Origin of the sequence: Steroidobacter agaridevorans (genome assembly GCF_009932555.1) — a bacterium.
GTDB classification, from domain to species: Bacteria; Pseudomonadota; Gammaproteobacteria; order Steroidobacterales; family Steroidobacteraceae; genus Steroidobacter; species Steroidobacter agaridevorans.
Genome location: NZ_BLJO01000001.1, coordinates 1,279,568 through 1,337,024, shown reverse-complemented (window position 1 = coordinate 1,337,024; position 57,457 = coordinate 1,279,568). Strand labels below are relative to the sequence as shown.

Genomic DNA, 57,457 nt, shown 5'->3' with positions numbered 1-57,457 from the left:
GCCGGCCACCTTCCGGATCGTGCTGACCCAGGGCTTGAACCGCCAGATCCGGCGGATGTGCTCGTTCTTCGGCTACAAGGTGTTGCGCCTGCAACGCGTGCGGATCATCAATTTGACATTGGACGGGCTCAAAGTGGGGCAGTGGCGCGAGTTGAAGGACAGCGAAGTGCGCGGATTGCTCCCCCATAAACCCGGATTCAATTTCTAACGCCCGCCGGTCGGATCGCCCGCCGGGTCCGCTAGACGTTTCCTCACGGCGCACAGTATCTTGCGCGCCGTGGACCACGATTACGACGTACAAACCCGGGTCACGGGGCTCGATGAGCTGCGCGTCAGGCGGCCCGGTGAGGCGTGCCTGGTCGTCATCCATGCGCCCGTGCAGGCCGACCTGGGCCGACGTTATGTCCTCGACAAGTCCGAGACCACGGTCGGGCGCGGACGGGATAACGATATCGTTCTACCGAGCGACTGCGTCTCCCGCCGGCATGCCCGCCTCGAGCAGCGGGGCGGCAACCTGTTCGTCGTCGACCTGGTGTCCACCAATGGCACCTACATCAACGACGACGTCCACACCGTCCGCGAGCGCCAGTTGCAGCGGGGCGATCGCCTGAAGATCGGCGACACGATTTTCAAATATCTGTCCGGCTCCGACATCGAGCTGCAGTATCACGAAATCATTCATCGCATGGCCGTGACCGATGGCCTGACCGATCTCGCCAACCGCAAGCGGCTGGACTCGCTGTTGGAAGAAGAGATTCCTCGCGCACGGCGCCATGGACGCGAGCTGTCGGTGCTGATGCTCGATATCGACCATTTCAAGAGCGTCAACGATACGCACGGTCATCTCACCGGCGATTCGGTGCTGCGCGGCCTGGCCGGCATCCTGCAGCGGCGTCTGCGTCCCAGCGACCGGCTCGGTCGATACGGCGGCGAGGAGTTCTGCGTCATCCTGCCCGAGACCTCACTTCACAACGCCGCCAAGATCGGCGAGGAACTGCGCTCGCTCGTCGAGGCGCACGCGTTCGTCGCCGAGGACAAGAACATCCGCGTTACGATCTCCGTCGGCGTGGGCTCGTTGCAAGAGAGCATGTCGTTGGCCGATCTATACAAGACCGCGGACGAGATGCTCTACAAAGCCAAGCGAACCGGAAGGAACAAGGTTTGTCACTGAGCCCGGCTCAGTCGCCATTGTCGCAGCAGAGTCTGCAATTTCACGGAGAGCCCATTTGGCCAGTTACCTGGCCGGCAAGCCGGTCAGCGTGACGTTTCAAACCAATGCGCCCCAGAAAACGGCGTATGGCCACGTGAGCACCACCTGCCGGGTGATCAGCATCTTCTAGCAGGGCCGAATATCACGTTCCATAGCGAGCCTCGCGCACCGGCCCGCGGGTCTGCTGTGCATCTCTTAAAGACTCTTCGCACTTCTCTCGATAGCTCTGCACCTTGCCGGCCGTTTCGATGTTGATGAAGACATCTTTCTCGAAGCGGCGCAGCTGCAATACATCGACGCGCAGTTCGGTCGCCAGCTGCGCGAGCCGCAGCTCGCCGCATAAAGTCACCGTCCAGTGGCCTAAGTAGCCGCCACAGGCAGCGGGCGGCTACTCCACCGTCACCGACTTCGCCAGGTTGCGCGGCTGATCGATATTCCGGTCCTTGGCCAGCGCGACGTGGTAGGCGAGCAGCTGCAAAGGAATATTCAGCAGCAGCGGGTCCAGCTCGGGTTCGGACTTGGGAACTTCGAGGATGCCGTTGACCGGAACGGGCAAGGGATCGCCGCGGTGGGTGATGGCGTAGAGCGGGCCGCTGCGGGCGCGGATTTCTTCGAGGGTGGAAACGTTCTTGGGGAACAGATCGTCGCGGGGCATGATGACCACGGTCGGGGTGTCCGGGCTGATGAGGGCGAGCGGGCCATGTTTCAGCTCTGAGGCGGGATAGGCTTCGGCATGGATGTAGCTGACTTCTTTCAGCTTCAAGGCGCCTTCCATCGCGACGGGGTAGCCAGCGGCGCGGCCGACGAAGTAGGCGCTGTCGTGAGCTGCCAGTTCCTTCGCCAACTCCGCGATCTGCGGCTCCATCGCCAGGATCTCTTCAACCTGCGACGGCAATGCTTCCAGCGCCTTGAGCAGGCGCGACCCGTGGGCGGTGGACATGTCGCGAATGCGGCCGAGGTGGATGGCCAGCAGCGCGAACGCGACGACGGTCGAGGTGAAAGTCTTGGTTGAAACAACCGCGATCTCGGGGCCGGAATGCAAATAGATGCCGCGGCCGCATTCGCGAGCGATCGTGCTGCCGACGACATTGACGATGCCCAGTACGCGGCCGCCTTTGCGCTTCACTTCCTGGACAGCGGCGAGCGTGTCGAATGTCTCTCCGGATTGGCTGACGGCGATGTACAGCGTGTCCTGCTCGATCACCGGATTGCGATAACGAAACTCGGAGGCGGGCTCAGCATGCGCCGGCACGCGAGCCATTTGCTCGATGAGATGCGCACCGAAGCTGCCGGCGATGTACGCCGAGCCGCAACCGAGAATTTTGACGCGGCGGATTTCCAGCAGCTCGCGCGCTGCCATCTCCAGGCCGCCGATGTGAGTTGTCTGGAAGCGGGTGTCGAGCCGACCGCTCAAAGTGCGTCGGATCGATTCGGGCTGCTCGGCAATCTCCTTGCGCATGTAGTGCGAGTAGCCTTCTTTGTCGAACGATTCGTCGGTGAAGGGAATCGTCGAGGGCTTCTTGGCGGTGGCGCCGCCGTCGAGCGTCGACGTCTCGAAGCCGTCGGCGCGAACCACTGCGACTTCGCCATCGTCCAGGTGCACGACGCTTTGCGTGTGTCGCACGAGGGCGGAGGCGTCGGAGGCAATAAACATTTCGCGATCGCCGATGCCGAGTACGACCGGGCTGCCATTGCGTGCGACAACGATCGTTTCAGGCCGCTCGGCGTCGATGACGGCCAGCCCATACGTGCCGGTGACGAGGCGCAAAGCGCCGCGGACGCGGCCTTCGAGCGTGTCGGCGGGCATGGCGCCGATCAGATGCGCCAACACCTCCGAATCCGTCTCTGAGCGAAACGTCACGCCGCTGGCTTGAAGCTTCGAGCGCAGCTGCGCGGCATTTTCGACGATGCCGTTGTGAACGATGGCGAAACGTTCGTGAGTGTCGGTATGGGGATGCGCGTTCCGATCGCTGGGCTCGCCGTGCGTAGCCCAGCGCGTATGTGCGATGCCGGTGGTTCCTTTCAGCCGTTCCGGCAGCGCGCGCTCCAGGTCGCGCACTTTCCCTTTGCTCTTGAAGATGGTGAGCTTGTCGTTGCGCGCACAGGCGATGCCTGCCGAGTCGTAGCCGCGGTATTCCAGCCGCCGCAGACCTTCAACCAGGATCGGCGCCGCCTCGCGCTTGCCGATATAACCGACGATGCCGCACATGATGAAGTCCTTCGCTCAGCCGTAAATGATTCTGCGGATCTGCCGTTCGCTGTACTCGGGTGCGCGAAACCGTCGCGCCGCCAGCTCGTCGCTGATCTGCAGATAAATCGCTCGGTTCGAAAGACCCTGGGCCTGCAGGGCGAGGTGGCGGCGGCGGACGAAGTCCTCGGGCATCTCGCTCATGAATGCCAGCACTTCGTTGACCAGTCGGGCCGCTTCCTGGGGTGTCAGGCGACTGGAGCGGGCCAGGTAGTCCACCAGCTCTCCCATGTCGTCCTGCGCCCCCTTTGGATCCGATGCGGAGGCGAAGTCTGCCGGCTGGTGCGTCATTTCCCAACAATCCTGCCCGATTTCGGGCAAGGATAGCCTATTTCTGGAAAAGGACGAGGTGCTGGAGAGGCAGGGTGCGGATGGTCTTCTGGTGCTTGAAGCCGGCTGCGGTCAGCTCCTTGACGATCTGCCGCTCGGTCATCTTGTGGACCGGCTTGATCATCACCGCCGGATCCTCGGCTCGATATTCGATCAGCGCGACCCGGCCGCCCGGCTTCAGCGCCTCTCGCACTTTGGTCATCACCTCGAAGGGATACTCGAGCTCGTGGTACACGTCGACCATGAACAACAGGTCGATGCTGTTGGGTTCGAGATTCGGATCGCTGGGCGTGCTGAGCACGGTGGTGATGTTCTTGATGCCGTCGCGTTGCGCGCGCTCGGAAATAATCCTCAACATGCGCGGTTCGACATCGATCGCGAGCACGCTGCCTCGCTCGCCGACCAGCGGTGCAATCCGAAAACTGTAATAACCGGAACCCGCGCCCAGGTCGGCGATGGTCTGGCCCGGCTTGATCTCCAGCGCAGCGATGGTCAGCTGTGGCCGCTCTTCGCTCTCACGCTGCTGTCGTTCCAGCCACGGCACACCGCCGGGCCCCATGACATGCGCGATTTCGCGGCCTAAATAGAATTTGCCGATGCCGTCGGGATCGTGCTCGGCGCGTGTTTCGTACGGTTCAGGAGCAGCGGCACAAGCGACGCTGCTGCCAACCAGCAGCAGGGCGGCGAGTAGGGTGCGGATCAAGCGTCGTTGCGGCTCAAATAGAAATAGATGTAACTGGTGATGAACAGCACGCAGACGCTGCAGGCGAAAATGATGCCCCAGCCGGCCGCAATGATCGCGAACACATCCAGCGAGCGCCCGGTGCTCGCCGCCTGCGCCGTCGAGAGGGAGCCGAAGCCCGCCGTGATGCCGAACGTGGTGACGCAACTGAACATCCATTTCATCAGATAGCCCGGCAGATAGATTCGCATACTGCGGTTGTGGCGGTAAGCGGCCGCACGCGTCATGCGATCGCCGCGGCTGGCATCCTTGAACAGCCAGAACGGCCACAGATAGCGAAACAGCACCAGTGACAGCGGCATGTCCTCGTAATGCGAGGCGACGGCTGCACCAGAAGAGCGCGACATCATCGTGAGTTACCCGGGCACATAGTAGTGGGTATCGAGGGATAGATGTCCCGCGGCCATGGATGGTTCCCGTGTGCCGGCGAGGCTTTGAAATTCCAGCATGGTGGGAAGTCGGCTGGGGACAGGAGTTCGGGCGCTGGTGTGGCTAGTGCGGTCGATCGCATGCGGGAGTCCAGCGCACGCTCAACAGGCCCGAGCGATTGAACCGATAGCGCTGCTCCAGCCAGCCGAGCCCGAACAGCGCCAGTGCGTCGCTGTAATAACTCTGATTGTTCTGTAACGAACCGTCGGCAGCTCGCTGACGATGGGACTGCAGGGCGGCGGTCATTCTGGCGTTCGCCAGCATGGGCAACAGCGCCGCCGAGAAACCAGGCGGGCCATCGCCGCGCATTTCCAGCGTTTGGGTGTCGACGATTTCAACTGGAGCGGCGCGCTTGGCGACGTTCTCCAGCACCGGCTTCAAGACGTCGCCGATCTTGTCGCGTGCCGGATCGGACGCGGGCAACATGCCGGCCCAGAGATATACGCGAATCGCCTCGTAACTGCCGACGCCTCGGCTGCGGCGATCGGCGATGAAACCATTGCTTGTGAATTCGACCCAGTCGACGGCGAATCCATTGGGAGCCGAGCCGAGAATGACTTGCTCCGAGGATTGGATGATTTCGGCCCAGCGCGGTTCCTTGGTCTGCCTTTCCAGGCCGCGGAGCACTGACAGCGGCAGGTAGCTGGGATTCAGGCGCCAGCTGTCATCTGTGACAAAGCCTTGCGGTCCGGGCAACAACACCGTGCCGAGGCCGGGCACGGTGGCCACTTCCTGGCGCAGAATGTTTCTTGCGATCTCGGCGCCCAGGCTGGAGTAGCGTGGCTCGTTCCATAGCCGCGCCGCTTCGCCGAGCGTGTAGGCGATCCACAGATCGGCGTCGCTCGCGGAGTTGCGGTCGAGCACGCGCCATGTGCTTTCGTCGGCGCGGCCCCACTTCCACGCCGGCAAATTCTTGTCCAGCTGGCTGCCGGAGAGATTGTTATGGGTCCAACGCAGGATGCGGTCGAAGGCCTGGCGGTCGTTGCTGACCAGCGCGAAGAACAAAGCGTAGGACTGGCCTTCCGATGTGGTGACCTGGGCCTCGGTGCTGGCGTCGACGATCCGCCCGTCGTGACTCATGTACAGCAGCTTGAAGCGCTGCCAGGCCGGCCAGGCCTCGCATTTCACGCCAGCGCCCAGGGCGCTGTCGGCAAGTAACAATGAAGTGCTTAACATGAGCACCCCCAAAAGCAGCCGGGCGGCCACTGCGAGCCGCTGGCGGCGACCGAGCCCACATAGTAGACCGAGTCGCACTGGAAACTCTGTACGGTGTCGCCGCGCACGATGGCGAGATCGCGGAGGATCAGGGGCGCTTTGCCGTCGTCCTCCAATGGCGTCAGCAAAGCTCGGGCCGCTGACCGATGAGGTCGGTTGCAGTCGCAACACACAGGGCGAGCAAGCCGATGGAGTCAGCCTGTGCGACTTGCCGTGTGACAAACCCGTCTTTTCTAATACGCGTTATTACCGATCCGTGTTCTGACATCTACGCTCCCAGCGCTACCGAGACTGTCGGCAGGACCTTAGGGAGTGCGCAACCGGTTGCCAATCCGGAAGAGATCGTAGAAGACGGCAAAAACTCGCTGTCGTTGTTACAACTGCAGTGTGCCGCGCGCGATCTCGATCACGTCGCCGCTGACCAGGATGCGTCGTTGCGAGTCCACCTGAAGATAGAGCGTCGAGGGCCGCGCGACGTATTCGCCTTGTGATATTTGCAACTGACAGGGCAGGGGCTGATTCGTGGCAAGCCACCAGCCGCCGAAGTTGGCCGTTGCCGAGCCGGTAGCGGGGTCCTCGAGGATGGCGGGCCCGTCCGGGAAGAAGAAGCGCGCCAAGGTGCGGCCGTCGGCGGGGGGCGCGAAGATATAAGCCATGCTGTGGCCGTCCTCGCTTTTCACAGCGCCGAACAGATCGGGCCGGGGCAGAGCACGACGGACCGCGGCCTCGCTGGTCAAAGGAATGACGAGTTGTTCCTTGCCGGCTTTGATCCACAGCGGCTGCTCGCCGATGTCACTGGTTTCCAGTCCGAGCATGGCCGCCAATGTCTCGCGCGACGCCTCGCATGCGCGCCATGTCGGTTGATTGGCCTGCAGCGTCCAGCGATTGCCCTGGGCTTCGACCGGAATGATGCCGGCCTTCATTTCCAGCCGCAGCCGATCGCCGCCCAGCCCCAGCTCGCGACAAACAAACGCAGTGCCGAGCGTGGGATGCCCGGCGAACGGCATTTCATAGCTGGGCGTGAAGATGCGCACGTGCGCGTTGGCCGGGCTCGAAGGTTGGATGAACGTCGTTTCAGACAAATTGAACTGGCGCGCCAGCGCCTGCATGGTTTCGGTGTCCAGGCCGCGTGCGTCCTCGAAGACACACAGCGGGTTGCCGGTGAGCGTGCCGCCGTTGAACGTGAACACATTGACGATGCGGAAATTCAGACTGCGCATAACGAATCCCGTGACTGATGCTGCTGTTGTAAACGCAGCAGTGGCTCGGGTAAATGCACAGTCCGGCGTGTGAATGCCGGCACAGTGGCCGGGCGCTCAGTTCGGCAGTGGCGGCAGCTTCGCTTCGATCATGCGCGCGGCCGCGTCATAGTCCACCGTTGCGAGCGTGTCGGCTTGCTGGGTGAGCGCGGACAGGATCTCATTCTGAATGCGGCCGCGCTCATAGGCGACGGAGTACGGGATGTCGTCACGGAACATGACCATCGAATAGCGCGGCACGAAGCGCGTCGGATGACGACGCTCCAGCTCGAGCGACAGCGCCTTGTGCAAGTGGAACTTCGGGTCCCGCACCGTATCGCGCATTTCCAGGTAGTTCTCGATAGCCATGTCGGCGATGGCGTTGGTGTTCGGCAGACGCCAGGTTTCGAACTCGCGGAAGCTGCGCGCCCAGTCGTCACTGCCCATCAGCAGCGTGTCCAACTCGCGGCAGTCCTCGAAACAACAGTTCATGCCCTGGCCATGAAACGGGGTGATCGCGTGCGCCGCATCGCCGATCAATAGCAGCCGATCTTCAAAGGACCATTGCTGGGAACGCACGGTGCCCATGATGCCGGTCGGGTGCTGAAGAAACTCCGCCGCCAGATCCGGCATCAGCTGTTTCACATCCGGAAAGTGCTTGCCGAAGAAGGTTTCGATGCTGGCCGGCGTCGTCAGCGTCTCGAAGCTGTCCGGCCCATTGAGCGGCAGGAACAACGTGACCGTGAAGCTGCCGTCGATGTTCGGCAGCGCGATGAGCATGAAGCCGCCGCGTGGCCAGATGTGCAAGGCATGCTTGTCGATGCGTGGCTGACCGTTCGGCCACGGCGGCAGGGTGAGTTCCTTGTAACCGTGTTTGAGCAGATCTTCAGTGCAAGCGATGCCGAGCTGATCGACCATGGTCCGGCGCAATACCGAGCCTGCGCCATCCGTCGCAAACACGCGCTCCATTGGGATGTCGTGCGGTTGACCGGCCGGATCCTGAAACTTCACCAAGTTGCGCGTGAAATCCGCACCGATCGCCGGATGGCGGAACAATAGCTCGACGCCCGCGCGCTCGGCGGCATCGAGCAGAATGCAATTCAAGCCGGGCCGCGAAACGGAATAAATGACTTCCTCGGGACGCTGGCCATAAGGAACAAAGGTCAGCGCGCCGCTCAGGTCGTGCAGCATGCGGCCGGGCAGCGGCACCAGTTCGGGTGTCACGTGCTCCATCACACCGGCGAGTTCGAGTGCTCGAATGCCGCGGGCCGCGAGGGCGAGATTGATGGAGCGGCCAGCATCGATGAGTACGCGCCGCATGTCGTCCTGGCGTTCATACAAGCGCACGCGGTGACCGCGGCGAGCCAGGATGATGGAAAGCAGCGTGCCGGCCAGCCCCGCGCCGACAACGGTTATCGGTCCGTTACGTCTGCCATCGCTCATTGCAGCGCCTGCTCCAGCGCGGCGACGAATTGCCACACATCGAGGAACGAATTGTAGAGCGGCACCGGGGCGACGCGAATAATGTCAGGTTCGCGCCAGTCGCAGAACACGCCTTGGGCGGCGAGGGCGTCGAAAGCCGCGCGGGCTTCAGCTGCGGAACGGTGCAATCGAATGGACAGCTGGCAGCCGCGTGCTTCGGGATCGCTCGGTGTCGTGATCGTCAGCGCGTTGGACAGGTGAGCCTGAAGCAGCCATTGCAGATAGGCCGTCAAGCGCAGCGACTTCGCTCGCAACTGGTCGATGCCCGCTTTGTCGAACAGCGGTAAGGAGGCCAGCAGCGGCGCGGCGGCGAGAATGGGAGGATTCGAAAGCTGCCACCCTTCCGCACCCGGAATGGGTTGGAACGACGCGGGCATCTGAAACCGGCTTTGCTTGTCGTGGCCCCACCAGCCCGCGAAGCGAGGCAGGTCCACCGAGCGCGCGTGACGCTCGTGCACGAAACATCCGCCGATGGCGCCGGGGCCGGCGTTCAAATACTTGTAACTGCACCACACGGCGAAATCGACGTCCCAGTCGTGCAGTTTCAACGGCACGTTGCCGATGGCATGCGCGAGATCGAAACCGACGGTGCATCCCTGGCGTCGGGCACAGCGCGTGATCGCTTCGATGTCGAAGCGCTGGCCGGTCAAATACTGCACGCCCGGCAGCATCACCGTCGCGATACGTTGTCCTTCGCGCTCGATCAACGCGCAAATGTCTTCGGTGCGAAGCACGGCTTCGCCCGCACGCGGGGCGATCTCGATCAATGCGGTCTTCGGATCGAAGCCGTGATACTCGATCTGCGAGGCGACTGCGTACTGATCCGATGGGAATGCCTGCTGCTCGACCAGGATGGCCTCACGTCCGGGACGCGGGCGATAGAAGCTGGCGAACATCAGATGCAGGTTCACCGTCAGCGAGTTCATTGCGACCACTTCGAGCGGCTGCGCGCCCGCCAGCCTGGCCAACGAATTGGTCAGCTGTTCGTGATACGGCAGCCACGGGCGCGGCGATGCGAAATGGCCTTCGACCGCAAGCTCGGCCCAATGCTGCAATTCTTCATTGAGCACTCGGGCAACGCCGCGTGGCTGCAGCCCGAGCGAGTGACCGCACAGATAGATACTGTCGCCGCCGCGCTCGCGTTGTGGAATGAAAAACTCGGCACGCAGCGACGCCAGGGAATCGGCGGCGTCCTGCTGTTCGGCGAAGCTACGCTCGACGGAAACGTTCATGCGGGTGACAGAGGTAACAGAATGGGCCGGCTCGGCGCGGCGTCGATGACGAAAGGAGCGACCTGCAGGTTCAGCAGGTAGGAACCATCGGCGACGGCGTCGTCGATGAATGCCATCTCCGTGATGGTGGCGTGCTGGCGTGTGGCTGTCGCTGCGGACGTGCTGCCCGCCGGCATGCCCCAGAAGACTCGGTGAGCCGCGAGCTTGCCGCCATCCTGCGCTCGATCGATCGAAGGCAGATCCACGACCAGCGTAGCGATGCCGTGGTCGACGAGGTGGCGCATGGCATCGACGCTGAAATACGGCGGCATCGGCCCAGCGTCGTAGTTACAGGTGAGCTTGGATGCATCGTTTGGCAACGTCCTCACCACCAGCGCCTGATAGTCGCTCAACGTGGCGCCATCAATTGCCTTGATCAGCGCCGCGAGAGAGATCACGCGGTCGCCGGATATCTCTGCCGACGACTCGGGCATCACAGAGATCAGCAAGGCAGCGCTCAAATGCCGGATCGCGAGATCGCGCACACTCAACCGTTCCTGAGTGATATGACCGACGCATTCGGTATGCGTGCCGTTGCAATGAGGCGCCAGCGTGTGAACGGAACAATTGCAGCTGCCGCCATGCCGCACGTCACCAACGAACGAGCCAGCGGTTATCGGTTCAGCACTCGCGGCCGGCGCGCCGAAGAAAGTCGGCTGAGCTTCGTTGAAGCGCAGCGGGATGGATATATCGTGACCGTCGGATGAGACCCGCCAGCGTCGACCGGCAATCTCGACAGCAATCGCATGGGAAGCGGGGGATGGGTCACGCATCGAACGTCATTGATCAACGCTTGTGCGCGACCGCGCCGCAAGCCTGACAGGTGCGCATCTCCAGGGAGCCGTAAAAGCGCTCGAACACCGGCGGCAACTGCGTCTCGATGTCGCTGACATGCAAGTATTCGGCATGCAGCGGATAGGAGCAGTGCTCGCAGAACCAGAGGAAACCATCCTGCTCTTCGGGCCGCCGCTTGCGCTCGATGACCAGGCCCACGGTGTTTGCAAAACGTTGCGGAGAGTGCGGAACACGCGGGGGCAGCAGCAGGATCTCGCCCTCCCGGATCGGAATATCGACGCGGGCGCCGTCCTGCATCGTGCGCAGGGTCATGTCTCCCTCGAGCTGATAGAAGAATTCCTCGCCCGGATCCTCGTGATAATCGGTGCGCGAATTCGGGCCGCCGACCACCATGATGATGAATTCGGACTCGCGGAATACCAGCCGGTTGTTGACCGGCGGCTTGAGGTATTCGCGGTGCTTGTCGATCCAGTCGCGAAAATTGAAGGCTTTGAGCGGGCTCATGCTGGGTTCTCCGCGGGTGGCCAGTATACCAAAGGGCGCACCGGCGGCCGGGCTCGCTTGCGTCAGAAGCGGTCGCGGACCATGCTTGTGAGCCATGCGGAGGACACCGCTCATGTCTCGTCAATGCGTAACTTCAGCGCCGTTATTGTGGCTGACGCTGCTGTTCAGCCTGCCCGTGGCCGGAGCGGGCGAGGATCAGGCGCCTGCCGCCGATCCAGTGCAGGCCATCTGGAAGCACCAGGAAATCGCCTTCTATTTTCAAAGCTTCACCACCTTCTATTCCTGCACCAGCCTGGAAGGAAAGCTCGAGCGCATTCTGCGCGAGCTCGGCGTGCATGCGCGGGTGAAGGTGCGGTCGGCGGATTGTCCGTACGCGGTGGCTCGCATGCCCCGCGTAGTCATGCAAGTGATCAGCCCCGTCGAGGCGACCCCGGCAGAGCTCGCCGAGCGCGATAAGAACAAGAGTGTGCGCGAGCTGGCCCAGCGCGTTCGAGGCAAGAAGAGCGAGCACCCGCTCGACAGCCTGGAGGAATTTCCTGCCCAATGGCGTCGCGTATCGTTGTCGCGGGGGCGGCTCAACCTGGAGCCCGGCGATTGCGAGCTGATCGATGAGTTGAAGAAGAAGGTGCTGCCGAAGCTCGCGGTGCGCACGGTGCGCGACGACGTGCAGTGTTCGCCGAATCAGCTGACGTTGGGTCAGCCGCGATTGGAAGTCGACGCGCTGGTGGAAATTCCGAAGCCCGACGCGGCGGAAGACAAGGGCACTTAGCGCCGGGTGTTACTCGCTGCCGACGCTCAGCCCTGACGACGAGCAGGGCACGAGCACCGGCTCCGGCGGGAACTGATCGAGACGCACGGCGCAGAGTTTCTCGCCCCAGACGCAGCCCGTGTCGATCGCGAGCACGCCATCCGCATCGTAATAACCCAGCGCCGACCAATGGCCGCAGACGATGCGGATATCGCGCGAGCGCCGCTCGGGCACCTGGAACCACGGCATGAGGTGGTTGGGCGCGTCCTTCACTTCGCCTTTGAATTTCAGATCGAGCCGGCCATCGGCGCGACAGAAGCGCAAGCGCGTGAGGCAGTTCGTGATGAAGCGCAGCCGCTCGTGGCCCTGCAAATCGTCCGACCAGCGATCCGGCTTGTCGCCATACATGTTGGCGAACAACTCGCGACAGCTGTGCTCATCCCGCAATGTTTCTTCGAGCTCGCGCGCGCAGGCTTGTGCCAGCGCCAGATCCCACTGCGGCGGCAGTCCGGCGTGAACCATCGTGTAGCCAAGTCCTGCATCGTGATGAAGCATCGGCCGATGACGCAGCCAGTCGAGCAACTCGTCGCGATCGGGCGCGGCGAGAATTTCCTGAAGCGTGTCTTTGGATTTGAGCGGCTCGGTCGGCGAGAGCGCCAACGCGAGCAAATGCAGATCGTGGTTGCCGAGCACGCTGATGGCGGAGCTGCCCAGCGCCTTCACGCGTCGTAATACTTCCAGCGAGCGGGGGCCGCGATTGACCAGGTCGCCGACCAGCCAGAGTGTGTCGCGCGACGCGGAGAAGTTCAGCTTGGTCAGCAGCTGCGAGAATTCTTCGTCACAACCCTGAATATCGCCGATGGCATAGACGGCCATGCGGGCGGCAGCTCTTAGTGCAGCAGCCCTGGCATCGCCAAGGTGAACGGCGCGATCGGCGCATCGAAATGCGCACCGTCGTCCGCCAGCATCTGATAACTGCCCTGCATGGCGCCCACCGGCGTTTCGAGCACGGCGCCGCTGGAATAACGGAAGCCCTGGCCCGGCAGCAGATACGGCTGTTCGCCGACCACGCCTTCACCGCGCACTTCTTTCACCTTGCCGTTGGCGTCGGTGATCACCCAATGACGGGTCAGCAGGCGCGCCGGCACCTGGCCTTCGTTGCGGATGGTGATGGTGTAGGAAAAGGCATAGTGGCCTTCGTCCGGCTTGGACTGCTCGCCCACGTAATTGGCGCTCACGTCGACGCGAATCTTGTGGAGCGCGTCGGGCGCGGGCGGGACATCGCGGTCCGTATGGCTGGCGGAGGCGCGACCTTTGGGGGGCGTGGTATCTGTCATATCCGGATGACTGGCTTGAGCCGCAACGATTCTAGCAGTCTCGGCGACAGATCTTGCCGGAAAAATCGGGAGGCTTATGTCTGCTAGTGCAGCCGTACCGCCAGCACGTCGCAAGGCGCCGCATGCAGGATCGTGTCCTCAGTGAAGTTCAGCAGGATGGCGAGACCGTGTCGCTCGCGGCTGCCGAGCACGATGAGGTCGCTGTGAAGACGCTGCGCGCTGCGAATGATCTCGGACTTGATGCCGCCGGTCTCGACCAGCTGTCGGCTGTTCGACAGCGACAGCTTCTTCGCCAGCTCGGCCAGTCGCAATTTGGCGCGATCGACCAGCTCGCCTTCGATCTGAACCGTCGGCAACAGCGCCTCGCCCATGGGCTCGACCGGTACATATTCGACCACGTGCAGCAGCGTGATCTCGGACTGGTAACAGGCGGCGATGGCCTTGGCACGCTCGCCGATGATCTGACTGTCGTCGGACAGGTCGACCACGAGCAGAATGTTCTTGTAGTCGCGCATGGCAGTCCCCTCGAGTGCGTTCTGCGAACCTCCAGCCGATTATAGGAGCTTGGCGCTCAGTCGGCTGCTCAGCGCAACGAATTCAGCGGGCGACAGCACTTCGGCCCGCAGCCCCGGATCGATGCCGGCCGCGGCGATATCCTCGGCGTCGAGGAAAGGTTTGAGCGAATTGCGCAGCGTTTTGCGCCGCTGGGAGAACGCGGCTCCGACCACCGTCGCGAAATGACGGGGATCGCCGATCGCCATGGGCTGTTCATGCGGTGTCAGCCGCACGACGGTCGAAACGACTCTCGGCGGCGGCTTGAAGGCGCCGGGGCCGATATCGAACAGCGCTTCCACCCGCACCCAGGGCGACAGCATCACCGTGAGCCGGCCGTAATGCTCCGAGCCGGGCGCCGCGGCCATGCGGTCGACCACCTCTTTTTGCAGCATGAAGTGCATGTCGAGGATGCGCTCGCGCTGTTCGATCAGGTGAAACAGCAGCGGCGTGGAAATGTTGTAGGGCAGGTTGCCGACCAGCCTCAGCCGCTCGCCTTCATATATATGAGCGAACGTGAACTTGAGGACATCGGCGGAATGGATGTGCAGCCGCGGGTCGTGCTGGGTGATCTCCTGCAAATGACGGATCGCATCGCGGTCGATCTCGACGGCATGCAGTTCGTTCAGGCGGCCCAGCAACGGCAGCGTGAGCGCACCCAGGCCCGGCCCGATCTCGACCATGCGATCCTGCGGCTGAGGCGCGATCGCGGCGACGATGCGCCCGATCACGCCCGGGTCATGCAGGAAGTGCTGGCCGAATCGCTTGCGAGGTTGGTGCATGGGTCATTTGCAGTGCTATCTGCATCGCCGCGATCAGGCTGCTGGCGTCGGCCTTGCCGCTGCCGGCCAGCGCCAGCGCGGTGCCGTGATCGACGGAGGTGCGCACGATGGGCAGGCCGAGCGTGATGTTCACGCAATCGCCGAAGCCGGCGTATTTGATCACCGGCAGGCCCTGGTCATGAAACATCGCGAGCACGGCGTCGGCCTGATCGAGCATGTGATGTGTGAAAGCGGTGTCCGCGGGCGCAGGGCCGATGAGGCGCAATCCTTCCGCGCGCAGCCGTTGCAGGGTCGGTTCGATCACTTCGATTTCTTCGCGACCCAGGTGGCCCGACTCGCCGGCGTGAGGATTCAACCCCAGCACGAGCAGGCGCGGCTGCGCGATGTCGAAGCGAGTGCGCAGATCGTGATCGAGGATGCGAATGACGCGCGTCAACGTTTCATCGGTAATCGCAGCGCTCACTTCGAGCAGCGGCAGATGCGTGGTGACCAGAGCGACGCGCAGGTGCTCGGTGGCCAGCATCATTACCGGATGAGAGCCGCCGGTATGTTCGGCGAGATATTCCGTGTGTCCGGAGAACGGCACGCCCGCGTCGTTGATCACGCTCTTCTGCACGGGGGCAGTGACCATCGCATCGAATTCGCCCGTGAGGCAGCCTTGCGCGGCGGCATCTAGCAGGTTCAGCACATAACGGGCGTTCGCAACGTTCAGCTTGCCGGGTTCGACCGCTGCGGCGGTCGGAACATGCAGCACACGCAACGTGCCGGGTTGATGAGCCGGGACGACGGTGCTGCTGACATAAGTAAGGAGCCGGATGCTGAGCCGCAGCTGCTGCGCGCGTTGCTTCAGCAGCTCGATATCGGCGGCGACGACCACATCGCAAGGCCAATCGCGGGCGGCGATGGCGAGACACAGATCGGGCCCGATGCCGGCCGGCTCACCTGACGTAACGATGAGCCGCGGTATGCGCGCCCGGACTGGCGGGTTCACATCCTGTATTCCACGAACGCTTCGTCGCGCAGGCGACGCAGCCACAGCTCGGTCTCTTCTTCAGCCTTCGACTCGCGCAATTCGGCGAACGCGCGCTGACGTTTCAAATCGTCGGTCGAATCGTGCTGACGGCGGCCGAGCAACTGCACGATGTGCCAGCCGTATTGGGTCTTGAACGGCTTGGAGATCTCGTTCTCCTTGAGCGCGTCGATCTGTTTCTCGAATTCGGGCACGAAGCTGCCGGGACCGGCCCAGCCCAGATCGCCACCGTCGGCGGCCGAGCCTGGATCCTGCGAAGTCACCGCGGCGATCGCGGCGAAGTCTTCCTTGCCATCGATGACGCGGGTACGAATGGCGGCGAGCTTCTGCTCGACCGTCTGATCGTCTTCGAGCTCGTTGGTCCGGAGCAGGATGTGACGTGCATGAACCTGCGCCACCACCGACTGCTGCACGCCGCCGCGCACTTCATTCAAGCGGAAGATATGGAAACCGCTGGGCGTGCGGATGGGCGCGGACGTTTGGCCCGGCTTCATCGCGGCAATGGTGTCGGCGAGGATGGATGGCAGCTGTGTGCCGCGGCGCCAGCCGAGCGAGCCGCCTTCGATATTCGTGCTGCTGTCCGAGTAGGTGACCGCGAGCTGCGCGAAGTCGTCGCCGCCGTTGGCTTTGTCGAAAACTTCCTTGGCGCGTTTCTCACGCGCTTCGATCTGCTCGGGCGACGCGCTCACCGGCACGGAAATCAGAATGTGCGACACGTTGTATTCGGCGTTCTTGTCGGGCGCGGCCTGCTGGCGAGTCATGAACTGCTCCAGCTCGCGCGGCGAAATGTTGATCCGGCCGATCACGTCGCGCTGACGGAGCATCTGCAGAGTCATCTGCCGGCGGATCTCATCGCGGAAGGTGCGGTAGTCGATGCCTTGCTGGGAGAGGGCCTGGGGCAGATCGGCGAAGCCGATGTTGTTGCGCTTGGCCACGTCGTCGAGCGCGCCGTTCAGCATTTCGTCGGAAACCTGAATGCCGAGCTTGTTGGCCCGCTGCATCTGGATTTCCTCGACCACCAGGCGCTCCAGGATCTGCTGGCGCAGGACATTGCGCGGCGGCAGTTCGGTATTTTGCTGACGCAGCCGGGCGGTGATCTCTTCGGTCTGCTCCTCGAGCTGCGAGTTCAGCACGACGCCGTCATTGACGACGGCGGCGATGCGATCGAGCAGCACGCCGTTGCTGGAGAGCTCGCGGGTCTGGGCCAGGGCGCCGCCGGCCAGCCCGAACAGGCTCAGGCCGAGCAGGCAGCCACGGATCGCATTGGTGATTTTTGGCGTAGGGCGGAGCAGTTTCATGCGTAACCAGGGTAGGGCCACTGGGGCGGCCTCTGAGTGAGGCGTCATTCAACCTCGGGAGGATCGACGGAGTATCCCCGAATCGACCGCTCCAGAAAAGTATTCGCACCCACTCCGACATTGGACAGCCCGTTAAGTTCGAGCTGGAACAGCACGCTGGTGTCCAGGTCGCCGGTGCGGTCGCTCACATAACGACGGGCCACGACCCGGAAGCGCCAGCAGCAGGAGCGGTATTCGAGACCCGCGAACTGGTCGATCACGCCCTTTTCGTCGCGCCGGGCGACGGTCTCGGGCGGCAGCGTCGGATCCACCGGCGCGGTGTCGTCGATGGCGTTGTCTTCGAGCGAATACACCATGCGGGCGTACACGCTCCATTGCTTGCTGATCGGCCAGGCGACCGACCCGTCGACCTGTTCGAGGCGGTCGCGCCGGAAGCGGTAGCCGAGATTCATCACCCGGTCGTATTCGGGCCGGTATTGCAGCTGGAGCTGGCCGCGCTCGGAGCGCGTTTCGCCCGGATCCCATTGAATGCCGCCGCGGATATTCCAATTGCCGTACGCCCGCAGATCGATCTCCGCGATGATGTCGGACGTCTCGGGGTCATCTATCGTTTCACCGGGCAGCGTCACACGAGGCCGATCGAAGTAATACGCCTGGCCCACGGTCGCGGCGATGTATTGCTCGCCGGTGTCCGCATCCAGCCAGCGCGAGGTGAAGCCGATCGCCAGCTGATTGGCGTCGCCCAGCCGATCCGCGCCGACATAACGGTTGGTACGGAACAGCTGCACCAGATTCAGATCGGCCAGCTCGGTGTCGAACACCGGCAGGTCGTCCTGGTTGCGATAGGGAACATACAAATACATGAAGCGCGGCTCGATGGTGCTGAGCCGCTGTTTGCGCGAGCCGAACAGGCGCTCGAACACCATGCCGCCATCGACGCTCAGGACCGGCGCCGAGCGAGTGAATGTATCGTGGCCGTTATCGATGTCGGCGCCTTCTTCGCTCAGCTTGTAGCGCGTGTAGCGCCAGCTCGCCGACGGCTCGATATAAACACCCGCGCCTCTGAGCGGCATGCGGATCTCAGGCGCGAAGTCGGCGCGCCAGCCGGTGTCCAGCCCCTCGACGTTGTGCTGGAAGTTGGCCAGCTCGAAATCCATGCCGTAGGTGAGCCCGAACGGCTGATCCGGAAAATTCGCGCGCACCGCCATCTGCGGCAGCATCGTGTAGGGACGCTGCGCCGGCGGGATCGGCATCCGGTTCTCGGTGGCGAAGTCGATGGTCTGAAAGTTCTGCGCGTGCAGGATCGCGAGCCAGCGATCGTCGAGATAAGTGAGGCTCGCGGAGCGGTTCAGATACGTGACGCTGGTGCCTTCGGGCCCCAGGCCGAAATCTTCGAACCATTGATCGTCGCTGGCATTGGCCGCATCGATGTTCAGCCGCAGGCGCTGCGTGAAATCGGATTGATCGACGAAATGGACCAGGCTGCGCTCCTCGCCGAACTCGCGATCGTCGGGCAGGTACTGCACATCGAGCTGGCCGGCGCCGGCCGCGTTCAGGTAACGAAACTCCGTGTCGAGCTTCAGGCCGCGCTTGCTGTAATAGATCGGCGCGAAGGTCGCGTCGTAGTTTTCCGCGATGTTCCAGTACCAGGGCACTTCCAGCGAATAGCCGCTGCGCGAGGAGGTGCCGATGGTCGGAAACAGGAAGCCCGACTTGCGCTCGTTGCCGACCGGAAAGGAGATGAACGGCGTGTACAGCAGCGGCACGCCCTTGAAGTCCAGCCGCACGCCGCGGCCGATGCCGAGGCCGGCGCGTTGACTGATGTCGATGTCGGACGCCGTCAGCATCCAATCTTCGTTGCCGAGCGGGCAGGTCGTGTACTTGACCCGGTCCAGCGACAGCGTGCCCTCGGTAGTCGCCCGGATACGATCGGCCGAGCCGCGCGCATTACGATCCGCCAGCTCGAACTGAGCGCCTTCGAAGACCGCGCCGCCCTGGCGATCGATGTGTGCGCCTTCGCCGCGCACCGTGACCTGGCCGTCGTTGTACTCGACGCCCTGATCGACCTGAAAGCTCTCGTCCTGCGGATTGTAGGTGGCGTCGCGGGTGTGGATGCGACGTTCGCCCTGACGGATCTCGACCTTGCCGTTGAGCTTCAACTCGCCCTCGCGCGTGCCTTCGAGGCCGTCGGCTTCGAACTCGATGTCTTGAGGCAGCTCGGCGGGCGGCTTGGCGTCGCGGCGCTGGCTCGTTGCGGTGGCTTCCCGATTCGGCGCCGGGCACTTGAGTGTCTGGCTCTCGGCGGCCGGCTCTGCAGTGTTTGCAGGGTTCGCCTCAGGCTCGGCCGCGGAGGCCGTGCTCGAAAGCGACGCTGCGGCCAGCACTGCGGCGATTGCAATTGAAAGGCTTGTTAGGGGTGTCGCAGTTCGGTGCATCGGGGGGCGATTATAATGAGCGCCGTTCTTTGCTGGCCGTCTATTTACGTCTCACACCTTTTTGGAGCAGCGTTTGCGCGTGTCGTCACCTTCACACGATGGTTCTGCAGCACCCGACCTGCGGCTGCAACAGCTCGAGCAATGGCTCGCCGGCCTGTTCGGCGCGCGCGATTTCGTGGTGACAACGGCCTCCGCCGACGCCAGCTTCCGCCGCTATTTCCGTGTTTCGCGCCAGGGGCAGACCTGGATTGCCATGGATGCCCCGCCGGGCAAAGAGGACATGGGTCCTTACATCCGCGTCTCGGCCATGCTGGTGGACGTCGGGGTCAACGCACCGAAGGTCCTGCATCGGGACGATGCCAACGGCTTTCTGCTGAACACCGACCTCGGCTCGCGAACCTATCTTGCCGATCTGGACGCCGGCGCCGACGCCGAGCGGCTGTATCGCGACGCCATTGACGCATTGGTCGCTATTCAAGCGCGAGCCGGTCAACACGCCGCGCAGTTGCCGCCCTATGACGATGCGCTCCTGCGTCGTGAGATGGGGCTGTTTCCTGAATGGTTCTGCGGCAAGCATCTCGGCCTGCAGTTGAGCGAGGCCGAACTCGTGGGCATCGCCCGGACCTTCGACACGCTGGTCGCTGAGGTCCTGCAGCAGCCGCGAGTGTTCGTTCATCGCGACTATCACTCGCGCAATCTCATGGTCACCGATGGCGTGAGCCACGACAAAGGCGGGCACGGCGCGAACCCGGGCATTCTGGATTTCCAGGACGCAGTGCTGGGGCCGGTCACGTACGACCTGGTGTCACTGTTGCGCGACTCGTATGTGCAATGGCCGATTGAGCGCATCCATGCCTGGATCAAATATTTCCGGGACACCGCGCAGCGTAGCGGTGTCGACGTAGGCGCGAACCCCGCGCAGTTCCAGCGCTGGTTCGATCTGATGGGCCTGCAGCGCCAGCTGAAGGTGCTCGGCATCTTCGCGCGTCTGTATCACCGCGATGGCAAGTCGGGGTACTTGAAGGATCTGCCGCGCACGCTGAGTTATGTCCGCCAGGTGGTCAAGAACTACAGCGACCTGGAGTTCCTGGCAACGTTCATCGAACAGCGCATCGTCCCTGCGATGGCGAAGCTTTAGGACATCACCATGCGCGCGATGATTCTCGCGGCCGGACGTGGTGAGCGTATGCGTCCGCTCACGGACCGCACTCCCAAGCCGCTGCTGACCGTGGCTGGCAAGCCGATGATCCAATATCACATCGAGGCGCTGGCCGCGGCGGGGATGCGAGAGATCGTCATCAACCTGGCGTGGCTCGGGCAGCAGATCCGTGCGGCGATCGGCGACGGCTCGCAATTCGGCGTGCGCGTTCATTACAGCGACGAAGGCGACGCTGCTCTGGAAACCGGCGGCGGTGTGTTCCAAGCGTTGCCGTTCCTCGCTGGCCTGTCCGGCACGGACCCGTTCGTGGTCGTCAGCGGCGATGTGTGGACTGAGTATCCACTCGGCGACGTCGGGTCAAAGCTGTCGGACACCGACATCGCGCACTTCGTCGTCGTGCCCAATCCTGACTTTCACGCGCGCGGCGATTTCGGCTTGGCCGATGGCCGCCTCACCGACAGCGGCGAGCGTTACACGTACGCGAACATCGGCGTGATGCGTCCGGAGTTCTTCGCCGGCTGCCAGCCTGGAAAGTTTCCGCTCGCGCCGCTGATGTTCGACTGGATCCGCAAGGATCGGGTCAGTGGCGAGTTGTTTCGAGGCGTGTGGCACAACGTCGGCACACCCCAACAGCTGCAGCAGATCGATCGCGAGCGGTCCGCTTAGAGCTGCGTCCACATCCGCAGCAGATTGTGATAGTGCCCGGTGAGCGCGACGCTCTGGTCCGATTCGCCGAAGCGACCTCGGATCTCCTGAATCGTGGTGTCCAGCTGGAACAGCAGCTCGCGATGACGATCGTCGGGCACCATGCTCTGCGTCCAGAAGAACGAACAGGTGCGCTGTCCGCGAGTCACGGGATTGACCCGGTGCAGGCTGCCGGAGCGATACACGATCAAATCGCCCGCCGGCAATTTGATCTGCTGCTCGCCGTGCGTCCCCAGAATCGCCAGCTCGCCGCCGTCGTACTCGGACGGCTCGCTCAGAAACAACGTGGATGACAGATCGGTGCGCAGAAAATACGACGTGCCCGGAATGCCGCGCACCGCGCCGTCGATGTGCGCGCCGTAGTGCTCGCCGCCTTCGTATCGATTGAACAGCGGCGGCACCGTCCGCAACGGCAGCGCCGCCGAGAAGAACAGCGAATTGCGCGACAGCGCCGTCAGGATCATCTCACCCAGCCGGCGCGCCACCGGCGAGTTGTCGGCGAGCTGGCGATTGTTCTTCACCAGCGCGCCTTGCTCGCCGACCGTCGCCTTGCCGTCGATCCATTCCGCTGCGTCGAGGGCACGCCGGCATTCGTTCACTTGCTCGGTGCTGAGCAGCCTGGCGATGCGAAGAATCATGCGGCGTGCACTCGATGGCGTCCTAGAAGTCGACGCTGAAGCTCAGCAAGGCCGAGCGGGGCGCCCCGGGCGAGTAGCGCGAGCCGCCGTTGTTGAGGCTGGCCACGTACAACTCGTCGGCCAGATTGTAGCCGTTGAGCTGGACGGTGAGATGCTCGCCGATGACATAGGAGAGCATGGCGTCGACCACCCAATAGTCCGGCGCTTCCGGAGTGTTGGTCGTGCCCGTGATGTTGTTGCTGATCGAACGGAACACCGTGTCCACATAACGCACGCCGCCACCGATCGTCAGGCCGAACGGCAGCTGATAGGTCGTCCAGCTGGTGAACGTGAGCTCGGGCGACCAGTTGATCTGCGCGCCGTTCTGGGCCGCGGTGCCTTCGAGAACTTCCGTGTCGAGCTTGGCGACGCCCGCGCTGAGCTCCCACGCATCGGTCACGCGACCGACCACACCAAGCTCGATGCCTTGCACGCGCTTCTTGCCGAGCTGCTGAATCGCGGACGGATCGGTCGGATCGTTCTGCACCAGATCGTTCTCGTTCTCGCTGCGGAAGATCGCGCCGGTCACCGCGAATGCGCCGTCGTTCAAGTCCCACTTGGCGCCGAGCTCGACATTGCTCGACTTCTGCGGATCGACGTTGGGATTGTTGACCGCATTGTTACCGGTGGTCGCCGTGCTCAAGGTGAAGTTGTTGCCGCCGGGAGGCTGCTGAGAAGTGGCATACGACAGATAGACGCTGCCGTTCTCGCGTGGCTTGTACAGCACGCCCACCTTGTACGCGAACAACGTATCGGAGGACTCCAGATCGGTGGGCACGAGCGTGCCGACGGGCAACGTCGGATGAGTGGTCGCCGTCGACAGCGTCGCACTCTCGAATTGCGTCGTGTAGTCATCGAGGCGAATGCCGCCGGTGACTTCCCAGCGTTCCGCGAAGGAGATCGTATCGAACAGATACGCGCCGACAGTCGTCGTGTCGCCCTTGGTGTAGACACCGTTGCGCGCCAGGTCGCGGCCGGTGATCGGATCGCGCGGATTCGGGTTATAGAGATTCGCCAAATTCGCGTTCGCCGCCGAGCCGGCCGGCGCCATCGTGCCCTGACCGATGTAAGTCGGGTTGAACTGCTTCTCGTAAATGAATTCCAGGCCGCTGGTCAGCGAGTGTTCCAGTGCGCCGGTCTGGAACGTCGCCGTCAGATTGGTCTGGTTGGTGAGCACCGTGTTTTCCTGGAACTTGGCCTGGCGCGAGCGCGACACGGTCCAGGCATCGGGATCGGGGTCGGTGGCGGTGATCGCGTTTACGCCGGTGAGCAGATAGGACTGCTCGGACTTGCCATAGCGCGAGGTGTTGCGCAGACGCAGGTTGTCGTTGAAGTCGTGCTCGATACGCGCGGTGAACATCGTGCCTTCGACGTCATCGAAATCGCTGAGCGCGCCATAGAAGTTGTCGCGATCGACTTTGCCGGGCCGCAGGCCCGAGTTGGCGCCGCCGGGCGCGAACGCCGCGTTGAAGAAGCCGTCCAGGCCGATGGTCGGTATGCCGCCATCGGGGCGATTGTCCTGTTTCGTATGCAGCAGATAGAAATAAGCGCGCGTGTCGCTGTCGAGGCCGAGCGCGAGCGACGGGGCGATTGCCCAGCTGTTCCTTTCCACATGGTCGCGGCCATCGACGCCGCCGTGCTGAACCATGGCGTTCAGGCGGAGCGCGGCGCCGGCGCCTGCGAAGTATTGATTCAGGTCGCCGGTGATGCGGCTGTTGTCTGCCGTTCCATAGCTGACAGTACTGCGCGAGAAGTTGTCCGCCAGCGGCACCTTGGTCGCCAGGTTGATGTAACCGGACGCGGCTCCGCGGCCGTTATCGGGACCCGACGGACCCTTGGCGACTTCCACCTGTTCGGTGTTGAAGGTATCGCGCGAGATCGTGCCGAGGTCGCGGATGCCGTCGATGAAGATGCTGCCCTGGGTGTCGAAGCCGCGCATGAAAATGGAATCGCCGGTCGCGGTGTTGCCGTTCTCGCCCAGCAGGAACGTCACGCCCGGAGTGTTTCGCAGCGCCTGGCTGAGCGTGGTGCTCTGCTGCTGTTGAAGCACCTTGCCGCTTATGACAGCAATCGTCTGCGGCGTATCGAGCAGCGGCTGCGTGAACTTCGGCGAGCTCACTTCATCCACCTTGGCGGCTTCCTCGGTGCCTTCCACCGAGATCTTCCGCATCGACTGCGGCGGGTCCTCGGCCGCATGCAGGGCCGATGCCTGTAACACAGTGAAAATGGCGGCCGCGAGCGCGGAGCCGCGCGTGCCTGGAATCGAGTCGCGCATAGCCGGAGATCTCCCTTAACGAAAGGTCGTGATTTCTGGCTGGCGACAGCGACGCCCGAAGGCGTCGTGCAGGCGGGCTACATCGTTTTGTGGCGGCGACTTTAGGTGAGAAGGCTTCTCATTTGCAACCGAGGATCTACCAGGGCATCATCTCGTTGCTGTTCCCTTCGTCATGAAAGTTGTGAGCGCGACTGCCCGTGTTCGCTGAAGACCATTCGCAGCGCCTGTGCGTGGGCGCAACCATCGTCGCCGTGCATGCGGTCGGACTCTATTTGGCAGTCACATTCGCGCCTCGGATCCAGCAGGCTGTTGCGCAAGTGCCGCTGACCGCCACCTTCGTATCTCAGCCTGAACCCACACCACGGCGCGAGCTGCCGCAGGTGAGCGTGGTAACGCCGCAACCGATCGTGCGGATTCCCGAGCTGCCGCCGATCGAGATTCCGACCGATGCGCCGGCCGCTTCACGCGCGATCACTGTTCCTGTACAGGCGGCGGCGCCGCCCGCCACGCAAGCCGAGGACCGAAGCACACCGAAGCTGGTGTCGACGGTTGAATATGTCCGCGAGCCCGCGCCCCGATATCCAACTCAGTCACGGCGCTTGAGAGAACAGGGACTGGTGGTCCTGCGAGTGGTGATCGACGAGCGGGGCGCAGCGAGCAGTATCGAAATAGAAACGTCCAGCGGCCATGCGCGACTGGACGATGCCGCGCGCGAAGCTGTGTTACACGCGGCCTTCCGCCCCTACGTGGAGGACGGCGCGCCACGCCGGGCGCTGGTGCTGATCCCGATCGAATTCGCTTTAAATCGCGGCTCGGCGTAACTATTCGCCGTGCGCGCTGTCTGTATTTGCTGTCGTACCCAGCAATGTGACAGCGGCCCGCCCGTTCATTATTGGGTGGAACAATCGACTACGGTAATCGTTGCCCATGAGTCGATCGGCCTGCGGTCCGCTGACCGGACGTGTATGCACAGTAGTGCTGCAACGCCTTCGTAGCGAGCACGTCAATGGTGCGCAGGGGATTTGGGATCGCGTTTCTTATCAGCAAAGTTAGTTTACAAGTAGGTAGATTCTGTTTCGGAGTGCTTGCCTTCCTCGCAGAAACTTTATACCTTGCCCGCCGTTTCTGCGGTCTGTAGGACAACGCGTCAATACGGAATTTACGGACTTATTCCGGCCATCCCGGACGGGACGCGGGCGCGAAGGCCGGCAGAAACGGGGGTTGTATGCCGTATGAGCATACGCATCGAACGACCACTAACGGTTGCGCACTAACTATGCGGGGTTGAACCTTGAGCCCCGTATCTTATTTTTGTTGAGCTGCAAAGCATGCCCTACGCACCAGCCACGGACAGTTCGTTTTTCACCCGCCGCGGTCTCGTTCTCGCGATCATTATTGGATTGCATGTCGGGATGTTCTGGCTGCTGAACTCCGGTCTTTCCCATCAGATCATCGACGTCGTCCTGGGTCCCATCGAGACCCGCATGATCGAAGAGGCGCCGAAGCAGGAAGAGCCGCCGCCGCCGCCGCCGCCGAAGATCGAAACGCCGCCGCCGTTCGTGCCGCCGCCGGAGATCGACATCGCGATCACGCCGGACGCGCCGCCGACCAACGCGATCCAGCAGACCACCAACGTCAAGCCGACGGCGCCGCCGCCGCCGGTCGCGCAGCCGGCTCCGGTCGCGCGCACTGCGCCGAAATCGGACTCGCGTCGTCCGCTGACGCAGCCTGAATATCCACCTTCTTCGCGCCGTGCCGGCGAAGCGGGCACGGTCATCCTCGAGGTCTATGTGCTCGAGAACGGCCGCGTCGGCGAAGCCCGCGTGAAGCAATCGAGCGGCTTCCCCCGCCTGGACGAGGCGGCGGTGCGCGAAGTGAAACGGTCCTGGCGCCTGGTGCCGGGCACCGAGAATGGCAAACCGGTTCCGATGTGGGGGCAGTTCGCCGTCACATTCAAACTCACGGACTGAGGCGCGGGTAACGCGTGACGAAGGGCCTGTGGCGAACGGGCCCGGCAGACGGCAAGTAGAACTCCACCCAACTGACTCAAGGTCATTGATTTAATCGTAGAGGACATCGTTCCATGGCTCCGAACACCGAAAACGTCGAAAACCCCTTCGGCCTACAAGCACTCTGGGAGCAGGGTGGGGTCGTCGCGCACGGCACGCTGATCATCATGGTGATCCTGTCGTTGGCCTCCTGGTACATCATTCTCACCAAGGCCTGGGACCAGCGCCGCCTGTTCAAGCAGTACAAGGAAGTCGAGAAGGGCTTCTGGACTGCCGGCAACATCCGCGATGGCGCTGCCAAGCTCACGGGTAAGGACAACGCGTTCCGCATGATGGTGGAAGACGGCCTGCGCGCCGCCCAGCATCACGAAGGCCGCCTGACCGATCAGATCCCGCTGCACGAGTGGATCACCGCGTCGCTGTACCGCACGGTCGATTCCATCAGCAAGCGTCTGAACACCGGTCTGTCGGTGCTCGCCACTACCGGTTCGACGGCGCCCTTCGTCGGTCTGTTCGGCACGGTGTGGGGTATCTACAACGCGCTGATCCAGATCTCCCTCGCCGGCCAGGCCTCGCTCGACAAGACCGCCGGCCCGATCGGTGAAGCGCTGATCATGACCGCCATCGGTCTGTTCGTCGCCGTGCCGGCCGTGTGGGGTTACAACTGGCTGCTGGGCCGTAACAAGGACCTGATCGAGAAGCTGCGTTACTTCGCTTCCGACCTGCATGCTTACCTGGTGAGCGGCGCTCGCGTCGAAACCGGTCCGCTGCCGACCGCTGGCCGCGCTCCGGCTGCCGCCCCCGCCGCTGCGGTGACCCGCAAGTAATGTGAACGGCCCCGGCACCCGATCGATCGCATCGGGTCCGGGGCCTTTCCTAATCGGAGCACGTTGTAATGAGTTCATTTGAAGGCATGTTTGCTCCGCCTTCGTCGGATAACGACGAGAAGGCCATGTCGGAAATCAACACGACGCCGCTGGTGGACGTCATGTTGGTGCTGCTGATCGTGTTCATGATCACCATCCCGGTGATCACGCACACCGTGCCGGTCGAGTTGCCCAAGGTCCGCAACGAGGCCACCAAGACCGCGCCGGAAAACATCAATATCTCGGTGAACAAGGACGGCCAGATGTACTGGGGCCAGAGCCTGGTGCCCGACACCAATGCCTTGCTGGAGCGTCTGAAGACCGCTGCGGTGTTGAAGCCGCAACCCGAAGTGCACGTCCGTGCCGACCAGCAGACCCGCTACGAGCATGTGGGCCGGGTGATTCTGACCGCGCAGCGCGCCGGTATTCAGAAGGTCGGATTCATCACCGAGCCGGGCGCGAGTTCGCAGTAACTCCCGCGCTACTTAGAAGAGGTATTTGCCATGGCAATGAGTGTAGGCGGCGGCGGTGCAGACGAACCCATGATGGACATCAACACGACGCCGTTGATCGACGTCATGTTGGTGCTGCTGATCATGTTCATCATCACCCTGCCGGTGATGACGCACGCGGTGAAGCTGGATATGCCGCAGTCCAAGTCCAATCCACCGCCCACCGACGTGCAGATGGAGCCCATCCGCATCGACATCGATTGGGACGGCAGCGTGGTGTGGAACGGTTCGCTGGTGCAGCTGGATCAGCTGGAGGGCTACTTCCGGGTGGAAGCGGCCAAGAACCCGCAGCCCGAGCTGCACGTGCGTCCGGAGCGTCGTGCGAACTACGATACGGTGGCCAAGGTGCTGGCACTGGCCCAGCGCAGCGGCATGCAGCGCATCGGCTTCGTCGGCAACGAACAATTCATGGGCGAATAACTAATTATCGCCTTTGGGTTCAGTCCGGGTTCAGCCTGGATGGGCGATGCCGTCGGATAAGCTCTGTTTGAAAAGGCGGCGGGAGTCGAAACAATTCCCGCCGCCGACCGTTTGTAGTCAGCGACTCACACATTTCGGTAGCTTCATGGCCGTAGGGATGGCGGCCAGCGAATTTATGGCCGGAACCGAGGTCATAAAGACGAATGGTTGCGCAGCACCGTATCGAACGATTGAACGAATTGAGTGGCTGTGGGTCGATTCGCGCCCTTTGTTATAGATCGGGAAACCATATGACTCGAGTACGTAGTATTGCCGTCGCGATTTCTCTCGCCATGGGAGCTGTGGTTCCCGCGGTGACCTTGTTGGCTCCCGCGGCGCACGCCGCCGAGGAGAAGCAACAGAACAAGATCACCACCAAGGCCGTCGCCGTGCCGCTCAAGGCCGCCCAGGAGGCCATGCAGAAGAAGCAGTGGGACACGGCCCTTACTGAAATCAAGAAGGCCGCCGCGGTCGAGAAGAAGACCCCGTTCGAGGCCTACCAGATCGATGAATTCATGGGCTTCGTGCTGATCCAGCAGAAGAAGTTCGGCGAAGCCGCGCCGGTGTTCGAGCGCATGCTGAACTCCGGCCTGATGCCGGCCGACCAGGTCGACGACCGCACCAAGACCGTCGCCCAGCTGTACTTCCAGCAGAAGGACTACACCAAGGCCGCGCAGTGGTCCAAGAAGTGGCTGGAGAAGCACCCGAACACCGAAGACATGGGCATCCTGCTCGGTCAGTCGCAGTACCTGCTGAACGACTTCAAGGGCGCCGCGGAGACCATGCGGGGCGTGGTCAACAACGCCGAGAAGGCTGGCCGCAAGCCCGACGAGAACTGGATCCAGATCGTCATGAGCTCGTACTTCAAGATGCAGCCGCAGGACAAGGACGGCATCGGCGACGCGCTCAAGAAGATGGTCCGCTACTATCCGAAACCCGAATACTGGGAAAACCTGCTCGACATCTATCGCCGCAAAGAAGGCGGCGACCGCATCAGCCTCGGCTACTACCGCCTGATGAACGAAGTCGGCGTGCTGAAGGACAAGGGCGACTTCGTCGAAATGGCGCAGCTCGCGATCGACGCTGGCGTCCCCGGCGAAGCTCAGGCCATCGTGCAGAAGGGCATGGACTCGGGCGTGCTGAAGAGCGCCGACAAGACCGAGCAGGGCCGCTATGACCGTCTGCTGAAGAGCGCGACGGACCAGGCCAACCTGGATCGCAAGACGCTGACTCAGCAGCAGGCCGAAGCCGATAAGGCCGGCACCGGCCAGGTGCTGGTGGGCCTGGGTCAGGCCTACCTGAGCTACGGCGAGACCGACAAGGCGATCGCAGCGCTCGAGAAGGGCATTGCCAAGGGCGGCGTGACCGATGCCGACGAGGCGCAGCTCAGCCTCGGCATGGCGTACCTGAAGAAGGGCCAGAAGGAGCAGGCTCGCGAAGCCTTCAAGAAGGCCGGCAACAAGTTCAAGGACCTGGGCGAGCTGTGGGTCATCCGCACTCAGTCCGCCTGATCGAACGCTTGACGTAATGTCGCAAAAGCCCGGCTCCGGCCGGGCTTTTGCTTTTCGGCTAGAATTCGGGACGCGAGCCCCAATAGCGAGCCTGAAGTGAGCGAATTCAAAGGCATTCCCATCATCCGCAGCGGCGATAAGTACCGTACGCCGCAGGGCTTCAGCGCGATCAAGGACGGGATCAAAGCGTCGGCCCAGTCGGCCCCGGTAGAGTTTGGCCGCAAGCCCACCTGGCTGCGCGCGCCTATGCCCGCCGGCCGCGGCTTCGACTCGGTCAAGAGCACGGTGAAAGAACATCGGCTCGCGACCGTCTGCGAAGAAGCCAAGTGTCCGAACATCGGCGAGTGCTGGAATGCCGGTACCGCCACGATCATGCTCATGGGGGCCGTCTGCACGCGCGCCTGCCGCTTCTGCGCGGTGGACACCGGCAACCCTCATGGCTGGCTCGACGCCGAAGAGCCCGCCAACAGCGCCCGCACCGTGCAGCTGATGAAGCTCAAGTACGTCGTGCTCACCTCGGTGAATCGCGACGATCTGCCCGACGGCGGCGCCGCTCATTTCGCCGCGAGCGTGCGCGAGATCAAGCGTCTCAATCCGAACACCGCTGTCGAAGCACTGACACCGGATTTCCAGGGCGTCATGGCCGATGTCGAGACCGTGGTTGCCAGCGGCCTCGAAGTGTTCGCCCAGAACGTCGAGACCGTGCGCCGCCTCACCCATCCGGTGCGCGATCCGCGCGCCAGCTACGAACAAACATTGGCGGTGCTCGGCCACGCCAAACGTTTCCGTCCCGACGTGCTCACCAAGACCAGCCTGATGCTCGGCCTCGGCGAGACCGACGAAGAGATCGCCACTGCGATGGATGACATGCGCGCGGTCGGCGTCGACATTCTCACGCTCGGTCAGTATTTGCGTCCGACCCCGAATCATCTCGCCATCGAGCGCTGGGTGACGCCCGCCGAGTTCGAGAAATATCGCGAGTGGGCGCTGGCGAAAGGCTTCCTCGAATGCGTGTCCGGTCCGCTGGTGCGCTCGAGCTATCGCGCCGAGCGCGCGCTGGAAAGAAACAACGCGGGATTGAAGCCGGCCGTCGGCAGTTCGTAATGGCCCCCGAGCTGCGTTGGCTCGGGCGCGTCGAGTACGAGCCTACCTGGCGGGCGATGCAAACGTTCACCAGCGAGCGCGACGCCGCCACTCCCGACCAGATCTGGTTTCTCGAACATCCTCCCGTGTTCACGCTCGGCATGAATGCTGCGCCCGAGCATCTGCTCGCGCCCGGCGATATTCCCGTGGTGCAGATCGATCGCGGCGGACAGGTGACGTACCACGGGCCGGGACAGCTCGTGGTCTATCCGTTGCTCGATGTGAGAAGAGCCGGGCTCGGCGTGCGTCAATTGGTGATGGCATTGGAGAGCGCCATCATCGATCTGCTCGCATCGTGGAACATCGAGGCGGTCGCGAAACGCGAAGCACCGGGCGTGTATGTAAACGGACGTAAAGTTGCCAGCATCGGGCTGCGGATCCGCCGTGGCAGCAGCTATCATGGCCTCGCGTTCAATGTTGCGATGGATCTCCAGCCATTCCAGCGCATCAATCCCTGCGGCTATCGCGGCCTGGAAGTCACCGATCTGCGCTCGCTGGGCGTGAACGCAAGTGTGCAGGAAGTTGCGGATGCATTATCGCCGCGGCTGCTTGCATCGTTGCGGCTGACGCAGGATGTCAGCTGATGCTTCATCGCCGGGGATTCACATGCGCGCAGTCGTTCTCAGCAGCTACGGTCCGCCTCCCGATCTTTCCGTAAAAGACATTGCCGCGCCGGCGTTGAAGCCGGGCTACGTCCGCATACGCGTACACGCGGTGGGCTTCGGCTTTCCCGATGCGTTGATGGTTGCGGGCAAATATCAAGTGAAGCCCGAGGCGCCGTACACACCGGGCAACGAAGTGGCCGGTGTGATCACTGAAGTCGCCGCCGACGTCACAGATTTCAAACCCGGTGCGCGCGTGCTGGCGATGGCCGGGCAGGGCGGGCTCGCTGAAGAATGCGTTGCTCCCGCTCATGCGCTGATCCCGCTGCCTGGATCGATGAGCATGGCCGCCGCTGCGGGCTTTCTCGTCAACTACGGCACGACGTATCACGCACTCGTGCAGCGAGCAAACATTCAGCCGGGAGAAACATTGCTCGTGTTGGGTGCTGCCGGTGGCGTTGGCTTGACCGCGATCGAGATCGGCAAAGCGCTCGGTGCGCGAGTGCTCGCTGCTGCAAGCACCCAGGAGAAATTGGAGCTGGCGAAGCGCCACGGCGCGGACGCCGTGTTCAATTACACGCAGGACACGATCAAGGCGAAGGTGATGGAGTTCACCGGCGACCGCGGCATCGACGTCGCATACGACCCGGTCGGCGCGGACTTCGCCGAGCAAGTCGTCCGCTCGATGGCGTGGAACGGTCGCTATCTCGTCATCGGCTTCGCTGGCGGCAAGATTCCCGCGATTCCGCTGAATCTGGCGTTGCTGAAGGGATGCTCGCTCGTCGGCGTATTCTGGGGCGCGCACACGCGCAAAGAGCCGACGGTCCATGCTGCAAATTTAAAAGCGCTCTTCGATCTGTTCGAGAGCGGCAAGATCAAGCCGCACGTGACCGAGCTCGAGGGGCTGGAGCGCTTCACCGAAGCGCTCGATGTTTTGAATACGCGCCGCTCGACGGGGAAGGTCGTTATTCGGGTCGCTGCGGAAGATTGAGGGCGTCGGTGATGGCGCCGAAACGTTAGAGCACGACCATCACGCGCTCGTGCGCGGTGAGCTCCCGATACAACTCATCCAACTGAGCCTTGCTCTGCGCCGTGAACGTGCAGGTGAGGCTCAGGTAGCTGCCGCTGCTGCTCGGTCGCTCTTCGATGTTGGACGCCTCGATGGGGCCGGCGTGCTTCTGCACGATGCCGAGCACGATGCTGCGGAAGTCGTCCGTCTTGCGGCCCATGACTTTCAGGGGAAAGTCGCAGGGAAACTCGAACAGGGTGTCTTTGCTGGTATCGGTCATGGGGCTCGATATGCGGCCAGAACGACGCTAAGTCAAGCCGCAATTCACCGGTCAGGGCGTGTAGGCCGGTGTGCTGGCCAGCTGCTGACGGAGCTGGGCGAAGGCATCGGCCATGCGGTGCCACGCTGGGCCCGGGCGCCCCGTGCCGATGGGCGCACCGTCGATGCGCGTCACGGGCAGCACATCTCGGGTCGCGGCGGAGATCCAGACTTCGTCGGCGGCGCGCAGTTCGTCGATCGAGACACTGCGAATTTCCACCGGCATGACATTGGTCGCGAGCGACAACGCGGCGTCACGGGTCGTGCCGGGCAGAATGCTGTGACTGTTCGGCGGGGTGGCGAGCACACCGTTCTTGATGACGAACACGCTGGTCGACGAGCCTTCCATGACGTGACCGTTGCGCACGATGATCGCCTCGTTGACGCCGGCATCGGCGGCTTGCTGCTTCATCAGCACGTTGGCGAGCAGCGCGGTGCTCTTGATGTCACAGCGACTCCAGCGGAAGTCTTCCACCGTGATCGCCGATAAACCTGCAGCGCGCTGCGCATCGGTGAACACGGGCAGGGGCGAAGCCATAGCGAACACAGTCGGCTTCACCACCGCCGGGAAAGCGTGATTGCGGCCGTATTCCATGCCGCGACTCACTTGCACGTAGACGTAACAATTGCCACCACCATTGCGCGCGATCAACTGCTCGAGGATGTCGCGCCACTGCTCGTGCGTATGCGGATTCTCGAGGCGGATCTCGCGCAGGCTGCGGGCCAGGCGGTCGAAGTGCTCGCGGAACAGGAACATCCGCCCGCCGAAGACCGGCAGCACTTCATACACGCTGTCGCCGAACAGAAAACCCCGGTCGAGCGGCGAGATTCGAGCATCGCGCAGGGCTACATACTCGCCATTGAGGTAGCACTGCGGCAGCGGCTCGGGCATGGCGCGATCACTTCATCCAGAGCTTCACATCGTCGGTGAGACGACCGAAGAAGCCGGCCTCGGGCACTTCCGCGGTCGGATGCAACGGATAGGTGCCGATGACCTTGTCGCCCAGCGTAATGCGCAACTGACCGGCAGCCTTGCCCGGCGACAGCGGCGCGAACAGCGGATCCGGCACGTCGGCGCTCGCGCTCAGCATATTTTCCTGGCCGCGCGGGATCGTGGTGTAGATGTCCTCGACGACGCTGAGCGGCACTTCGCCCGCTTCGCCCTTCCAGACCTTCACGGTCATCACCGGAGCCTTGTTCGGATACAGCTGGCGCGTTTGATAGAAGTTGAAGCCGTAGTTGAGCAGCGCGGAGCTGGCGTCTTCGCGAGCGCGCACCGATGGCGAGCCCATGACGACGGACACCAGGCGCATGCCATCGCGGCGAGCGGAGGAGACGAGGCAGTAGCCGGCCGACTCGGTGTGACCGGTCTTCAAGCCGTCGACGGTCGGGTCGCGATCCAGCAGGCCATTGCGATTCGGCTGCGTGATCTTGTTCCAGGTGAACTGGCGCTGCGAGTAAAACTTGTAGTACTCGGGATAGTCCTTGATCAGTGCACGCGACAGCAGCGCGATGTCGTGAGCCGTGGTGTAGTGCTCCGGATGCGGCATGCCGGGGCTGTTCTGGAAGCGCGTGCTGACCATGCCGATCTGCTGGGCGTATTGATTCATCAGATCGACGAACACCGGCTCGCTGCCGGCGACGAATTCGGCGAGCGCCACGGTGGCGTCGTTGCCCGACTGCACGATCATGCCCTGGATCAGATTCTCCACGCTCACCTGCGTGCCCACGTCCACGAACATGCGCGAGCCGTCCTGAGAGCGCGCGTGCGGGCTGATCGTCACCATGTCCGTCATCTTGATGCGGCCGTCCTTGAGCGCATGAAACACCGCGTAAGCCGACATCAGCTTGGTGAGGCTGGCGGGCTCGAGGCGCTCGTTATCGTTGGTGGCGGCGAGCGTCTGGCCGCTGACGTAGTCCAGCAGGATATAACCTTTGGCCTGCACCTGCGGCGGCGCCGGAATGGGCGGCGGCTTGATGCCGGCGGGAGCGGCGCTCGCGGCCACATCGGGCAGCGGCGCCGCGAGAGTGCGCTCGGCCGCCGACTCCTCGGAATCTGAACACGCGACCAGGGCCAGCGCCAGAACTGACGCTGCGGTGAATTTCAGCAGAGAGGCGGGCTTGCTTGCAGGCATGGCGAAGTTCACGAGAATGACGAGGCGGGGCGGATTCTACCGATCACGTCCCTGAGAAAGTAGGCAAATTGTGGCAATCGCGTGCTTCCGGGAGGAAACACGCGGATGAATTAGTTGGCGGCGAGCCGTGCGTCGGGGAAGCCCAGCATGCGCAGCCGCTTCACCACTTTATCGAATTCGTTGACGCTGGGAATGGGGCCGACTCGCACGCGATAGAGCGTCTTTCCCTCCACCTGATCCTCGCGCACGAAGGCGTTGTCGACGCCTTTGGAACGCAGCTGTCCGAGCAGCTTGGAGGCGTTCGCTTCGGCGCCGAACGCGCCAGCCTGTACATACAAGTCGGACGTGGCGGGCGGCGCCGGCGGCGGCGAGGCCTTTTGCATCGGCGTGAGCGCGCGCACTTCGACGAACGTCGTGCCGGCCTTGATCATGTCGAGCTTGGCCGCGGCCGTGTAAGAAAGATCGATGATGCGGCCTTCCTTGAACGGGCCGCGATCGTTCAGGCGCACGACGACGTGCTTGCCGTTGCTCAGATTTGTGACTTGTACATACGCCGGCAGCGGCAGCGTCTTGTGCGCGCCGGTCATGGCGTACATGTCGTAGCGCTCGCCATTGGAGGTGCTGGCCGCATGGAAGCCGGGGCCGTACCAGGACGCAACGCCTCGCTCCAGATAGCCCTCGGCGCTGTTGAGCACGTAGTAGCGCTTGCCGAGCACCGTGTAGAACGGCGGATTGCCGCGAGCCGATTTGGGCTCGGCGCGAGGCACGGGATCGGGAATGTTTTCTATCTCCGCCGGGATGGGCGAGGGCGGCGGGAACGGCGGATGCTTGGGCGGCTGAATCACGGACGGCGCCGAACAGCCGGCGACGACCAGAGCCAATGCGAGAGAAAACCAGTTCGACGTTGCGGATCGCCAGGTCCGCGTCCTCATCTCTCGGTATCCCTCATGTAGTTCTGAATGGCCTCGCCCAAATCGTGTACCGCCATGGCATACATCGGACTGCGGTTATACCGCGTGATGGCGTAGAAGTTGTTGAAACCGACCCGATACAGCGGACCGTCCTTGCCCTGGCCGACGACCAGCATGGCAGGCGTATCCGGCGGCAGCTCGGTTTCGAACTTCACGCCCTTGTCGCGTAATGATTGCACGGTCTCGTTCAAAGCCAACTTGATGTCGAATCGCGACAGGTCGTGATCGTCCAGGGTCGCATCGACCGCCACGGGCTGGCCGTTCAGCCAGCCGTTCTGGACCAGGTAATTCGCGATCGAGCCGATCACGTCGTCCCAGCTGTGCCACAGGTCGCGATGGCCGTCGCCATCGCCGTCCACCGCCCATTTGCGGTAGCTGGAGGAGATGAACTGCGCCGCGCCCATGGCGCCCGCGTACGAGCCCAGGACGCTCGCCGGATCGACTTTCTCTTCGCGCGACAACAGCAGGAATTCCTGCAGCTCGCCCAGGAAGAATTCACCACGCGGCGGGTAATCGAAGCCCAGCGTCACCAGCGCATCGAGCACTTTGTAGCGGCCGGTGATGCGACCGAACGAAGTTTCCACGCCGAGGATGCCGACCACGACGTCGGCGAGCTGCGGATCGGGGATCTGCTTGAGCTTTTCGCCGTGGCCGAGCCAGAAATCCGCGCCTTGGTTGATGCGCTTCTCGGTGAGGAAGCGCTCACGATATTCCCACCACGGCACGACGCGCTCGGCGGGCCTGCTGATCGCATCCAGGATGGGCTGTTTGGTCTCGGCGCTCTTCAGCAGCGCCTCGAGCTTGGCCTTCTCGAAGCCGTGCTCCTGCGACATGGTGTCGATGAAGGAGCGGACTTCGGGGCGCTTGATGTCGAAGGCCTGCGCAGGCACTGCGACAGCGGACAGGAGCAACGGTGTCAGGGATAGCAGATTCAATCTCAACGACTCACCAGTTTCCGCTTCGCGCACAGAGACATGAGAATACCGAAACCGGCCATGAGGGTCACCATTGCAGTTCCGCCGTAGCTGACGAAGGGCAGCGGCACGCCCACCACCGGCAGCAGGCCGGTGACCATGCCGGTATTGACGAAAACATACACGCAGAAGGTCAGCGCCAGGCTGCCCGAGGCGAGACGCGAGAACGTGTCATGCGCGGTCGCGGACAGATACAGCGCCCGGCCGATGACGAACATGAACAGCAGAATCACGGTCACCAGGCCGATCAGGCCCCATTCCTCGCCGACCACGGCGAAGATGAAGTCGGTGGAGCGCTCCGGCAGGAATTCCAGCTGCGCCTGGCTGCCGTTGAGATAGCCCTTGCCGAACACGCCGCCCGAGCCGATCGCGATCTGCGACTGGATGATGTGATAGCCCGAGCCGAGCGGATCGCTTTGCGGATCGAGGAAGGTGAGCACACGTTGCTTTTGATAGTCGTGCAGCAGGAAGTGCCACGCCACCACGGCCACCGGCACGAGCAGGCCGATTACCGAAAGGATGTATCGAAATTGCAGGCCAGCCATCAGCACCACCATGCCGCCGCCAGCGGCCACCAGCAGCGACGTGCCGAGGTCCGGTTGCTCGGCGATCAGCAATGTCGGGATGCCGATCCCGAGCGCCAGCACGAGCAGCGACGTGAGACTGGGCGGCAGCGGCCGCTCGTGGAGAAACCATGCGCACGCCAAGGGCACCGCGAGCTTCATGAGCTCCGACGGCTGGAAACGTACGAATCCCAGATCGAGCCAGCGCTGCGCGCCCATGGCGATGTCGCCGGTGAACATCACCAGCAACAGCATGATCAAGCCGATGACGTAGGCGACCGGCGCGGTGTTACGAATGATCCGCGGCGGCACTTGAGCGAGCATGATCATCGCGATCAAACCCAGGGCGAAACGCATCAACTGCGCTTCGAGCATGTCGAGGCTGCTGCCCGAGGCGCTGAACAGCACGATGCTGCCGACCGCGCCGACCATGCACAGCGCGATGAACAACGGGCCGTCGAGATGCAGCGCCAGCAGCAGCTGCGCCGTGCCGGTCAGTGTGCGCTGAGTGCGCGAGCTGTCGATCGCGTCCAGGCTCATTCGGTTTCTCCGGGGCGCGGCGCAGGCGGGGGCGGCGGCGCCGGCTTGCGCTTCGCGTCCTGCTCCGCCAGCTGTTCGGGCGTCAGCAAATAGGTATCGAGAATGCGGCGGGCGATCGGAGCGGCGAAGCCCGAGCCGCCGGCCGGCGCGTTTTCGACGACGACCGCGACCGCGATGCGCGGCGCGTCGGCAGGGGCGAATGCAATGAACAAGGCGTGGTCGCGCAAATGCTCCGCGAGTTCGCCGGGCTTGCGCATCTTTTCGTTGGCAGCGACCGTGAACACCTGCGCCGTGCCGCTCTTGCCCGCGATCTTGTAGAGCGCATTGGCGGTCGCGCCACGAGCAGTACCGTAAGGAGCATTCGCCACGTCATACATGCCCCCGATCGCAACATCCCACGCGGCGGGATCGTCGACGTGCGGCGAGGGCAGCGGTGACGGCTTCAGCTCGGTGACTTTCCCTGTCGTCACATTGCGTACCGCGCGCACCAGTCTGGGTTTGAAGCGTTGACCGCGACCGGCGATCGTGGCGGTGGCATGCGCGAGCTGCAGCGGCGTCGCGTTCATGTAGCCCTGGCCAATGCCGATACTGATCGTATCGCCGGGGAACCACATCTGCGCTTCCTTGCGACGGAACGCTTTCTTTTTCCATGCCGTGGAGGGCAGCAAACCGATCTTCTCGCCAGGAATGTCGATGCCGGTGATGGCGCCCATGCCGAACTGCGCGAGGTAATCGTGGATCCGATCCACGCCCATCTGGTTGGCGATGTCGTAGAAGTACACGTCGCAGGACGTGGCGATGGCCTTACGCATGTCGACGTGGCCGTGGCCACCCGCTTTCCAGTCGCGCCACGGTCTGCTGACGCCGGGCATGCGATAAGCGCCGCGACAGAAAACGCTCTCGGCAGGCGTGACGACGCCGTATTCGAGCGCAGCCATCGCCATCATCGGCTTGACCGTCGAGCCGGGCGGATACACACCGCGAATCACGCGGTCATACATGGGCCGGTTGGGATCTTCGGTCAGCGCCAGATACTCCGGACGCGTCAGGCCGCGAGCGAACAAATTCGGATCGAACGCCGGCGTGCTGACGAACGCGATGATGTCGCCGTTCGCCGGATCGATCGCCACCGCCGAGGCGCGCTGGCCGCGCAGCGCTTCTTCGGCCGCCTGCTGGACGCGCATATCGATCGTCAGGAACAGGTCGTTGCCGGCGACCGGCTCCTTGCGCTCGAGGTTGGCGGCTTCGTTGCCGATGCGCTCGACGCTGCGGCCCTGTGCATTCACCAGCAACTGCTGGAAGCCCGCGCGGCCATGCAGCTGGTCTTCGTACGCGTATTCGACGCCGTTCTTGCCGGTCAGCGTGGTGCCGGCATAGTCGTCCATGTTCAGACGTTTCTTGTCGTCTTCGCTGATCGCGCCGACATAGCCGATCGCGTGCACGCTGCTTTCGGCAAGCGGGTAATAACGAGTCAGGCGCGGGCGAATCTCGACGCCCGGAAACTGATGGCGACGGGCCGCGAAGCGCGCCACCTCGACTTCGCTGAGCTGCAGCTTGATGGGCACGGCGTCGAAACTGCGCCGGCCGCGCAGGTCGCGCTTGATGGTAGGAATGTCGTCCTTTTCGATCAGCCCGATCTCGGCGATGCCGTTCAGGGTGGCGTCGATGTCGTCGACCTGCTCCTTGGTCAATTCCAATTGATAGGAAGGCGCGTTGGTCGCGAGCGGCAGACCGTTGCGATCGAGGATCAGGCCGCGGTTCGGCGGGATCGGCTCGATGCGGATCCGGTTGCCTTGCGACAGGTCGGCGAAGTAGTCGTACTTGACGACCTGCAGCCACACCAGGCGCGAGATCACCAGGCCCATGGCGATCACCATGAGCACGGCCGCGACGATCGCCCGCTGCTCGAACAGCTGGCTTTCGGCGTGATGATCTTTGATGCGGACGGAGCGAGCCATTCGCTAACTCGAGGCGGACATTAGCGGTTCCGCCGGTTCCAGGTATCCAGACCGGCGACCAGGATGGGCCACAGAATCGCGCCGCTGATGACCGGCAGCCAGCGCATCCAGGTGGTGACCGCCTGGCCGATGATGCCATCCAGCCACCACAAGATGAACTGATACAGGAACAGAAATGCAAACACGGTGAGCGTCTGCTGGGAGAGCGGAAAGATACGGATACGCAGCTGAAACTTGTGCGTAAAGTAGGCTACTACAAGGAACGCCAGCGCGTGCTGCCCGAGGATGATGCCTTTGAGCACGTCGATGGCCAGCCCGCAGAACCAGGCGAACAGCAGGCCGGCGATGCGTGGCGCGCTCAGCGACCAGTAAATCACCAGCAACAACAGCAGGTCGGGCCGGGCCGCGTCGATCGGCTCGGGCAAGGGCAGCACTGCGAAAATAATCGCGAGAATCACCGTGAAGGTGACGCGCGCGCGACTGATACGACCGTCACTCACGATGGCTCGTCCGTGCCCTGGCTACAGAGAAGGGCATCATTAATCCTGGGGCGGTTGTGACTGCGGCAGCGGCTGAGTTCCCGGCGGCGGCGTCTCGGCCGCCTCTCGAGGGGCGGCGGACGGAGTCGCGGGCGCAGGCGTCGCACTCGATGTTTCGGCCGCGGGCTTGGATTCTGTAGCCGCCGGCTTGGCGGGCTTCGCGGCCGGTGCTTCCACCTGGGACGGCGGGTCCGCCCACAGCAGCAGCACCTCGCGATCGCGATCGAGCTGGGCCAGCGGCTTGGCCTCCACCAGCGCGAACGTATCGGCCGGATTGCGCTCCACCTTGCTCACTGTCGCGACCGGATAGCCGGCCGGAAAGATGCCATCGAGGCCGGAGGACACCAGCAGGTCGCCGGTCTTCACATCCGATTCCACGGTCAGGTACGGCAGGCTGAGCTTGCCCAGATCGCCGGCGCCGACCGCGATCGAGCGGATGCCATTGCGGTTCACCTGAACCGGAATGGCGTGCCCGGAGTCGCTGATCAGAATGATCGTGGAGGAGTATTTGTCCACCTGAACGACCTGGCCGACGATGCCGAACGCGTCCAGCACCGGCTGATTCTTGAACACGCCGTCGTCGCTGCCCTTGTTGATTCGCACGCGGTGCCGGAACGGATCGACATCGACCCGCATGATCTCCGCGATCATGGTGCGCCCGCCGACGCCGGCCGACGCTTCGCGCACGGCCCGCAGCCGGACATTCTCTTCACGCAAGGAATCGAACTGCAGCAGCTTGACCCGGGCTTCGCGCAGCTGTTCAGAAAGCTCGGCGTTCTCGGTTCGCAGCCGGGTGCGGTCGGCGAAACTGCCGGTCAGCCACTCCCAGGCCTGGCCGGGCGTCTGCACGACGGCATAAACCGGCGCGGCCGCGGCTCCCAGCCACTGGCGCACGGTGTCCAGATAGTTGCTGCGCTGGTCGAGCATCATGATGCCGACCGACACCAGCCCAAGAAAAAACAAGCCGGCGCCGAGCGGCGGGCCTCGGCCAATGATGTTCCGGCTGTCGGAGCTGAGGGTCACCATGAAAGTGGAGTGACTGGTGACAAGTGTATATGAATAGGAATTCGCGGATTCCGTACGGGCCGTTTCGGGTTGGGGCGACTATTCCAGATTGAATAGCGCCGGGCCGTGCTCGTCGATCAGCTCCAGCATGCGGCCGCCGCCGCGGGCCACGCAGGTGAGCGGGTCTTCGGAGACCACGACCGGCAGGCCGGTTTCTTCCATCAGCAGCTTGTCGATATCGCGCAGCAGGGCGCCGCCGCCGGTGAGCACGATGCCGCGTTCGGCCACGTCCGCGCCCAGCTCGGGCGGCGTCTGTTCGAGCGCGACCTTGACCGCGCCGACGATGCCGGCCAGCGGTTCCTGCAACGCTTCGAGGATTTCGTTCGAATTGAGCGTGAAGCTGCGCGGCACGCCTTCGGAAAGGTTGCGGCCCTTCACGGAAATCTCGTTGACCTGCTGGCCAGGATAGGCCGAGCCGATCTCGATCTTGATCTTTTCGGCGGTGGCCTCACCGATCAGGATGCCGTAGTTACGGCGCACGTAATTGATGATGGCGTCGTCGAAGCGGTCGCCGCCGATGCGTACCGACGATGCGTACACGATGCCGTTGAGCGAGATCACAGCGACTTCGGAAGTGCCGCCGCCGATGTCGAGCACCATCGAGCCGCGCGCTTCGTGCACCGGCAGACCGGCGCCGACCGCGGCAGCCATCGGCTCTTCGATCAGTCGCACCCAGCGGGCGCCGGCGCCTTCGGCCGATTCCTGAATCGCGCGACGTTCCACTTGCGTCGAGCCGTACGGCACGCAGATCAGCACGCGCGGGCTGGGACGCATCAGACGATTGCCGTGCACCTTCTCGATGAAGTACTGCAGCATCTTCTCGGTGACGGTGAAGTCGGCGATCACGCCGTCCTTCATCGGACGGATCGCGGTGATGTGGCCGGGCGTGCGGCCCAGCATGTTCTTCGCTTCCTGGCCGACCGCCTCGATCTTCTTGCCGGCGCGGCCCGGCTCTTCACGGATCGCGACCACCGAAGGCTCGTTCAGCACGATGCCCTTGCCGCGGACGTAAATGAGCGTGTTCGCCGTCCCCAGATCGATCGACAGGTCGTTGGAGAAATACCCGCGGAGGTTTTTAAACATGGTTGTTGTGCGTCGAGCGTACGGGTCGAGGCGCGAAGGAAGGGGGCAAAAAAGTTGCGGTACTCTAGCAACGGGTTTCACATAGCACAAGCTTTCAGGTGTATGATTAGCCCGCATTTTTCCAGGGATTTTTGCGGTCTTTTTTGCTCCTCATTACTCCACCGCCTGAGAGCGCGGCGGGTGTGCGGTCTCACTGCCTGCAAATTCTCATCTGACTTTCCAGCGGAAATATTCGGTTTATGAGTCTTACCGATCACGATGTGAAAAACATCGCACACCTGGCGCGCCTCGCGCTCACCGAGGAGCAGGTGCCGGTGTACGTGGACAGCCTGTCGAAGATCTTCGACTTCGTCGCACAGCTCAACGCCGCCGACACTGCGTCGGTCGAGCCGATGGCGCACCCGCTCGCCGACCAGGTGCAGCGGATGCGGCCGGATGAGGTGCTGGACAGCGACCAGCACGGCAAATATCAGCGCAACGCCCCGCGCGTCGAAGCGGATCTGTATCTCGTGCCCAAAGTGATCGAGTAAGCCATGACGGAATTGCATCACCTGACGTTGGCCGAGCTGAACGAGGGGCTGCGTGCGCGCCGCTTTTCCAGTGTCGAGCTCGCCAAGCATTTTTTAGCGCGAATCGAGCGCTTGAACCCGACGCTGAACGCGTTGATCACGGTAACTGCGGAGCAGGCGCTGGCCGCGGCGCAACGGGCCGACGAGCTGCTGGCCTCGGGCGAGGCGGGCGCATTGGCCGGCGTGCCGCTGATTCACAAAGATATCTTCTGCACCGACGGTGTATTGACCACTTGCGGCTCGCGCATGCTGGCCAACTTCGTCGCGCCCTACGACGCGACCATCGTCGAGAAGCTGTCGCAATCTGGCGTCGTCATGCTCGGCAAGGCGAACATGGACGAGTTCGCGATGGGCTCGTCGAACGAGACCAGCTACTACGGCCCCGTGAAAAATCCCTGGGACCTGAAAAAGGTGCCGGGCGGTTCTTCGGGCGGCTCGGCCGCGGCGGTTGCGGCTCGACTTGCGCCAGTGGCCACGGCCACCGACACGGGCGGCTCGATCCGTCAGCCCGCGGCGCTCACCGGTTTGACCGGCTTGAAGCCCACGTATGGACGCGTATCCCGCTACGGGATGATCGCATTCGCCTCCAGCCTCGATCAGGCCGGCACTCTGACCTATACCGCGAAGGATGCGGCGCTGGTTCTGCGTGACATGGCGGGCTTCGATCCGCGCGACTCGACCAGCGTCGACACGCCGGTGCCCGACTACGTCGCGGCCCTCGATCAGCCGCTGAAGGGATTGAAGATCGGCCTGCTCAAAGAGTTCTTCGAAGGCGGCCTGGAAGAATCGACGGCCAAGCTGATCCGCGAAGCGTTGCAGGTATATGAACGGCTCGGTGCGCAGCTCATCGAAGTGAGCCTGCCGAACCTGCCGCTGTCCGTGCCTACCTATTATGTGGTCGCGCCGGCGGAGTGCTCGTCGAACCTGTCGCGCTTCGATGGCGTGCGTTTCGGTTATCGCTGCGAGAACCCGAAGGATCTGGTGGATCTTTACAAGCGCTCGCGCGGCGAAGGCTTCGGCGCCGAGGTCAAGCGTCGCATCATGACCGGCACCTATGTGCTCTCGGCCGGCTATTACGACGCGTATTACCTGCGCGCGCAGAAGGTTCGCCGCTTGATCACCGACGATTTCGCACGTGCCTTCCAGCAAGTGGACGTGTTGATGGGCCCCACCTCGCCGACGCCGGCGTTCGACATCGGCGCCAAGGTCGACGATCCCATCACCATGTACTTGAACGACATCTACACCATCGGCGCCAATCTCGCGGGCCTGCCGGCCCTGTCGATTCCGTGCGGCTCCGTCGGCGGTCTGCCGGTCGGATTGCAGATCATCGGTCCGCACTTCGCCGAGGCCAAATTGCTCAACGTCGCGCACGGCTATCAGAACGAGACGCTGTGGCACAGAGACATTCCTAAAGGTTACGAATGATGAGCTGGGAAACCGTCATCGGTTTGGAAATCCACGCGCAGCTGGCAACGCGCAGCAAGATCTTTTCCAGTGCCGCCACCGCCTATGGCGCCGCGCCGAACGCCCAAGCGAACCTGGTCGATCTGGGCTATCCCGGCGTGCTGCCGGTGTTGAACCGCGAAGCGGTGCGCATGGCCGTGAAGTTCGGTCTGGCGATCGGCGCGCAAATTTCGCCGCGATCCGTCTTCGCGCGCAAAAATTATTTCTATCCCGACCTGCCGAAGGGCTACCAGATCAGCCAGTACGAGAAGCCGGTGGTCGAGAAGGGAACGATGCAGATCCTGCTCGAGGACGGCACCATCAAAGTCGTCGGCATCACGCGCGCGCATCTCGAAGAGGATGCGGGCAAGTCGCTGCACGAGGACTTCCATGGCGCCTCGGGCATCGACTTGAACCGCGCCGGCACGCCGCTGCTGGAAATCGTCTCCGAGCCCGACATGCGCTCGGCGAAAGAAGCGGTCGCGTACTTGAAGAAAATTCATACGCTGGTGCGCTACCTGGAGATCTGCGACGGCAACATGCAGGAAGGCTCGTTCCGCTGTGACGCCAACGTCTCGGTGCGCCCGGTCGGCCAGGAGAAGTTCGGCACGCGTTGCGAGATCAAGAACCTGAACTCGTTCCGTTACATCGAGAAGGCGATCAACTACGAAGTCGCGCGCCAGATCGAAGAGATCGAGGCCGGCCGCAAGATCAAACAGGAAACGCGCCTGTTCGATCCCGACAAGGGCGAGACGCGCTCGCTGCGCTCCAAGGAAGAGGCCAACGACTATCGTTACTTCCCGGATCCGGACCTGTTGCCCGTCGTCATCGAGAAGGACTTCATCGAGAGTGTGCGCGGGACGCTGCCGGAGCTGCCGGATCAGAAAGCGGCTCGCTATATCGAGAAGTTCGGCTTGTCCGCGTACGACGCGGGCGTGCTCACCGCAAGCCGCGAGATGGGCGACTACTACGAAGGCGTGCTCGCCGCGTTGAAGTCGAAGAATCTCGAAGGCAACGAGAAGCTCGCTGCGAACTGGACGATGGGCGAGCTGTCGGCTGCGCTCAACAAGGACGGTGTCGAAGTTACAGAGTCGAAGATCGACGCGTCGCGGCTCGCGGGCCTGCTGGCTCGCATCGCCGACGAGACGATCTCCGGCAAGATCGCCAAGGAAGTGTTCGAGTCGATGTGGGCGGAAGGCAAAGATGCCGACGCCATCATCGAGGCCAAGGGCCTGAAGCAAATCACTGACACGGGCGCCATCGAAAAGACCATCGACGAGGTCATGGCGGCCAATCCGAAGCAGCTCGCGGACTATCGGTCGGGCAAGGACAAGCTGTTCGGCTTCTTTGTCGGTCAGGTGATGAAGGTCACCGGCGGCAAGGCCAACCCGGCGCAGGTCAACGATCTATTGAAAAAGAAGTTGGCGGGCTAATGTAACGGCGGATGAGTAACATCATCCGCCTTCCTCTCACCCCGGCCACTACCCCTGTCATGCACGATCGCGATTGCCTGCACAGATTCCTGTTCGAGCACTATCCGATTCGCGGCCACATCGTCCACCTCGACGCATCGTGGCGCGCATTGCTCGAGCATCGCGAGTATCCGCCTGTCATTCGCGACACGCTCGGTGAGGCGGTCGCGGCTTCGGTGCTGCTCGCGGCAACGTTGAAGTTCGATGGCATGCTGAGTTTGCAGCTCAAGGGGCAGGGGCCGATGCACCTGATGCTGGCGCAGTGCTCGGATGCGTTGGGCGTGAGGGCGGTGGCTCGTTACAAAGATGCCGACTTTCGGCCGGATCTCGCGTCGCTGTCGGGCGAAGGCAGCTTGACCGTGACCGTCGAGAACGAGGACCTGTCTCAGCGCTATCAGGGCATCGTGCCGTTGAATGGCGAGCGGCTGTCGGATTGTTTGCGCAACTATTTCGAGACGTCCGAGCAGCTGCCGACTCGGTTGTGGTTGCATGCGGATGAGCATGGCGCGTCGGGCTTGTTGTTGCAGAGGCTGTCGGATGACTCCGTGAAGTCCCGCACTGTCGGCTCGCGTGCGCATGAGATGAATCGGGCAGAGATCGAGGATGCGTGGAATCGGGTGCAGCTGCTGGGCGACACGCTGAAGCCCGAAGAGCTGCAAACGCTGAGCGATCGGAACATTCTGCGTCGCTTGTTCGCGGAGGACGATGTGCGGTTGTTCGAATCGGCGCCGGTGTTTTTCAAATGCCGCTGCTCTCGCGAACGCGTCGTCGGCATGCTCAAGGCGCTCGGCCCGGAAGAAGTGCGCTCGGTACTGGCGGAGCAGGGGCACGTCGAAGTGCGCTGTGATTTCTGCAACCGGGCGTATCGATTCGATTCGGTCGACGTGGAGCAGTTGTTCGCTAACGCAGCTACACCGACAACCGACGCACCAGACCGACGGCATTGACGCCGTTTCCGTGAAAGCCGTCCTCTTCGAATCATTCGGTGGCGCGCTCAGCTGCGTTGACGTTCGCGATCCCACTCCGACGTCGGGCGGCGTCGTTATCAAAGTCGAAGCTTCAGGCATCTGCCGTAGCGACTGGCACGGTTGGATGGGACACGATGCGGACGTTCGTCTTCCTCATGTTCCGGGCCATGAACTAGCAGGCGTCGTCGCCGCGGTCGGGGCGGACGTCGCGCGCTTCAAAGTGGGCGAGCGAGTCACCGTGCCGTTCGTGAGTGGCTGTGGTCGATGTGAGCAATGCGCGAGCGGGCAACAGCAGATCTGCGCCGTGCAATTTCAGCCGGGCTTCACGGCGTGGGGCTCCTTCGCGGAGTTCGTGGCTATCGACTACGCGGACATCAATCTCGTCAAACTTCCGGAGTCCATCGACTTTGTCACCGCAGCCAGTCTGGGCTGTCGGTTCGCGACGTCATTTCGAGCGATCGTAGACCAGGCGCGGGTGCGGCCGGGTGAGTGGGTGGCGATTCATGGCTGCGGAGGCGTGGGGCTGTCCGCGATCATGATCGCGAATGCTATGGGCGCGCGCGTTATCGCCGTCGACATCGATCAAACGAAACTCGACTTCGCCAAACGCCTCGGCGCCGAAGTGGGCGTGCTCGCAAACGCCGACGTCAAAGCCGCAATCCTCGAGCACACCCGCGGTGGCGCGCACGTATCGATGGATGCGCTCGGCAGCCGCGTCACTTGCTACAACTCGATCGCTTGCCTGCGCCCGCAAGGTCGGCACGTCCAAGTCGGCCTGATGCTCGGCGCGCACGCGGACCCGCCGGTGCCGATGGGTCTGGTGATCGCGAAGGAATTGCAGGTGATGGGCAGCCATGGCATGCAAGCCCATCGCTATGGCGCCATGCTCGACCTCATCCTCATGGGCCGTGTACAGCCACAACTCCTCGTCGAAAAGACCATCCCTCTGACCGCGGCTCCCGCGGCACTCGCTGCCATGGACACTTTCCGCGGCACCGGCATCACAGTAATTAACGATTTCACGAACTAAACGCGTCGAGATGCCACTCAACTCAGGGGTAGGCTAGATCGATCGAGAGGTCTACGCAGAGGCGTTCGCCGCGAAGTCGGCTCGTGCCTCACAAATGAATTCGCCCGTTGAGGAGATGGAGTTGTACTGGGGAGAGAGGGAGCGACGGGTCGGCTACTGGTGGTCGGTGATGTCCCTGGTGGGACACCTGATCGGAACGGCCTTGATCTTTACGGCGTTGTTTTCGGTAGGTTGGCTGGTCTCTGTCTTCTTGCATACGCTGCACCGCCACCACCCATTTCCAGACGAAATTTTCCGGTTCGTCACGAAGATCGAGTTGTACTTGGTTTATGCTGACACCGCGCTCAGCGCAGTGATCCTGATGGTCGGTATGGTGCGCTTCTGCAGACAAGTGTTGGAGGTGGAACGATGATTCAGAACGTTCTACGGCCTATCGCCGAGGGGTTTCGGGGCAGCCTGCGACTGTGGAAGGGAATTCTCCTGGCCTTGCTATCGGTCGTGTCCGTGATCACGGCCTTCATCAACGCGCCCCGGGTTTCGGATTTCGACGCTAGTCGCCGATTGCCCTAACAAGCTGATCTCCCGCGTTCGGATTGAAGAAAAGCCGCGCCTATCGCGGCTTTCGCCGTTTTTGGGCGCGGCTAAGCCATTGTTGTAGCGCTTCTTTCCGCAATTTTCGCATCTGCCGAGGAGCACGGCGTGACAGGAGGCGGCGGTCTCCGGTATAGTGCTGCCCGTCAATATAAAGATATCTTTATATCCTTAAGTCGCTGACACCGGAATGCCGAGCTTTCTAGCCGCCGTCTCCGCCCTACGAGCTGCCGCCGAGCCCACTCGCCTGCGGCTGCTTGCGCTATTGGCGCGGGCGGAGCTGACGGTGGGGGAGATCTGCGAGGTGATCGGGCAGAGCCAGCCGCGGGTTTCGAGGCACTTGAAGCTTCTCTGCGACGCCGGATTGCTGGATCGATTCCGTGAGCAGCTGTGGGTGTACTACCGCGCGCCGGCTTCGGGCGAGGCGCGAGACACCGTCTGGCAGCTGCTGGCGTTGGTGGATGAAGAAGATGACGTGCTCCGTCGCGATCGCCGCCGTATGGAGGAGGTCATCGCCGAGCGTGGCCGCCGCGCGGCGGATCACCTGGCGGAGGAAGAGTCGCTCGAGAAGGCGTCCGATATCGTCGACGCCACCGTTCTCGAAGAACTGGCGAGCGAGCCGATTGGCGCGCTGCTGGATGTGGGCACGGGCTCGGGCCACATGCTCCAACTCCTCGGCGCGAAAGCGACGCGCGCGGTCGGTGTAGACATATCGAGTGACGCGCTGCGCCTCGCGAGAACCAAAGTACATAGTGCAGGCCTGAGCCACTGCGAGCTGCAGCGAGGTGACATGTATGACCTGCCGTTCGCTGCGCCACTGTTCGATACCGTCGTCGCCGAGCGTGTGCTGGCAGGCGCGGAGCGCCCGCTCGTGGCGCTCGCCGAAATCACACGAACACTCAAGCACGGCGGTCGCGCCGTGATCATCGAAGACTTCGACTCGTTGAGCTCGGCGTCTTCCGCCAATCCCATCTCCACTTTGCGCGAATGGTTTGCCAAGGCAGGGTTGGAAGTCTCCCGCCTGCGTCCCGTCGATACCGAAGCAGGACATCTGCTGGTGGCAATCGGTAGGCGCGTGGCGCGCAGCACGGCGGCGGCATGAGGCTGCGCCTCCTTATCGAAAGGAACTGAGGAAAGAAACATGTCAGTCGAGAAGCTCAAGGACCAGATCGGCAACAGCCTGAGCAAACTGCGCGGCCGCCCCACGGTGTCGTTCGAGTTCTTCCCGCCGAAGGACGAGGCGATGGAAAAGACGTTGTGGGAGTCAGTCGAGCGCCTGGCTCCGTTGCAGCCTCGGTTCGTGTCCGTGACCTACGGCGCCGACGGCTCGACGCGCGCACGCACGCATAACATCGTCACCCAGGTTCAGAAGAACACGTCGCTGACGGCGGCACCGCATCTGACCTGCATCGGCGCGCCCCGCGAAGAGATTCTGGATATCGCGCGTGACTACTGGGCCAACGGCATTCGTCACATCGTGGCGTTGCGCGGCGATCCGCCGCAGGGCACGACGAAGTACGTCCCGCATCCCCAAGGGTTCGCATACGCCGTCGATCTGGTGAAAGGCCTGAAGTCGGTCGCCAATTTCGAGATCTCGGTCGCGACCTATCCGGAGCCGCATCCTGAGTCGCCGAGCGCGGCGTTCGAGCTGGCGAATTTGAAGTCGAAAATCGATGCCGGCGCGGATCGGGCGATCACGCAGTTCTTCTTCGATACCGAAGTGTTTCTAAAGTTTCGAGATCAGTGCGCGGCTGCGGGCATCAAGGCCAGTATCGTGCCGGGCATCCTTCCCATCACGCGCTTCCCGCAGATGTTTCGCATGGCTCAGCGCTGCGGCGCGAGCGTGCCTGACTGGCTGAGCCATCGATTCGACGGCCTCGATGACGACGCGGATACGCGCCGCCTGATCGCCGCCGCGGTCGCGATCGAGCAGGTGCAGGAGCTGCAGAAGCACGGCGTCGAAGAATTTCATTTCTACACCTTGAACCGGGCCGAGCTGAGCTATGCCATTTGTCATGCGCTCGGCGTGCGGCCGGTGCTGGCGCAGGCGGCTGCGGGTTGAGCGAAGGGAATAAAGATATGAATCGCATCGAACGAATTGCCACCCTTCGTCGCCTGTTGACCGAGCGCATCGTGATGCTCGATGGCGGCATGGGCACCATGATCCAGGGCTACAAGCTCACCGAAGCGGACTATCGCGGCGAACGGTTCAAGGACTGGGCGTGCGATCTGAAAGGCAACAGCGACATCCTGGTGCTGACGCGGCCGGAGATCATCAAGGCCATTCACACCAAATATATGGAATCGGGCGCGGACATCGTCGAGACGAACACGTTCACGGCGAACTATTCCTCGCAGGCCGACTACCAGATGGAGCATCTGGTGCGCGAGATCAATCTGGCCGGCGCCACGGTCGCGCGTGAAGCGGCGGATGAATACTTCGCGAAGACCGGCGAAGTGAAGTTCGTCGCCGGCGCGCTAGGACCAACGAATCGCACCGCCTCGCTCTCGCCTAACGTCAACGATCCGGCGTTCCGCAATATCGACTTCGACCAGCTGTCGGACACCTATCTGATCGGCGCACGTGCGTTGATCGAAGCTGGCGTCGACATCCTGTTGATCGAGACCATCTTCGACACGCTCAACGCGAAGGCTGCGATTTACGCCGCGCGCCAGGCGATCGATGAGGCGGGCATCGACATCCCCATCATCATTTCCGGCACGATCACCGACGCGTCGGGCCGCACGCTGTCCGGGCAGACCACCGAAGCGTTCTGGAATTCGGTGAGCCATGCGAAGCCGCTGGCGGTCGGCCTGAACTGTGCGCTCGGTGCGAAACAGCTGCGTCCGTACATCGAAGAGATGTCGCGCATCGCCGATGTTTACGTCAGTGCGTATCCGAATGCCGGCCTGCCGAATGCTTTCGGCGAGTACGACGAGCATGCGTGCGAGACCGCCGGGCTCGTCAAGGAATTTGCAACCAGCGGCTTCGTGAACATCGTCGGCGGCTGCTGTGGCACGACGCCCGATCACATCAAACACATTCGCGAAGCGGTGGAGGGCATCGAACCTCGCAAGCCTCCCGTGTTGGAGAAGCGCGCGCGCTTGTCTGGCCTCGAGCCGTTGAACATCGGGCCCGACAGCCTGTTCGTGAACGTCGGTGAGCGCACCAACGTCACGGGCTCGGCGAAGTTCCGCAAGCTGATCGAAGCGGACGATTACAACGCCGCGCTCGACATTGCCCGTCAGCAGGTGGCGAGCGGCGCGCAGGTCATCGACATCAACATGGACGAAGGCATGTTGGATTCGGAAGCCGCGATGGTGCGCTTCCTGAATCTGATCGCGTCCGAGCCGGACATCTCGCGCGTGCCCATCATGATCGACTCGTCCAAGTGGTCGGTGATCGAGGCCGGTCTGAAGCGCATCCAAGGCAAGGGCATCGTCAATTCCATCAGCTTGAAGGAAGGCGAGGCGGCGTTCATCGAGCACGCGAAGAAAGTGCGTGCCTATGGCGCAGCCGTCGTCGTGATGGCCTTCGACGAGACTGGCCAGGCCGACACGGTGAAGCGCAAGGTGGAGATCTGTCAGCGCTCGTACAAGGTGCTGACCGAGCAGGTCGGCTTCCCGCCCGAAGACATCATCTTCGATCCGAACATCTTCGCGGTGGCGACCGGCATCGAGGAGCACAACAACTACTCGGTCGACTTCATCGAAGCCACGGCCGAGATCAGAAAGACCTGTCCGCACGCGCACATCAGCGGCGGTGTGAGCAACGTTTCCTTCTCGTTCCGCGGCAACGACCCGGTGCGCGAGGCGATGCACTCGGTGTTCCTGTATCACGCCATCAAGAACGGCATGACCATGGGCATCGTCAATGCCGGGCAGCTGGCGATCTACGAGGACATCAATCCCGAGCTGCGCGAGCGCGTCGAGGACGTGATTTTGAATCGCCGGCCGGATGCGACCGAGCGCCTGCTGGAGATCGCCGCGCGCTTCAAGGGCGAAGTCGGCGCGAAGAAGGCCGAAGATCTGGCGTGGCGCAATCTGCCGGTCGAAAAGCGACTGGAGCACGCACTGGTCAAAGGCATCGACGAGTTCATCGTCGTCGACACCGAGGAGGCGCGGCAGAAGGCTGAGCGGCCGCTGCACGTCATCGAAGGTCCACTGATGGACGGCATGAACGTCGTCGGCGATCTGTTCGGCAGCGGCAAGATGTTCCTGCCGCAGGTCGTGAAATCGGCGCGCGTCATGAAGAAGGCGGTCGCGCACCTGATTCCGTTCATCGAGGAAGAGAAGGCCAGGTCGGGCACGGTCTCCAAGTCCAACGGCAAGATCATTCTCGCCACGGTGAAGGGCGACGTGCACGACATCGGCAAGAACATCGTCGGCGTCGTGCTCCAGTGCAATAACTTCGAGGTCATCGATCTCGGCGTGATGGTCCCGGCCGAGCGCATCCTCGAAACGGCGCGGCGCGAGAATGCGGACATGATCGGTCTGTCGGGCTTGATCACGCCGTCGCTGGACGAGATGGTGCACGTCGCGCGCGAAATGCAGCGTCAAGGCTTCGAGCAGCCGTTGCTGATCGGCGGCGCGACCACGTCGCCGGCGCACACGTCGGTGAAGATCGATCCGCAATACAAAGGCCCGGTCGTTTACGTGAAGGACGCGTCGCGCTCGGTCGGCGTCTGCCAGCAGCTCGTCACCGCAGCGTTGCGTCGTGAGTTCGTCGAGAAGACGAAGGCAGAGCATGCGGTTCGCCGCGAGCAGCACGCGGGCAAGAAGATCAAAGCCCCGCAGCTGACGATTGCGCAGGCGCGAGCGAACAAATTCAACGGCGGTTGGGATTCGTATGTGCCGCCGGTGCCGAAGTTCCTCGGCATCCGCACGTTCGATGACTTCTCGCTGGAAGACCTGACCCGTTACATCGACTGGATGCCGTTCTTCAACGCGTGGGAGTTTGGCGGCAAGTTCCCGGACATTCTCACCGATCCCGTGGTCGGCGAGCAGGTCAGCAATTTGTACGCCGATGCCCGCCGCATGTTGAAACAAATCGTGCGTGAGCGCTGGCTCACCGCGCGCGGCGTCATCGGCTTGTTCCCGGCGAACAGCGTCGACGATGACGACGTTGAGATCTACACGGACGAGTCGCGCACTCGCGTGCTCACGAAGCTGCACTTCCTGCGTCAGCAGAAGGGCAAGCCGGCGGGGCAGTCGCACGATGCGTTGTCGGATTACATCGCGCCGAAGTCCTCCGGCCGCAGCGATTACATCGGAGCGTTCGCTGTGACTGGCGGCATCGGCATCGAGCCGCATCTGGAGCGTTTCGCGCAGTCTCACGACGACTATTCGAGCATCATGCTCAAGGCGCTGGCGGATCGCTTCGCCGAAGCGTTTGCCGAACGCATGCATGAGCGCGTGCGTCGCGAGTTCTGGGGCTATGCGCCCGAAGAGCGCTTCACCAACGATCAGCTGATCAAGGAAGAGTATCGCGGCATCCGTCCGGCGCCGGGCTATCCGGCCTGCCCGGATCACACCGAGAAGGCGACGTTGTGGAAGCTGCTGGATCCGGAAGCGAACGCGGGCATGAAGCTCACCGAGTCGTTCGCGATGTACCCGACCGCCGCCGTGAGCGGCTGGTACTTCTCGCATCCCGGCTCGCGTTACCTCGCGGTCGGCAAGATCGACTTCGACCAGGTGCAGAACTACGCCGCGCGCAAGAAGATCTCGCTGGAGGAAGCGCAGCGCTGGCTGTCGCCGAACTTGGGTTACGACCCGGATTCGGACGCCAACGCGGCCTGACTCGCCTGACCCACCGGCCCGGCATTCGCCGGGCCGGCGGTGGAATTGGGCCAACGTGCCGTTCCATCGCAAAAATCAGCCTTCGGTCGCCTTTCGCAGTCGCCGACGGTGCATCAAGTCTGCAGAGCAGTGCTGTGCGTCAAAGCGGCAGGTACAATGCCCGTCCGTTTCAACGCTGGCTCGAGCTATTTCTATGACAAATGCATCGAAGGTGTATCCGAGCGCCCGCGCGGCTCTCGAGGGGGTGGTGCGCGACGGGCTCACCGTCATGTCCGGCGGCTTCGGCCTGTGCGGCATTCCGGAGAACCTGATCCTGGCGTTGCGCGACTCGGGCGCGAAGGATTTGACCGTCGTTTCCAACAACGCCGGCGTCGATGACTTTGGCTTGGGCATGCTGCTCAAGACCCGTCAGATCAAGAAAATGATTTCTTCCTACGTCGGCGAGAACAAGGAATTCGAGCGGCAGTATCTCGCCGGCGAGCTGGAGCTGGAATTCAATCCGCAGGGCACGCTGGCGGAACGCATTCGCGCCGGCGGCGCGGGCATCTTCGGTTTCTATACGCGCACCGGCGCCGGCACGCTGGTCGCCGAAGGCAAGGAGTCGCGCGTCGTCAACGGCGATACATACATTCTGGAGACGGGCCTGACCGCGGACCTGTCCATCGTGAAGGCGTGGAAGGGCGATACCGAAGGCAATCTCATCTATCGCAAGACCGCGCGCAACTTCAATCCGATGATGGCGAGTGCCGGCCGCGTCACCATTGCTGAAGTGGAAGAGCTGGTCGAGGCGGGCACGCTGGATCCCGATCAGATCCACACGCCGGGCATCTTCGTGCAGCGAATCGTCAAGGGCACGGACTACGTCAAGCGCATCGAGCAGCGCACGGTCCGCAAGCGCGCCGCCGCCTGACGCCTTGGCCACCCACTCACTGCAATTCATAGGTTACTCATATGCCCTGGACTCGCGATCAAATGGCCGCCCGCGCGGCCCGTGAACTCAAAGACGGCTTCTATGTGAATCTCGGCATCGGCATTCCGACGCTGGTGGCCAACTACATTCCGGAAGGAATGAAAGTGGTGCTGCAGTCGGAGAACGGCATGCTCGGCATGGGGCCGTTCCCGTTCGAAGGCGAAGAGGATCCCGACCTGATCAATGCCGGCAAGCAGACGATCACCGAGCTGCCGATCTCCTCGTATTTCTCTTCGGCCGACAGCTTCGGAATGATCCGCGGCGGTCACATCGACCTGTCGATTCTCGGCGGCATGGAAGTGTCCGCGACTGGCGATCTCGCGAACTGGATGGTGCCCGGCAAGATGGTGAAGGGCATGGGCGGCGCCATGGACCTGGTCGCCGGCGTGAAGCGCGTCGTGGTCGTGATGGAGCACACGTCGAAGGACGGCTCGCCGAAGTTCAAGCAGAAGTGCGATCTGCCGCTGACCGGCGCGGGCGTCGTCGACATGCTGATCACGGAGCTCGCGGTGTTCGCGCGCCCGGATCGCAAATCGCCGTTCAAGCTCATCGAACTCGCGCCGGGCGTAACGGCCGAGGAAGTGAAGGCGAAGACGGGCGCGCCGTATCAGTCGTAAGCCAAAGGGCCCTCTTAGGAGGGCCTTTTTCAGGCGGTAGGCGCTCGATCGACCAGCGCGATCGCTGCGTCGATGGCCGGGATGAGCGCCACCGCTTCCATCTGGCGGCAACGCTGTTTCATTGTCTCCAGCTCCGGAAGTGTTTGCGGCGTGATGATGTTTTCGCCCACGTCGGCCAACAATCTTGCCCGCGCGCTCTGCAAACTCGTGGGCGCCAGCGGCTCGATGGCGGTGTACACGGCGAGATCGTTGGCGTAACGGCGTGCGGCCGGCCAGGCGCTTTGCTCGATGCTCACTTCCATCGCGTGATGGTAGAACTCGAAATAGCTGTGGCTGACACAGCCTGAGGCCAGCACGGCTTCTCCTTCGGCCAGCGCCGCCGCACGTTGCGCCGGATCTGGCGTCAGCCGCGCCAATATTCCGAGCAGCGAAGCGCCGCAGTACGACATGCCCATCTCGCGGCTGAGCTGCAGGCCTTCCTCGACCAGTCGCAATCCTTCGTCGCGACTTTCCGGATGAGTCATGCAGCTGGCAAGAATGCCCAGGCACTCGGCATGAAAGCGACGCGCGCCCAATTGTTTCGCCAGCTGCAATGCTTGTCTGGCCAGCTTGCTGCGCTCGTCGGCCTTACCCTGCAGGATCAAACCGGAGGTCAGGCACAACACCGAAATCAACTCGCTGCGCAGATCGCCGACGCGACGTGCGATCTCCAGGCATTCCTGCAGGCTCTCGCGGCCGGCAGCGACTTCGCCGCAATACACCTGGGTGATGCCGACCATGGGCAGGTTCGCGAGCAACACGCCGATCAAGCCGTGCTCTCGCGCTTCCTTTACACATTGCACGAAATGTTTGCGTGCTGTCAGCAAACTGCCGCGCTGATAATAGGCATCGCCGAGCCCACCCAAGGCGCGGGCCAGTTCGAGCGGGGAGTTGGCTTGTTGCGCGTACTCGTACGCTTGCTGATGAGCGCGCAAACAGTCGTCGAAACGTCCGAGCGGGAAGCAAAGGTTGCCGTGCAGGGTGCTCATGCGGGCGCGAGTCTGCGCATCTGCCGTTTCGGCAAACAGACTCTGCGCGCGCTCCAATGCATCGAGCGCCTCTTCATGACGATCCATCACGCGCAGTGTCGAGGCGATGCCAAACCAGGCGCTGCCATGACCGCTCTGATCGATCGAGAAGTCCAATGCTTCGCGATACGCCGCCAGTGCATCGTGAGTACGGCCCAGGTGCAACAGCAGTTCACCGAGCAGCACGCTGGTCCGATGCAGCATCATCG

At 62.9% G+C, this 57,457-nt stretch carries 56 protein-coding genes (2 of these 56 cut by a window edge); 25 read left to right on the top strand and 31 right to left on the bottom strand.

The features are described 5' to 3' along the window. Positions 1-208 carry the end of a 23S rRNA pseudouridine(2604) synthase RluF gene (rluF, locus tag GYH35_RS05585; RefSeq protein WP_161814694.1) on the top strand. It extends 494 nt beyond the left edge of the window, so 208 of the gene's 702 nt are visible here — the last part of the coding sequence; the start codon falls outside the window, past its left edge; its stop codon occupies positions 206-208. 69 nt (positions 209-277) lie between these two features. Further along, positions 278-1,171 (top strand): GGDEF domain-containing protein, encoded by an 894-nt coding sequence (locus tag GYH35_RS05580; protein ID WP_161814693.1) that lies wholly within the window; start codon positions 278-280, stop codon positions 1,169-1,171. Positions 1,172-1,352: 181 nt separating this feature from the next. On the opposite strand, the gene GYH35_RS05575 is transcribed toward GYH35_RS05580, so the two are convergent. The 11 genes from GYH35_RS05575 to GYH35_RS05530 all read right to left on the bottom strand — a co-directional run bounded on the left by GYH35_RS05575 (position 1,353) and on the right by GYH35_RS05530 (position 11,464). Beyond that, a complete protein-coding gene (locus GYH35_RS05575) occupies positions 1,353-1,559 on the bottom strand; it encodes a hypothetical protein (RefSeq protein WP_161814692.1) in 207 nt (68 codons plus the stop codon). A 39-nt stretch (positions 1,560-1,598) separates the two neighbouring features. Further along, a complete protein-coding gene (glmS, locus tag GYH35_RS05570) occupies positions 1,599-3,419 on the bottom strand; it encodes a glutamine--fructose-6-phosphate transaminase (isomerizing) (RefSeq protein WP_161814691.1) in 1,821 nt (606 codons plus the stop codon). Positions 3,420-3,434: 15 nt separating this feature from the next. Then, positions 3,435-3,749 carry a hypothetical protein gene (locus tag GYH35_RS05565; RefSeq protein WP_235936703.1) on the bottom strand — a complete coding sequence of 105 codons (315 nt, stop codon included), beginning with the start codon at positions 3,747-3,749 and terminating at the stop codon, positions 3,435-3,437. Positions 3,750-3,786: 37 nt separating this feature from the next. Continuing rightward, positions 3,787-4,491, bottom strand: a complete 705-nt coding sequence (locus tag GYH35_RS05560) for a class I SAM-dependent methyltransferase (RefSeq protein WP_202624094.1) — start codon at positions 4,489-4,491, stop codon at positions 3,787-3,789. Then, positions 4,488-4,880, bottom strand: coding sequence for a hypothetical protein (locus GYH35_RS34515; protein ID WP_202624093.1), 393 nt, complete (start codon positions 4,878-4,880; stop codon positions 4,488-4,490). The genes GYH35_RS05560 and GYH35_RS34515 overlap by 4 nt, the downstream gene beginning before the upstream one ends. Positions 4,881-5,022: 142 nt before the next feature. After that, positions 5,023-6,135 carry a cellulose synthase complex periplasmic endoglucanase BcsZ gene (gene bcsZ, locus GYH35_RS05555; RefSeq protein ID WP_161814689.1) on the bottom strand — a complete coding sequence of 371 codons (1,113 nt, stop codon included), beginning with the start codon at positions 6,133-6,135 and terminating at the stop codon, positions 5,023-5,025. 413 nt (positions 6,136-6,548) lie between these two features. Then, positions 6,549-7,394 carry a PhzF family phenazine biosynthesis protein gene (locus GYH35_RS05550; RefSeq protein WP_161814688.1) on the bottom strand — a complete coding sequence of 282 codons (846 nt, stop codon included), beginning with the start codon at positions 7,392-7,394 and terminating at the stop codon, positions 6,549-6,551. A gap of 96 nt (positions 7,395-7,490) precedes the next feature. Further along, a complete protein-coding gene (locus tag GYH35_RS05545; protein ID WP_161814687.1) occupies positions 7,491-8,855 on the bottom strand; it encodes an FAD-dependent oxidoreductase in 1,365 nt (454 codons plus the stop codon). Continuing rightward, entirely contained in the window at positions 8,852-10,126 is a 1,275-nt protein-coding gene (kynU, locus tag GYH35_RS05540; protein WP_161814686.1) for a kynureninase, read from the bottom strand. Before kynU ends, GYH35_RS05545 begins: the two co-directional genes overlap by 4 nt. Further along, complete coding sequence (locus tag GYH35_RS05535; protein WP_161814685.1) at positions 10,123-10,938, bottom strand: cyclase family protein; 816 nt, start codon at positions 10,936-10,938, stop codon at positions 10,123-10,125. Before GYH35_RS05535 ends, kynU begins: the two co-directional genes overlap by 4 nt. 13 nt (positions 10,939-10,951) lie before the next feature. Then, the gene (locus GYH35_RS05530) at positions 10,952-11,464 is read right to left on the bottom strand and encodes a 3-hydroxyanthranilate 3,4-dioxygenase (RefSeq protein WP_161814684.1); all 513 of its coding nucleotides are present in this window, start codon (positions 11,462-11,464) and stop codon (positions 10,952-10,954) included. A 112-nt stretch (positions 11,465-11,576) separates the two neighbouring features. Between GYH35_RS05530 and GYH35_RS05525 the strand changes: the two genes are divergently transcribed. Beyond that, positions 11,577-12,233, top strand: a complete 657-nt coding sequence (locus GYH35_RS05525; protein WP_161814683.1) for a hypothetical protein — start codon at positions 11,577-11,579, stop codon at positions 12,231-12,233. Between the two features lie 9 nt (positions 12,234-12,242). Here GYH35_RS05525 and GYH35_RS05520 read toward each other — a convergent pair whose 3' ends face one another. From GYH35_RS05520 to GYH35_RS05490, 7 genes are all read right to left on the bottom strand, one after another. After that, positions 12,243-13,088, bottom strand: coding sequence for a symmetrical bis(5'-nucleosyl)-tetraphosphatase (locus tag GYH35_RS05520; protein ID WP_161814682.1), 846 nt, complete (start codon positions 13,086-13,088; stop codon positions 12,243-12,245). 14 nt (positions 13,089-13,102) lie between these two features. Beyond that, positions 13,103-13,549 (bottom strand): Co2+/Mg2+ efflux protein ApaG, encoded by a 447-nt coding sequence (gene apaG / locus GYH35_RS05515; RefSeq protein ID WP_161814681.1) that lies wholly within the window; start codon positions 13,547-13,549, stop codon positions 13,103-13,105. Positions 13,550-13,632: 83 nt separating this feature from the next. Continuing rightward, positions 13,633-14,064 carry a universal stress protein gene (locus GYH35_RS05510; protein WP_161814680.1) on the bottom strand — a complete coding sequence of 144 codons (432 nt, stop codon included), beginning with the start codon at positions 14,062-14,064 and terminating at the stop codon, positions 13,633-13,635. A 39-nt stretch (positions 14,065-14,103) separates the two neighbouring features. Next, positions 14,104-14,883 carry a 16S rRNA (adenine(1518)-N(6)/adenine(1519)-N(6))-dimethyltransferase RsmA gene (gene rsmA / locus GYH35_RS05505; protein ID WP_161814679.1) on the bottom strand — a complete coding sequence of 260 codons (780 nt, stop codon included), beginning with the start codon at positions 14,881-14,883 and terminating at the stop codon, positions 14,104-14,106. Continuing rightward, a complete protein-coding gene (gene pdxA / locus GYH35_RS05500) occupies positions 14,840-15,874 on the bottom strand; it encodes a 4-hydroxythreonine-4-phosphate dehydrogenase PdxA (protein WP_235936702.1) in 1,035 nt (344 codons plus the stop codon). The genes rsmA and pdxA overlap by 44 nt, the downstream gene beginning before the upstream one ends. Further along, complete coding sequence (locus GYH35_RS05495) at positions 15,871-17,211, bottom strand: peptidylprolyl isomerase (RefSeq protein WP_161814678.1); 1,341 nt, start codon at positions 17,209-17,211, stop codon at positions 15,871-15,873. Before GYH35_RS05495 ends, pdxA begins: the two co-directional genes overlap by 4 nt. Positions 17,212-17,255: 44 nt before the next feature. After that, the gene (locus tag GYH35_RS05490; protein ID WP_161827851.1) at positions 17,256-19,595 is read right to left on the bottom strand and encodes an LPS-assembly protein LptD; all 2,340 of its coding nucleotides are present in this window, start codon (positions 19,593-19,595) and stop codon (positions 17,256-17,258) included. A 130-nt stretch (positions 19,596-19,725) separates the two neighbouring features. Between GYH35_RS05490 and GYH35_RS05485 the strand changes: the two genes are divergently transcribed. Beyond that, positions 19,726-20,784 (top strand): aminoglycoside phosphotransferase family protein, encoded by a 1,059-nt coding sequence (locus tag GYH35_RS05485; protein ID WP_202624092.1) that lies wholly within the window; start codon positions 19,726-19,728, stop codon positions 20,782-20,784. A gap of 9 nt (positions 20,785-20,793) precedes the next feature. Further along, entirely contained in the window at positions 20,794-21,471 is a 678-nt protein-coding gene (murU, locus tag GYH35_RS05480) for an N-acetylmuramate alpha-1-phosphate uridylyltransferase MurU (protein ID WP_161827850.1), read from the top strand. Here the strand turns inward: murU and GYH35_RS05475 are convergent. Further along, positions 21,468-22,148 (bottom strand): Fe2+-dependent dioxygenase, encoded by a 681-nt coding sequence (locus GYH35_RS05475; protein ID WP_161827849.1) that lies wholly within the window; start codon positions 22,146-22,148, stop codon positions 21,468-21,470. The genes murU and GYH35_RS05475 overlap by 4 nt on opposite strands. 22 nt (positions 22,149-22,170) lie before the next feature. Further along, positions 22,171-24,462: a catecholate siderophore receptor Fiu gene (locus GYH35_RS05470; RefSeq protein ID WP_161827848.1), complete on the bottom strand. Its 2,292-nt coding sequence runs from the start codon at positions 24,460-24,462 to the stop codon at positions 22,171-22,173. A 197-nt stretch (positions 24,463-24,659) separates the two neighbouring features. Here GYH35_RS05470 and GYH35_RS05465 point away from each other — a divergent pair, with 197 nt between their 5' ends. From GYH35_RS05465 to GYH35_RS05425, 9 genes are all read left to right on the top strand, one after another. Then, positions 24,660-25,283, top strand: a complete 624-nt coding sequence (locus GYH35_RS05465) for an energy transducer TonB (protein WP_161827847.1) — start codon at positions 24,660-24,662, stop codon at positions 25,281-25,283. Positions 25,284-25,790: 507 nt separating this feature from the next. Next, complete coding sequence (locus GYH35_RS05460; RefSeq protein ID WP_161814672.1) at positions 25,791-26,432, top strand: energy transducer TonB; 642 nt, start codon at positions 25,791-25,793, stop codon at positions 26,430-26,432. 113 nt (positions 26,433-26,545) lie between these two features. Further along, positions 26,546-27,298: a MotA/TolQ/ExbB proton channel family protein gene (locus tag GYH35_RS05455; protein WP_129644974.1), complete on the top strand. Its 753-nt coding sequence runs from the start codon at positions 26,546-26,548 to the stop codon at positions 27,296-27,298. A 68-nt stretch (positions 27,299-27,366) separates the two neighbouring features. Further along, positions 27,367-27,810: an ExbD/TolR family protein gene (locus GYH35_RS05450; protein WP_235936701.1), complete on the top strand. Its 444-nt coding sequence runs from the start codon at positions 27,367-27,369 to the stop codon at positions 27,808-27,810. Positions 27,811-27,840: 30 nt separating this feature from the next. Next, positions 27,841-28,269 (top strand): ExbD/TolR family protein, encoded by a 429-nt coding sequence (locus tag GYH35_RS05445; protein ID WP_129644975.1) that lies wholly within the window; start codon positions 27,841-27,843, stop codon positions 28,267-28,269. A gap of 290 nt (positions 28,270-28,559) precedes the next feature. After that, the gene (locus GYH35_RS05440; protein ID WP_161814671.1) at positions 28,560-29,819 is read left to right on the top strand and encodes a tetratricopeptide repeat protein; all 1,260 of its coding nucleotides are present in this window, start codon (positions 28,560-28,562) and stop codon (positions 29,817-29,819) included. Positions 29,820-29,915: 96 nt separating this feature from the next. Beyond that, positions 29,916-30,923: a lipoyl synthase gene (lipA, locus tag GYH35_RS05435; RefSeq protein WP_161814670.1), complete on the top strand. Its 1,008-nt coding sequence runs from the start codon at positions 29,916-29,918 to the stop codon at positions 30,921-30,923. Beyond that, complete coding sequence (gene lipB, locus GYH35_RS05430) at positions 30,923-31,546, top strand: lipoyl(octanoyl) transferase LipB (RefSeq protein ID WP_161814669.1); 624 nt, start codon at positions 30,923-30,925, stop codon at positions 31,544-31,546. The genes lipA and lipB overlap by 1 nt, the downstream gene beginning before the upstream one ends. A 22-nt stretch (positions 31,547-31,568) precedes the next feature. Next, positions 31,569-32,555 (top strand): NADPH:quinone oxidoreductase family protein, encoded by a 987-nt coding sequence (locus tag GYH35_RS05425; protein ID WP_161827846.1) that lies wholly within the window; start codon positions 31,569-31,571, stop codon positions 32,553-32,555. Between the two features lie 25 nt (positions 32,556-32,580). Here GYH35_RS05425 and GYH35_RS05420 read toward each other — a convergent pair whose 3' ends face one another. The 10 genes from GYH35_RS05420 to GYH35_RS05375 form a co-directional block, all read right to left on the bottom strand. Beyond that, the gene (locus GYH35_RS05420; protein ID WP_161814667.1) at positions 32,581-32,853 is read right to left on the bottom strand and encodes an HP0495 family protein; all 273 of its coding nucleotides are present in this window, start codon (positions 32,851-32,853) and stop codon (positions 32,581-32,583) included. A 51-nt stretch (positions 32,854-32,904) separates the two neighbouring features. After that, entirely contained in the window at positions 32,905-33,783 is an 879-nt protein-coding gene (locus GYH35_RS05415) for a D-amino acid aminotransferase (protein ID WP_161827845.1), read from the bottom strand. Between the two features lie 7 nt (positions 33,784-33,790). After that, complete coding sequence (locus GYH35_RS05410) at positions 33,791-35,026, bottom strand: D-alanyl-D-alanine carboxypeptidase family protein (RefSeq protein ID WP_161814665.1); 1,236 nt, start codon at positions 35,024-35,026, stop codon at positions 33,791-33,793. 110 nt (positions 35,027-35,136) lie between these two features. Beyond that, complete coding sequence (locus tag GYH35_RS05405; RefSeq protein WP_161814664.1) at positions 35,137-35,958, bottom strand: septal ring lytic transglycosylase RlpA family protein; 822 nt, start codon at positions 35,956-35,958, stop codon at positions 35,137-35,139. Then, entirely contained in the window at positions 35,955-36,932 is a 978-nt protein-coding gene (mltB, locus tag GYH35_RS05400; protein ID WP_202624091.1) for a lytic murein transglycosylase B, read from the bottom strand. Before mltB ends, GYH35_RS05405 begins: the two co-directional genes overlap by 4 nt. Before the next feature lie 2 nt (positions 36,933-36,934). Further along, positions 36,935-38,074 carry a rod shape-determining protein RodA gene (gene rodA / locus GYH35_RS05395; protein WP_161814663.1) on the bottom strand — a complete coding sequence of 380 codons (1,140 nt, stop codon included), beginning with the start codon at positions 38,072-38,074 and terminating at the stop codon, positions 36,935-36,937. Beyond that, a complete protein-coding gene (gene mrdA, locus GYH35_RS05390; RefSeq protein WP_161827844.1) occupies positions 38,071-40,032 on the bottom strand; it encodes a penicillin-binding protein 2 in 1,962 nt (653 codons plus the stop codon). Before mrdA ends, rodA begins: the two co-directional genes overlap by 4 nt. Positions 40,033-40,052: 20 nt before the next feature. Beyond that, a complete protein-coding gene (gene mreD / locus GYH35_RS05385) occupies positions 40,053-40,532 on the bottom strand; it encodes a rod shape-determining protein MreD (protein WP_161814661.1) in 480 nt (159 codons plus the stop codon). A 39-nt stretch (positions 40,533-40,571) separates the two neighbouring features. Then, a complete protein-coding gene (mreC, locus tag GYH35_RS05380) occupies positions 40,572-41,597 on the bottom strand; it encodes a rod shape-determining protein MreC (RefSeq protein ID WP_161827843.1) in 1,026 nt (341 codons plus the stop codon). Positions 41,598-41,675: 78 nt separating this feature from the next. Continuing rightward, the gene (locus GYH35_RS05375; RefSeq protein WP_116812772.1) at positions 41,676-42,719 is read right to left on the bottom strand and encodes a rod shape-determining protein; all 1,044 of its coding nucleotides are present in this window, start codon (positions 42,717-42,719) and stop codon (positions 41,676-41,678) included. A 239-nt stretch (positions 42,720-42,958) separates the two neighbouring features. On the opposite strand from GYH35_RS05375, the gene gatC reads away from it, so the two are divergent. The 11 genes from gatC to GYH35_RS05320 all read left to right on the top strand — a co-directional run bounded on the left by gatC (position 42,959) and on the right by GYH35_RS05320 (position 56,181). After that, positions 42,959-43,249 (top strand): Asp-tRNA(Asn)/Glu-tRNA(Gln) amidotransferase subunit GatC, encoded by a 291-nt coding sequence (gatC, locus tag GYH35_RS05370; RefSeq protein ID WP_161827842.1) that lies wholly within the window; start codon positions 42,959-42,961, stop codon positions 43,247-43,249. A gap of 12 nt (positions 43,250-43,261) precedes the next feature. Continuing rightward, positions 43,262-44,716: an Asp-tRNA(Asn)/Glu-tRNA(Gln) amidotransferase subunit GatA gene (gene gatA, locus GYH35_RS05365; protein ID WP_161814853.1), complete on the top strand. Its 1,455-nt coding sequence runs from the start codon at positions 43,262-43,264 to the stop codon at positions 44,714-44,716. Next, complete coding sequence (gene gatB, locus GYH35_RS05360; protein WP_161814658.1) at positions 44,716-46,167, top strand: Asp-tRNA(Asn)/Glu-tRNA(Gln) amidotransferase subunit GatB; 1,452 nt, start codon at positions 44,716-44,718, stop codon at positions 46,165-46,167. Before gatA ends, gatB begins: the two co-directional genes overlap by 1 nt. Before the next feature lie 11 nt (positions 46,168-46,178). Next, positions 46,179-47,153 carry an Hsp33 family molecular chaperone HslO gene (gene hslO / locus GYH35_RS05355; RefSeq protein ID WP_202624090.1) on the top strand — a complete coding sequence of 325 codons (975 nt, stop codon included), beginning with the start codon at positions 46,179-46,181 and terminating at the stop codon, positions 47,151-47,153. 10 nt (positions 47,154-47,163) lie between these two features. Beyond that, on the top strand, positions 47,164-48,204 hold the full coding sequence (locus GYH35_RS05350) for a zinc-dependent alcohol dehydrogenase family protein (RefSeq protein ID WP_161827841.1): 1,041 nt from the start codon (positions 47,164-47,166) through the stop codon (positions 48,202-48,204). A gap of 94 nt (positions 48,205-48,298) precedes the next feature. Continuing rightward, positions 48,299-48,616: a hypothetical protein gene (locus tag GYH35_RS05345; RefSeq protein WP_161827840.1), complete on the top strand. Its 318-nt coding sequence runs from the start codon at positions 48,299-48,301 to the stop codon at positions 48,614-48,616. Between the two features lie 369 nt (positions 48,617-48,985). After that, entirely contained in the window at positions 48,986-49,897 is a 912-nt protein-coding gene (locus GYH35_RS05340; RefSeq protein ID WP_161827839.1) for a metalloregulator ArsR/SmtB family transcription factor, read from the top strand. A 39-nt stretch (positions 49,898-49,936) separates the two neighbouring features. Further along, positions 49,937-50,857, top strand: a complete 921-nt coding sequence (metF, locus tag GYH35_RS05335; protein WP_161827838.1) for a methylenetetrahydrofolate reductase — start codon at positions 49,937-49,939, stop codon at positions 50,855-50,857. A 17-nt stretch (positions 50,858-50,874) separates the two neighbouring features. Next, positions 50,875-54,594 (top strand): methionine synthase, encoded by a 3,720-nt coding sequence (metH, locus tag GYH35_RS05330; protein ID WP_161827837.1) that lies wholly within the window; start codon positions 50,875-50,877, stop codon positions 54,592-54,594. Positions 54,595-54,787: 193 nt separating this feature from the next. Then, positions 54,788-55,504 carry a CoA transferase subunit A gene (locus tag GYH35_RS05325; protein ID WP_161814652.1) on the top strand — a complete coding sequence of 239 codons (717 nt, stop codon included), beginning with the start codon at positions 54,788-54,790 and terminating at the stop codon, positions 55,502-55,504. 41 nt (positions 55,505-55,545) lie between these two features. After that, positions 55,546-56,181, top strand: coding sequence for a 3-oxoacid CoA-transferase subunit B (locus GYH35_RS05320; protein ID WP_161814651.1), 636 nt, complete (start codon positions 55,546-55,548; stop codon positions 56,179-56,181). A gap of 29 nt (positions 56,182-56,210) precedes the next feature. Here the strand turns inward: GYH35_RS05320 and GYH35_RS05315 are convergent, their stop codons facing one another. Next, a protein-coding gene (locus tag GYH35_RS05315; RefSeq protein ID WP_235936728.1) for a BTAD domain-containing putative transcriptional regulator crosses the window boundary here: on the bottom strand, positions 56,211-57,457 show its 3' portion. It continues 2,680 nt past the right edge of the window; only the last 1,247 of its 3,927 coding nucleotides appear in the window; its start codon lies beyond the right edge, outside the window; it ends in the stop codon at positions 56,211-56,213.

Coding starts and splice junctions, on each gene's coding strand:
- glmS (WP_161814691.1), bottom strand. CDS start 3,419: ATGTGCGGCATCGTCGGTTATATCGGCAAGCGCGAGGCGGCGCCGATC.
- GYH35_RS05565 (WP_235936703.1), bottom strand. CDS start 3,749: ATGACGCACCAGCCGGCAGACTTCGCCTCCGCATCGGATCCAAAGGGG.
- GYH35_RS34515 (WP_202624093.1), bottom strand. CDS start 4,880: ATGATGTCGCGCTCTTCTGGTGCAGCCGTCGCCTCGCATTACGAGGAC.
- bcsZ (WP_161814689.1), bottom strand. CDS start 6,135: ATGTTAAGCACTTCATTGTTACTTGCCGACAGCGCCCTGGGCGCTGGC.
- GYH35_RS05550 (WP_161814688.1), bottom strand. CDS start 7,394: ATGCGCAGTCTGAATTTCCGCATCGTCAATGTGTTCACGTTCAACGGC.
- GYH35_RS05545 (WP_161814687.1), bottom strand. CDS start 8,855: ATGAGCGATGGCAGACGTAACGGACCGATAACCGTTGTCGGCGCGGGG.
- kynU (WP_161814686.1), bottom strand. CDS start 10,126: ATGAACGTTTCCGTCGAGCGTAGCTTCGCCGAACAGCAGGACGCCGCC.
- GYH35_RS05535 (WP_161814685.1), bottom strand. CDS start 10,938: ATGCGTGACCCATCCCCCGCTTCCCATGCGATTGCTGTCGAGATTGCC.
- GYH35_RS05530 (WP_161814684.1), bottom strand. CDS start 11,464: ATGAGCCCGCTCAAAGCCTTCAATTTTCGCGACTGGATCGACAAGCAC.
- GYH35_RS05525 (WP_161814683.1), top strand. CDS start 11,577: ATGTCTCGTCAATGCGTAACTTCAGCGCCGTTATTGTGGCTGACGCTG.
- GYH35_RS05520 (WP_161814682.1), bottom strand. CDS start 13,088: ATGGCCGTCTATGCCATCGGCGATATTCAGGGTTGTGACGAAGAATTC.
- apaG (WP_161814681.1), bottom strand. CDS start 13,549: ATGACAGATACCACGCCCCCCAAAGGTCGCGCCTCCGCCAGCCATACG.
- GYH35_RS05510 (WP_161814680.1), bottom strand. CDS start 14,064: ATGCGCGACTACAAGAACATTCTGCTCGTGGTCGACCTGTCCGACGAC.
- rsmA (WP_161814679.1), bottom strand. CDS start 14,883: ATGCACCAACCTCGCAAGCGATTCGGCCAGCACTTCCTGCATGACCCG.
- GYH35_RS05495 (WP_161814678.1), bottom strand. CDS start 17,211: ATGAAACTGCTCCGCCCTACGCCAAAAATCACCAATGCGATCCGTGGC.
- murU (WP_161827850.1), top strand. CDS start 20,794: ATGCGCGCGATGATTCTCGCGGCCGGACGTGGTGAGCGTATGCGTCCG.
- GYH35_RS05475 (WP_161827849.1), bottom strand. CDS start 22,148: ATGATTCTTCGCATCGCCAGGCTGCTCAGCACCGAGCAAGTGAACGAA.
- GYH35_RS05470 (WP_161827848.1), bottom strand. CDS start 24,462: ATGCGCGACTCGATTCCAGGCACGCGCGGCTCCGCGCTCGCGGCCGCC.
- GYH35_RS05460 (WP_161814672.1), top strand. CDS start 25,791: ATGCCCTACGCACCAGCCACGGACAGTTCGTTTTTCACCCGCCGCGGT.
- GYH35_RS05455 (WP_129644974.1), top strand. CDS start 26,546: ATGGCTCCGAACACCGAAAACGTCGAAAACCCCTTCGGCCTACAAGCA.
- GYH35_RS05450 (WP_235936701.1), top strand. CDS start 27,367: ATGAGTTCATTTGAAGGCATGTTTGCTCCGCCTTCGTCGGATAACGAC.
- GYH35_RS05445 (WP_129644975.1), top strand. CDS start 27,841: ATGGCAATGAGTGTAGGCGGCGGCGGTGCAGACGAACCCATGATGGAC.
- GYH35_RS05440 (WP_161814671.1), top strand. CDS start 28,560: ATGACTCGAGTACGTAGTATTGCCGTCGCGATTTCTCTCGCCATGGGA.
- lipB (WP_161814669.1), top strand. CDS start 30,923: ATGGCCCCCGAGCTGCGTTGGCTCGGGCGCGTCGAGTACGAGCCTACC.
- GYH35_RS05425 (WP_161827846.1), top strand. CDS start 31,569: ATGCGCGCAGTCGTTCTCAGCAGCTACGGTCCGCCTCCCGATCTTTCC.
- GYH35_RS05420 (WP_161814667.1), bottom strand. CDS start 32,853: ATGACCGATACCAGCAAAGACACCCTGTTCGAGTTTCCCTGCGACTTT.
- GYH35_RS05415 (WP_161827845.1), bottom strand. CDS start 33,783: ATGCCCGAGCCGCTGCCGCAGTGCTACCTCAATGGCGAGTATGTAGCC.
- GYH35_RS05410 (WP_161814665.1), bottom strand. CDS start 35,026: ATGCCTGCAAGCAAGCCCGCCTCTCTGCTGAAATTCACCGCAGCGTCA.
- GYH35_RS05405 (WP_161814664.1), bottom strand. CDS start 35,958: ATGAGGACGCGGACCTGGCGATCCGCAACGTCGAACTGGTTTTCTCTC.
- rodA (WP_161814663.1), bottom strand. CDS start 38,074: ATGAGCCTGGACGCGATCGACAGCTCGCGCACTCAGCGCACACTGACC.
- mrdA (WP_161827844.1), bottom strand. CDS start 40,032: ATGGCTCGCTCCGTCCGCATCAAAGATCATCACGCCGAAAGCCAGCTG.
- mreC (WP_161827843.1), bottom strand. CDS start 41,597: ATGGTGACCCTCAGCTCCGACAGCCGGAACATCATTGGCCGAGGCCCG.
- GYH35_RS05375 (WP_116812772.1), bottom strand. CDS start 42,719: ATGTTTAAAAACCTCCGCGGGTATTTCTCCAACGACCTGTCGATCGAT.
- gatC (WP_161827842.1), top strand. CDS start 42,959: ATGAGTCTTACCGATCACGATGTGAAAAACATCGCACACCTGGCGCGC.
- gatB (WP_161814658.1), top strand. CDS start 44,716: ATGAGCTGGGAAACCGTCATCGGTTTGGAAATCCACGCGCAGCTGGCA.
- hslO (WP_202624090.1), top strand. CDS start 46,179: ATGAGTAACATCATCCGCCTTCCTCTCACCCCGGCCACTACCCCTGTC.
- GYH35_RS05345 (WP_161827840.1), top strand. CDS start 48,299: ATGAATTCGCCCGTTGAGGAGATGGAGTTGTACTGGGGAGAGAGGGAG.
- GYH35_RS05340 (WP_161827839.1), top strand. CDS start 48,986: ATGCCGAGCTTTCTAGCCGCCGTCTCCGCCCTACGAGCTGCCGCCGAG.
- metF (WP_161827838.1), top strand. CDS start 49,937: ATGTCAGTCGAGAAGCTCAAGGACCAGATCGGCAACAGCCTGAGCAAA.
- metH (WP_161827837.1), top strand. CDS start 50,875: ATGAATCGCATCGAACGAATTGCCACCCTTCGTCGCCTGTTGACCGAG.
- GYH35_RS05325 (WP_161814652.1), top strand. CDS start 54,788: ATGACAAATGCATCGAAGGTGTATCCGAGCGCCCGCGCGGCTCTCGAG.
- GYH35_RS05320 (WP_161814651.1), top strand. CDS start 55,546: ATGCCCTGGACTCGCGATCAAATGGCCGCCCGCGCGGCCCGTGAACTC.